General features: G+C 62.5%; 56 protein-coding genes, 1 tRNA gene and 1 pseudogene (2 of these 58 cut by a window edge). 14 read left to right on the forward strand and 44 right to left on the reverse strand.

Annotated features, from left to right (window positions below):
- From V6765_RS20165 to V6765_RS20240, 16 genes are all read right to left on the reverse strand, one after another.
- Positions 1-63: the 5' portion of a 2-oxoglutarate dehydrogenase E1 component gene (locus V6765_RS20165; RefSeq protein WP_448432123.1), read on the reverse strand. The gene continues 2922 nt to the left of window position 1, outside the view; the window shows 63 of its 2985 coding nt (coding positions 1-63); it begins with the start codon at positions 61-63; its stop codon lies beyond the left edge, outside the window.
- 159 nt (positions 64-222) lie between these two features.
- Positions 223-1128 carry a succinate--CoA ligase subunit alpha gene (gene sucD / locus V6765_RS20170; RefSeq protein WP_448432125.1) on the reverse strand — a complete coding sequence of 302 codons (906 nt, stop codon included), beginning with the start codon at positions 1126-1128 and terminating at the stop codon, positions 223-225.
- Positions 1129-1213: 85 nt separating this feature from the next.
- Entirely contained in the window at positions 1214-1531 is a 318-nt protein-coding gene (locus V6765_RS20175; protein ID WP_448432127.1) for a hypothetical protein, read from the reverse strand.
- A gap of 11 nt (positions 1532-1542) precedes the next feature.
- On the reverse strand, positions 1543-2739 hold the full coding sequence (gene sucC, locus V6765_RS20180; RefSeq protein WP_448432129.1) for an ADP-forming succinate--CoA ligase subunit beta: 1197 nt from the start codon (positions 2737-2739) through the stop codon (positions 1543-1545).
- A 29-nt stretch (positions 2740-2768) separates the two neighbouring features.
- Positions 2769-3731 carry a malate dehydrogenase gene (gene mdh / locus V6765_RS20185; protein ID WP_230719507.1) on the reverse strand — a complete coding sequence of 321 codons (963 nt, stop codon included), beginning with the start codon at positions 3729-3731 and terminating at the stop codon, positions 2769-2771.
- A 175-nt stretch (positions 3732-3906) separates the two neighbouring features.
- On the reverse strand, positions 3907-5061 hold the full coding sequence (gene zapE, locus V6765_RS20190; RefSeq protein ID WP_448432132.1) for a cell division protein ZapE: 1155 nt from the start codon (positions 5059-5061) through the stop codon (positions 3907-3909).
- Between the two features lie 91 nt (positions 5062-5152).
- A complete protein-coding gene (locus tag V6765_RS20195) occupies positions 5153-5737 on the reverse strand; it encodes a protease inhibitor Inh/omp19 family protein (protein ID WP_448432134.1) in 585 nt (194 codons plus the stop codon).
- Between the two features lie 245 nt (positions 5738-5982).
- Positions 5983-6762: a succinate dehydrogenase iron-sulfur subunit gene (locus V6765_RS20200; RefSeq protein ID WP_018062706.1), complete on the reverse strand. Its 780-nt coding sequence runs from the start codon at positions 6760-6762 to the stop codon at positions 5983-5985.
- Positions 6763-6799: 37 nt separating this feature from the next.
- Positions 6800-7225, reverse strand: coding sequence for a type II toxin-antitoxin system VapC family toxin (locus V6765_RS20205; protein WP_448432136.1), 426 nt, complete (start codon positions 7223-7225; stop codon positions 6800-6802).
- A complete protein-coding gene (locus tag V6765_RS20210) occupies positions 7222-7458 on the reverse strand; it encodes a hypothetical protein (protein ID WP_448432138.1) in 237 nt (78 codons plus the stop codon). Before V6765_RS20210 ends, V6765_RS20205 begins: the two co-directional genes overlap by 4 nt.
- Before the next feature lie 15 nt (positions 7459-7473).
- A complete protein-coding gene (gene sdhA, locus V6765_RS20215; RefSeq protein WP_448432140.1) occupies positions 7474-9315 on the reverse strand; it encodes a succinate dehydrogenase flavoprotein subunit in 1842 nt (613 codons plus the stop codon).
- A 7-nt stretch (positions 9316-9322) separates the two neighbouring features.
- Entirely contained in the window at positions 9323-9703 is a 381-nt protein-coding gene (gene sdhD / locus V6765_RS20220) for a succinate dehydrogenase, hydrophobic membrane anchor protein (RefSeq protein ID WP_448432142.1), read from the reverse strand.
- A gap of 10 nt (positions 9704-9713) precedes the next feature.
- Complete coding sequence (gene sdhC / locus V6765_RS20225) at positions 9714-10106, reverse strand: succinate dehydrogenase, cytochrome b556 subunit (RefSeq protein ID WP_448432144.1); 393 nt, start codon at positions 10104-10106, stop codon at positions 9714-9716.
- A gap of 280 nt (positions 10107-10386) precedes the next feature.
- Entirely contained in the window at positions 10387-11037 is a 651-nt protein-coding gene (locus V6765_RS20230) for a class I SAM-dependent methyltransferase (protein WP_448432466.1), read from the reverse strand.
- Positions 11038-11085: 48 nt separating this feature from the next.
- Positions 11086-11691 carry a 3-isopropylmalate dehydratase small subunit gene (gene leuD / locus V6765_RS20235; RefSeq protein WP_230719517.1) on the reverse strand — a complete coding sequence of 202 codons (606 nt, stop codon included), beginning with the start codon at positions 11689-11691 and terminating at the stop codon, positions 11086-11088.
- A gap of 157 nt (positions 11692-11848) precedes the next feature.
- Positions 11849-12088, reverse strand: a complete 240-nt coding sequence (locus V6765_RS20240; RefSeq protein WP_448432146.1) for a hypothetical protein — start codon at positions 12086-12088, stop codon at positions 11849-11851.
- 154 nt (positions 12089-12242) lie between these two features.
- Between V6765_RS20240 and V6765_RS20245 the strand changes: the two genes are divergently transcribed.
- On the forward strand, positions 12243-13142 hold the full coding sequence (locus V6765_RS20245; protein ID WP_448432148.1) for an HpcH/HpaI aldolase/citrate lyase family protein: 900 nt from the start codon (positions 12243-12245) through the stop codon (positions 13140-13142).
- The gene (locus V6765_RS20250; protein WP_448432150.1) at positions 13139-13345 is read left to right on the forward strand and encodes a DUF1737 domain-containing protein; all 207 of its coding nucleotides are present in this window, start codon (positions 13139-13141) and stop codon (positions 13343-13345) included. The genes V6765_RS20245 and V6765_RS20250 overlap by 4 nt, the downstream gene beginning before the upstream one ends.
- 21 nt (positions 13346-13366) lie before the next feature.
- On the opposite strand, the gene V6765_RS20255 is transcribed toward V6765_RS20250, so the two are convergent.
- From V6765_RS20255 to V6765_RS20280, 6 genes are all read right to left on the reverse strand, one after another.
- On the reverse strand, positions 13367-13762 hold the full coding sequence (locus V6765_RS20255; RefSeq protein WP_448432152.1) for a bleomycin resistance protein: 396 nt from the start codon (positions 13760-13762) through the stop codon (positions 13367-13369).
- Entirely contained in the window at positions 13759-14766 is a 1008-nt protein-coding gene (locus V6765_RS20260; protein WP_448432154.1) for a class I SAM-dependent methyltransferase, read from the reverse strand. Before V6765_RS20260 ends, V6765_RS20255 begins: the two co-directional genes overlap by 4 nt.
- A gap of 261 nt (positions 14767-15027) precedes the next feature.
- Positions 15028-17166, reverse strand: coding sequence for a polyribonucleotide nucleotidyltransferase (gene pnp, locus V6765_RS20265; RefSeq protein ID WP_448432156.1), 2139 nt, complete (start codon positions 17164-17166; stop codon positions 15028-15030).
- A 273-nt stretch (positions 17167-17439) separates the two neighbouring features.
- Positions 17440-17709: a 30S ribosomal protein S15 gene (gene rpsO / locus V6765_RS20270; protein ID WP_230719524.1), complete on the reverse strand. Its 270-nt coding sequence runs from the start codon at positions 17707-17709 to the stop codon at positions 17440-17442.
- A gap of 173 nt (positions 17710-17882) precedes the next feature.
- Positions 17883-17959, reverse strand: a tRNA-Arg gene (locus V6765_RS20275).
- A 68-nt stretch (positions 17960-18027) separates the two neighbouring features.
- Positions 18028-19191 (reverse strand): M20 aminoacylase family protein, encoded by a 1164-nt coding sequence (locus V6765_RS20280; RefSeq protein WP_448432159.1) that lies wholly within the window; start codon positions 19189-19191, stop codon positions 18028-18030.
- A gap of 191 nt (positions 19192-19382) precedes the next feature.
- Between V6765_RS20280 and V6765_RS20285 the strand changes: the two genes are divergently transcribed.
- Together V6765_RS20285 and V6765_RS20290 are read left to right on the forward strand one after the other, a co-directional pair.
- Positions 19383-20471: a D-alanyl-D-alanine carboxypeptidase family protein gene (locus tag V6765_RS20285; protein WP_448432161.1), complete on the forward strand. Its 1089-nt coding sequence runs from the start codon at positions 19383-19385 to the stop codon at positions 20469-20471.
- An 8-nt stretch (positions 20472-20479) separates the two neighbouring features.
- Positions 20480-21568, forward strand: coding sequence for a CobW family GTP-binding protein (locus V6765_RS20290; protein WP_448432163.1), 1089 nt, complete (start codon positions 20480-20482; stop codon positions 21566-21568).
- A 23-nt stretch (positions 21569-21591) separates the two neighbouring features.
- On the opposite strand, the gene V6765_RS20295 is transcribed toward V6765_RS20290, so the two are convergent.
- The 4 genes from V6765_RS20295 to xerD all read right to left on the reverse strand — a co-directional run bounded on the left by V6765_RS20295 (position 21592) and on the right by xerD (position 25145).
- Complete coding sequence (locus V6765_RS20295; RefSeq protein ID WP_448432165.1) at positions 21592-21834, reverse strand: sulfurtransferase TusA family protein; 243 nt, start codon at positions 21832-21834, stop codon at positions 21592-21594.
- On the reverse strand, positions 21831-23036 hold the full coding sequence (locus V6765_RS20300) for a L,D-transpeptidase family protein (RefSeq protein ID WP_448432167.1): 1206 nt from the start codon (positions 23034-23036) through the stop codon (positions 21831-21833). The genes V6765_RS20295 and V6765_RS20300 overlap by 4 nt, the downstream gene beginning before the upstream one ends.
- A gap of 142 nt (positions 23037-23178) precedes the next feature.
- The gene (locus V6765_RS20305) at positions 23179-24132 is read right to left on the reverse strand and encodes an acetyl-CoA carboxylase carboxyltransferase subunit alpha (RefSeq protein WP_448432169.1); all 954 of its coding nucleotides are present in this window, start codon (positions 24130-24132) and stop codon (positions 23179-23181) included.
- A 74-nt stretch (positions 24133-24206) separates the two neighbouring features.
- On the reverse strand, positions 24207-25145 hold the full coding sequence (gene xerD, locus V6765_RS20310) for a site-specific tyrosine recombinase XerD (RefSeq protein WP_448432171.1): 939 nt from the start codon (positions 25143-25145) through the stop codon (positions 24207-24209).
- Between the two features lie 101 nt (positions 25146-25246).
- Here xerD and V6765_RS20315 point away from each other — a divergent pair, with 101 nt between their 5' ends.
- The 3 genes from V6765_RS20315 to V6765_RS20325 are packed head-to-tail and all read left to right on the forward strand — an operon-like array spanning position 25247 to position 28276.
- A complete protein-coding gene (locus V6765_RS20315) occupies positions 25247-25840 on the forward strand; it encodes a shikimate kinase (protein ID WP_448432173.1) in 594 nt (197 codons plus the stop codon).
- The gene (gene aroB / locus V6765_RS20320; RefSeq protein WP_448432175.1) at positions 25833-26960 is read left to right on the forward strand and encodes a 3-dehydroquinate synthase; all 1128 of its coding nucleotides are present in this window, start codon (positions 25833-25835) and stop codon (positions 26958-26960) included. Before V6765_RS20315 ends, aroB begins: the two co-directional genes overlap by 8 nt.
- Positions 26957-28276: an HlyC/CorC family transporter gene (locus V6765_RS20325; RefSeq protein WP_448432177.1), complete on the forward strand. Its 1320-nt coding sequence runs from the start codon at positions 26957-26959 to the stop codon at positions 28274-28276. The genes aroB and V6765_RS20325 overlap by 4 nt, the downstream gene beginning before the upstream one ends.
- Positions 28277-28652: 376 nt before the next feature.
- Here the strand turns inward: V6765_RS20325 and infB are convergent, their stop codons facing one another.
- The 4 genes from infB to rimP form a co-directional block, all read right to left on the reverse strand.
- Positions 28653-31379: a translation initiation factor IF-2 gene (gene infB, locus V6765_RS20330; protein ID WP_448432179.1), complete on the reverse strand. Its 2727-nt coding sequence runs from the start codon at positions 31377-31379 to the stop codon at positions 28653-28655.
- Between the two features lie 100 nt (positions 31380-31479).
- Positions 31480-32106, reverse strand: coding sequence for an RNA-binding protein (locus V6765_RS20335; RefSeq protein WP_448432182.1), 627 nt, complete (start codon positions 32104-32106; stop codon positions 31480-31482).
- 32 nt (positions 32107-32138) lie between these two features.
- Positions 32139-33785 (reverse strand): transcription termination factor NusA, encoded by a 1647-nt coding sequence (gene nusA, locus V6765_RS20340; RefSeq protein WP_448432184.1) that lies wholly within the window; start codon positions 33783-33785, stop codon positions 32139-32141.
- A gap of 87 nt (positions 33786-33872) precedes the next feature.
- Complete coding sequence (gene rimP, locus V6765_RS20345) at positions 33873-34481, reverse strand: ribosome maturation factor RimP (RefSeq protein WP_448432186.1); 609 nt, start codon at positions 34479-34481, stop codon at positions 33873-33875.
- A 315-nt stretch (positions 34482-34796) separates the two neighbouring features.
- On the opposite strand from rimP, the gene V6765_RS20350 reads away from it, so the two are divergent.
- Both V6765_RS20350 and V6765_RS20355 read left to right on the forward strand, forming a co-directional pair.
- Entirely contained in the window at positions 34797-36437 is a 1641-nt protein-coding gene (locus tag V6765_RS20350; protein ID WP_448432188.1) for an MFS transporter, read from the forward strand.
- Between the two features lie 247 nt (positions 36438-36684).
- Positions 36685-37332, forward strand: coding sequence for a septation protein A (locus V6765_RS20355; RefSeq protein ID WP_448432190.1), 648 nt, complete (start codon positions 36685-36687; stop codon positions 37330-37332).
- Between the two features lie 4 nt (positions 37333-37336).
- On the opposite strand, the gene V6765_RS20360 is transcribed toward V6765_RS20355, so the two are convergent.
- The 5 genes from V6765_RS20360 to ccmA are packed head-to-tail and all read right to left on the reverse strand — an operon-like array spanning position 37337 to position 40212.
- On the reverse strand, positions 37337-37924 hold the full coding sequence (locus V6765_RS20360) for a DsbE family thiol:disulfide interchange protein (RefSeq protein WP_448432192.1): 588 nt from the start codon (positions 37922-37924) through the stop codon (positions 37337-37339).
- Positions 37921-38082: a heme exporter protein CcmD gene (ccmD, locus tag V6765_RS20365; protein ID WP_448432194.1), complete on the reverse strand. Its 162-nt coding sequence runs from the start codon at positions 38080-38082 to the stop codon at positions 37921-37923. The genes V6765_RS20360 and ccmD overlap by 4 nt, the downstream gene beginning before the upstream one ends.
- Positions 38079-38849 (reverse strand): heme ABC transporter permease, encoded by a 771-nt coding sequence (locus V6765_RS20370; protein ID WP_448432196.1) that lies wholly within the window; start codon positions 38847-38849, stop codon positions 38079-38081. The genes ccmD and V6765_RS20370 overlap by 4 nt, the downstream gene beginning before the upstream one ends.
- A gap of 34 nt (positions 38850-38883) precedes the next feature.
- Entirely contained in the window at positions 38884-39543 is a 660-nt protein-coding gene (gene ccmB, locus V6765_RS20375; RefSeq protein WP_448432198.1) for a heme exporter protein CcmB, read from the reverse strand.
- A gap of 3 nt (positions 39544-39546) precedes the next feature.
- Complete coding sequence (ccmA, locus tag V6765_RS20380; protein WP_448432200.1) at positions 39547-40212, reverse strand: heme ABC exporter ATP-binding protein CcmA; 666 nt, start codon at positions 40210-40212, stop codon at positions 39547-39549.
- 275 nt (positions 40213-40487) lie between these two features.
- Between ccmA and acnA the strand changes: the two genes are divergently transcribed.
- A complete protein-coding gene (acnA, locus tag V6765_RS20385) occupies positions 40488-43181 on the forward strand; it encodes an aconitate hydratase AcnA (protein ID WP_448432202.1) in 2694 nt (897 codons plus the stop codon).
- A gap of 64 nt (positions 43182-43245) precedes the next feature.
- Here the strand turns inward: acnA and V6765_RS20390 are convergent, their stop codons facing one another.
- Entirely contained in the window at positions 43246-43953 is a 708-nt protein-coding gene (locus V6765_RS20390) for a DNA helicase (protein WP_448432204.1), read from the reverse strand.
- A 268-nt stretch (positions 43954-44221) separates the two neighbouring features.
- Between V6765_RS20390 and V6765_RS20395 the strand changes: the two genes are divergently transcribed.
- A complete protein-coding gene (locus V6765_RS20395; RefSeq protein WP_448432206.1) occupies positions 44222-44815 on the forward strand; it encodes an exopolysaccharide biosynthesis protein in 594 nt (197 codons plus the stop codon).
- Between the two features lie 181 nt (positions 44816-44996).
- Here V6765_RS20395 and V6765_RS20400 read toward each other — a convergent pair whose 3' ends face one another.
- The 5 genes from V6765_RS20400 to V6765_RS20420 all read right to left on the reverse strand — a co-directional run bounded on the left by V6765_RS20400 (position 44997) and on the right by V6765_RS20420 (position 51332).
- Positions 44997-45941 carry a LysR family transcriptional regulator gene (locus V6765_RS20400; protein ID WP_448432208.1) on the reverse strand — a complete coding sequence of 315 codons (945 nt, stop codon included), beginning with the start codon at positions 45939-45941 and terminating at the stop codon, positions 44997-44999.
- Positions 45942-45971: 30 nt separating this feature from the next.
- Positions 45972-47174, reverse strand: a complete 1203-nt coding sequence (locus V6765_RS20405; protein ID WP_448432210.1) for an acyl-CoA dehydrogenase family protein — start codon at positions 47172-47174, stop codon at positions 45972-45974.
- 335 nt (positions 47175-47509) lie between these two features.
- The gene (locus V6765_RS20410; protein ID WP_448432212.1) at positions 47510-48838 is read right to left on the reverse strand and encodes a c-type cytochrome; all 1329 of its coding nucleotides are present in this window, start codon (positions 48836-48838) and stop codon (positions 47510-47512) included.
- A gap of 10 nt (positions 48839-48848) precedes the next feature.
- Complete coding sequence (locus V6765_RS20415; protein WP_448432214.1) at positions 48849-50621, reverse strand: GMC family oxidoreductase; 1773 nt, start codon at positions 50619-50621, stop codon at positions 48849-48851.
- Positions 50622-50624: 3 nt separating this feature from the next.
- Positions 50625-51332 carry a gluconate 2-dehydrogenase subunit 3 family protein gene (locus tag V6765_RS20420; RefSeq protein WP_448432216.1) on the reverse strand — a complete coding sequence of 236 codons (708 nt, stop codon included), beginning with the start codon at positions 51330-51332 and terminating at the stop codon, positions 50625-50627.
- Between the two features lie 501 nt (positions 51333-51833).
- On the opposite strand from V6765_RS20420, the pseudogene V6765_RS20425 reads away from it, so the two are divergent.
- From V6765_RS20425 to V6765_RS20435, 3 genes and pseudogenes are all read left to right on the forward strand, one after another.
- Positions 51834-53134 (forward strand): annotated as a pseudogene (locus tag V6765_RS20425) (NAD(P)/FAD-dependent oxidoreductase).
- Positions 53135-53146: 12 nt separating this feature from the next.
- On the forward strand, positions 53147-53512 hold the full coding sequence (locus V6765_RS20430) for a DUF5368 domain-containing protein (protein ID WP_448432218.1): 366 nt from the start codon (positions 53147-53149) through the stop codon (positions 53510-53512).
- A gap of 61 nt (positions 53513-53573) precedes the next feature.
- Complete coding sequence (locus V6765_RS20435) at positions 53574-54314, forward strand: Crp/Fnr family transcriptional regulator (protein ID WP_448432220.1); 741 nt, start codon at positions 53574-53576, stop codon at positions 54312-54314.
- Between the two features lie 42 nt (positions 54315-54356).
- On the opposite strand, the gene V6765_RS20440 is transcribed toward V6765_RS20435, so the two are convergent.
- The 3 genes from V6765_RS20440 to V6765_RS20450 form a co-directional block, all read right to left on the reverse strand.
- Entirely contained in the window at positions 54357-54767 is a 411-nt protein-coding gene (locus V6765_RS20440) for a CBS domain-containing protein (RefSeq protein WP_448432222.1), read from the reverse strand.
- 160 nt (positions 54768-54927) lie between these two features.
- Complete coding sequence (locus V6765_RS20445; RefSeq protein ID WP_448432224.1) at positions 54928-55833, reverse strand: F0F1 ATP synthase subunit gamma; 906 nt, start codon at positions 55831-55833, stop codon at positions 54928-54930.
- Positions 55817-56579, reverse strand: partial view of a F0F1 ATP synthase subunit alpha gene (locus tag V6765_RS20450; RefSeq protein WP_448432226.1) — the final stretch only. Its footprint extends 767 nt past the window's final position; the window shows 763 of its 1530 coding nt (coding positions 768-1530); its start codon lies beyond the right edge, outside the window; it ends in the stop codon at positions 55817-55819. The genes V6765_RS20445 and V6765_RS20450 overlap by 17 nt, the downstream gene beginning before the upstream one ends.

The following is a 56579-nucleotide window of genomic DNA, read 5'->3' on the forward strand; positions in this document are numbered from 1 at the left end:
GGCATTCGCCCCATCGAGAAACGAGGTCAGGAGAAATTGTTCGTTGGCTTCTTGCCTGGACATGTGCACGCGCGGACGCATTCGCCCGCCTCCCGCTTGAAACGGTGAAACCGGCCTCACGCCGGTCCACCCTCTGAAATTCCGTTCAGCCGCGTGACATCACGAGGAAAACGGTATTTTCGTGGCGACCCGCCGGTCGCCACGACATCTTTCTCAACTGGATCAGCCCTTCAGGACTTCAACCAGCGTCTTGCCGAGACGCGCCGGAGACGGCGACACGGTGATGCCGGCCGATTCCATCGCCTCGATCTTGTCTTCAGCGCCGCCCTTGCCGCCGGAAATCACGGCGCCGGCATGGCCCATGGTGCGGCCGGGAGGGGCGGTGCGGCCCGCGATGAAGCCGACCATCGGCTTCTTGCGGCCCTTCTTGGCCTCGTCCTTCAGGAACTGGGCTGCTTCTTCCTCGGCCGAACCGCCGATTTCGCCGATCATGATGATCGACTGGGTGGCATCGTCGGCCAGGAACATTTCCAGCATGTCGATGAACTCGGTGCCCTTGACCGGGTCGCCGCCAATGCCGACGGCCGTGGTCTGGCCGAGGCCTTCATTGGTGGTCTGGAACACGGCTTCATAGGTGAGCGTGCCCGAGCGCGAAAGAACGCCGACCGAGCCCTTCTTGAAGATCGAGCCCGGCATGATGCCGATCTTGCATTCTTCCGGCGTCAGGACGCCGGGGCAGTTGGGGCCGATCAGGCGCGACTTCGACTTGTCGAGCTTGGCCTTGACCTTGACCATGTCGGCCACCGGAATGCCTTCCGTGATGCAGACGATCAGCGGAATTTCAGCCTCGATCGCTTCCAGGATCGCAGCGCCCGCGCCCGCCGGCGGGACGTAGATCACGGACGCATCGGCGCCGGTCTTTTCCTTGCCCTCGGCAACCGAGGCGAAGATCGGCAGATGGGTGCCGTCAACGCCGGACGACCACTCGGAACCACCCTTCTTCGGATGGATACCGCCGACCATCTTGGTGCCGTAATAGGCAAGCGCCTGCTCGGTGTGGAAGGTGCCGGTCTTGCCGGTGAGGCCCTGAACCAGAACCTTGGTGTCTTTATTCACCAGAATTGACATACATGTGACTCCTAGGTCTCAGTTCGTCTTCGAATTTCTTACGCGTATCATCAGCATTTTCAGCCGACCGAATTCCGCACCATGATCATTTAAAGCCGCTGACCCGTCCGCCGATAACAAACAAGGCCGCTAGAGCAACCGTCCCCCAATACATCTGCTGGAGGAAATACATCACCATACCTGGCGCTCCTGCATCTACTCCTGCCCACATCAGGTCAAACCAAGCCTGAATCCAGGAATTCGTCAGAAAACTTCCTGCCAGAAGGATCGCGACGGCGATCACTTCACCTTTCCAACCGTAGCACCAGCGACCGAATATCATCAGCACGCCGAACACCGCTGCCAGAATCATGGCCACAAACACAGGAACGAGCAGGACCACAAAGGCGAAGACGATGATCATGGAAGCAGTTTTCAGCCCTCCTTCACTGCTGCAACAATCTTCTGGGCCGCGTCGTCGAGATCGTCGGCGGAGATGACGTTGAGGCCACTCTCGTTGATGATCTTCTTGCCGAGTTCGACATTGGTGCCTTCGAGGCGGACGACCAGCGGCACCTTGAGGCCGACTTCCTTGACGGCCGCGATCACGCCTTCGGCGATGACGTCGCAGCGCATGATGCCGCCGAAGATGTTGACCAGAATGCCCTTCACGGCCGGGTCGGCGGTGATGATCTTGAACGCCGCCGTGACCTTCTCCTTGGAAGCGCCACCGCCGACATCGAGGAAGTTCGCGGGCTCGGCGCCGTAGAGCTTGATGATGTCCATGGTCGCCATGGCAAGGCCCGCGCCGTTGACCATGCAACCGATATTGCCGTCGAGGGCGACATAGGCGAGGTCATACTTGGAGGCCTCGATTTCCTTGGCATCCTCTTCCGTGGTGTCGCGCAGCGCCTTGACGTCGTCGTGGCGGAACAGCGCGTTGCCGTCGAAGGAAACCTTGGCATCGAGCACGCGCAGATGGCCGTTTTCCATGACGATCAGCGGGTTGATCTCGAGCAGGCTCATGTCCTTTTCGACAAAGGCCTTGTAGAGGATCGGGAACAGGCGCTCGGCATCCTTGGCGGCGTCGCCATCGAGCTTCAGCGCTTCGCACAGCGTCTTCACGTTGGAGGCTGTGACGCCAGTTTCCGGGTCGATCGCCACGGTGACGATCCTGTCCGGGGTTTCCTCGGCGACGGCTTCGATATCCATGCCGCCTTCGGTGGAGACCACGAAGGCCACCTGACCCACCGTACGATCGACCAGCAGCGAGCAGTAGAGTTCGCGGTCGATATCGGCGCCGTCCTCGATATAGAGGCGGTTGACCTGCTTGCCGGCAGGGCCGGTCTGCTTGGTCACCAGCGTGTTGCCGAGCATTTCGTCAACGAAAGCCTTCACTTCATCGGCCGATTTCGCCAGACGAACGCCGCCCTTGGCATCGGGGCCGAGTTCCTTGAACTTGCCCTTGCCGCGGCCGCCGGCATGGATCTGGCTCTTGACCACGTAAAGCGGGCCGGGAAGCTTGGCCACGGCGGCGTCGACTTCATCCTTGGTCAGGATGGCGACGCCATCGGCCACCGGCGCGCCGTAGCTCTTGAGCAGAGCCTTGGCCTGATATTCATGAATATTCATTCGATATCCGTCCTTTTAGAGAAAGCGGCTTATTTCAGAGAGGGCGCGATTTCCTTGCAGGCATCGCAAAGGCCCTTCACGGCGTCCACCGACTTGTCGAAACCGGCCTTGTCCTCGCCTTCCAGCGGAATTTCGACGATGCGCTCGACACCGCCCTCGCCGATCACGATCGGAACGCCGACATACATGCCGTCAACGCCGTATTCGCCGGTCAAGTGAGCAGCGGCCGGCATGACGCGCTTCTTGTCCTTGAGGTAGCTTTCGGCCATGGCGATGGCGGAAGCAGCAGGGGCGTAATAGGCCGAGCCGTTCTTCAAGAGCGCCACGATCTCGCCGCCGCCGCCACGGGTGCGGGTGATGATCGCGTCGAGCTTTTCCTGGGTGGTCCAGCCCATCTTGACCAGGTCGGGCAGCGGAATGCCGGCAACGGTCGAATACTGCGCCACCGGCACCATGGTGTCGCCGTGGCCGCCGAGAACGAAGGCGGTGACGTCTTCAACCGAAACGTTGAATTCTTCGGCGAGGAAGTAACGGAAACGGGCCGAGTCGAGCACGCCGGCCATGCCGACGACCTTGTTGGCCGGAAGGCCGGAGAACTTCTGCAGCGCCCAGACCATCGCATCAAGCGGGTTAGTGATGCAGATGACGAAGGCGTTCGGCGCGTGCTGCGCGATGCCCGCGCCGACGGCTTCCATGACCTTCAGGTTTATGCCGAGCAGGTCGTCGCGGCTCATGCCGGGCTTGCGCGGCACGCCGGCGGTGACGATGCAGACGTCGGCGCCGGCGATGGCGGAATAATCGGATGCGCCGGAAAGCTTGGCGTCAAAGCCGTCAACCGGCGAGGATTCGGCGATGTCGAGCGCCTTGCCCTGCGGCAGACCATCGGCGATGTCGAACAGAACAACGTCGCCCAGTTCCTTGAGCCCGGCGAGATGCGCGAGCGTGCCCCCGATCATGCCCGAACCGATCAATGCGATTTTATTGCGCGCCATGAATTATATCCTCTGAAAAATCCATTTCCGAGCACGCCGCAAAGCCTGCCCATGTCGCAAGTTGGGATAGCCCCTCTCAGGACGATTTTCAACCGGTTTTTCCGACCCTAATATTTTCAATCGGTTATATATATTTTAATTGACGTAAAGGTAAGAATTCAAAAAGACGTGATCGTCATTCCGCCGCATTTGCGGCCCATTTTCTCTTGTGCGCTGCAAGGTAATCCGTGCTGCGCATCTCGAAAAGCCGCGACGCGGTGCGGTCGAATTCGAAGCCCTCGCGGCCCTTGCGCTCGGGCAGAAGTTCCTCCGGCATCGCCGCCGCCGAAATCACCGTGCGGATCGTCTGATCGTAAAGCGTATCGATCAGCATGATGAAGCGCTTGATTTCATTGCGGCTATCGCTCCCGAGCACCGGCACCCCGTCGATGAACACCGTGCGGTAGCGCTTCGCAATCGCCATGTAGTCCGTTGCCCCGAGCGGCTTCTTGCAGAGGTCATCAAAGGTGAACCGGGCGACCTCGCCACAGGCCTTTGGCACATGCAGCACGCGGCCGCGCATCTCGATCTCCTCGGGCTCGCCCCCCTTGCCGCCTGTCAAAAGGTCCCAGTTCTCATCCATCCGTGTCGCCGCCTTCTCGTCAAGCGGGGTCAGGTAGACCGGCCGTCCCTCGAACTTCTCCATGCGGTAGTCGGTAGCAGAATCGAGTGTCGTTACCGTGACATTCTCTTTCAGCACGTCGATAAAGGGCAGGAACAGGCCGCGGTTCAGACCGTCCTTGTAGAGATCGTCAGGCGCCACATTGGAGGTCGCCACCAGCACGCAGCCGCGCTCAAACAGCGCGGAAAACAGCCGCGACAGGATCATCGCGTCGGCGATATCAGTGACGGTGAATTCATCGAAGCACAGAAGCCGGTTTTCGGCGATGATCTCATCGGCCACCGGGCCGATCGGGTCGGCCTCCTTCACCTCGCCGGCCTTCAGCTTGCGGCGATAGGCGTTCAACCTGTCCTGCACATCGGCCATGAAGGCGAAGAAATGGGCGCGGCGCTTGTCCGCGATCGGCGCAAGCTCGAAGAACATGTCCATCAGCATGGTCTTGCCGCGCCCGACGCTGCCGTGAATATAGAGCCCGCGCGTAAGCGGCCCGCCGCTCTTGCCGCCGTTGAAGAGCCGCGACAGCAGCTTGCCCTTCCGCCGCGACGGCGCGGCCTGCAGACCTTCCAGCACCGTGTCGAGTTCGGCCGCCACGGCGCGCTGCGCTTCGTCCGGGCTCAGTGTCTTGTCGTCAGTCAGCGCCTGCAGGCGCGCGGTCACGGTCGCAGCCATCAATATTTCCGGTTTTGGGGATTCTCTTGGCGAGCTCAACGATAAGGGCCTGCCGGAAGGCAGAAAAAAGGGCCCGTCCGGGCCCTTTTCGTCAGCGGCTCAGCACGACCTGCTGGCCGGAGCTGCTGGTGCCTTCGATGCGATTGTCGGCGGTCTTGTAGAGCCTGGCGATGGCATAGCCATTGGCATCGTTGAGCACGACCTGATCGCCATTGATGCCCCAGGACTTCATGGTCGAAAGCCCGCCGGTGCAACCGCGCGTGCCGCCGCGCAGGCCTTCGCCGAGATTGGTCAGCGTCAGGAACATGTCGCAGGAAACGCCGCCTTCGCTGACCTTCCAGCTTCCCACAAGCGCGGAATTGGTCACCGGAACCGCGCCTGCGGGGGCGGCAACCGTGCCCATGCCGCCAGCCGTTTCGGTCGGAGCACCCGGTGCTGCCGGATACTGCCCGGTGGTCATATCAGTCGTGCTCGGCTGGGCGGTTCCGTAGGTGCCGGTCGCAGTCGCGCCAGCAGGCGGCGGGAGCGTGCCGCTCTGCACCTGACCGGCGGGCGCCGGGGTCAGAGGCTGCGGCGGCGGAGGCGCCGGCGGAGAATAATCATAGGTCGTCCGCTGACATGCGCTGAGGGCCAGAACCCCGGTCACTGCCGCGACCACCAAAACCTTGTGAACCATCAACCCGAACTCCTGCTCCTCTGGCGCAATGGGGCGCAGCCCCGTTGCACAGCTTCAAAGTGCCTGCCTGCCCGCCACGCGAAGAAAGCGAGGAGACGACCGGACCTGTCGGCAATCATATCGTGCGCAAGTCCAATCCGGCAAGGGCTACACTACATTCACCCGAAAGCGCAACCACGCCAGGGCCTGAACCGGCATCACGATTGCGTAAGCGCCGTAAGAAACCGCAACGCCCGAACGAACGATCAGACAGAACGCTCGACCATCATCTTCTTGATGCCGGCAATCGCCTTGGCGGGGTTGAGCCCCTTCGGACAGGCCTGGGTGCAGTTCATGATCGTGTGGCAGCGATAGAGCCGGAAGGGATCTTCCAGATTGTCGAGCCGCTCGCCGGTTGCCTCGTCTCTGGAGTCGATCAGCCAGCGATAGGCCTGCAGCAGCACGGCCGGGCCGAGATAGCGATCGCCATTCCACCAGTAGGACGGACAGGAGGTCGAGCAGCAGGCGCACAGGATGCACTCGTAAAGCCCGTCGAGTTTCACGCGGTCCTCATGGCTCTGCTTCCACTCCTTCGCCGGCGGCGGCGAGACGGTCTTCAGCCAGGGCTCGATGGAACGGTGCTGGGCGTAGAAATTGTTGAGGTCCGGCACCAGGTCCTTCACCACCGGCATATGCGGCAGCGGGTAGATCTTCACAGCACCCTTGATGTCGTCCATGCCCTTGGTGCAGGCGAGCGTGTTGGTGCCATCGATATTCATCGCGCACGATCCGCAGATGCCCTCGCGACAGGAACGGCGCAGCGTCAACGTCGGGTCGATATTGTTCTTGATGTAAAGCAGCGCATCGAGAACCATCGGCCCGCAATCATCGAGATCGATGAAATAGGTGTCGATCGAGGGGTTCTCGCCGGTATCCGGGTTCCAGCGGTAGATCTTGAACTCGCGCAGATTGGAAGCGCCCTCCGGCTTCGGCCAGGTCTTGCCGGTCTTGATCTTCGAGTTCTTGGGAAGCGTGAATTCAACCATGGCGGTTATCCTGTGTTCCTAAATATACCGTGTTGCTTCAGAGATTCAATCCGGACAGCGGCCGGACCGACGCCGCAAAACCGCTCTCTGAAGTCTTCGTCAGAAATTTCTCGTCAGCCGACACCAGAACGTCGCCCTGTTTTCTCAGTGCGCAAGCGAGAAACATGCAATCGTAAACGCTGTGCTGAAGCGTTCCAGCCAGATCGAAAGCTGCCTCCAGCAGGGCGGATGACGGAACGATCGAATCGAAAAAGCCTGCCATCTGACCCACGGCCTCCCTTGCCTGTCCCGAGCCGATTTCACCAAGGCGCACCTTCCGCCAAAGAACATTGGCAGCCTCGGCCAAGGCAAAGTCTGGACAACTCAGTTGCTCCGTCATCTCCAACAGTTTCAACGCCTCCAGGTGCCCTTCTTCCCGCACGAACCACTTCACGATCACCGAAGAATCGATGACAAGCGTCATCGCGACCGATCCTCGCGCAGCAACTCCGTCGAGTCCGTCTGCAGCCGGTGCGGCGTCAGATCGGCAATACGCTTCGCCGTCGCCAGTCTGCTCTCCCGATCGAGCGGAACGCCGGTGGCGCGGCGGAGAATTGCGGTCGCTTCGGCTTCCGGCGAGATCTGATGGGTGTCGGCCAGTTCGGTCAGCCGCCGTACCAGCGCCTCGTCCGCGACCTTGATCGTTATCTCACCCATCACATCTATCCTCGATCAGTACACCCGCGCCTTCGGCGCGATCTTCTTGATGTCGATGCCATCGGCGATGAGGTCGGTGTGGACCGGGCGGTAGTCGAGCTTGACGTCGCCGGCCTCGTTGACCCAGGCCAGCGTATGCTTGCGCCAGTTCTCGTCGTCGCGGCCGGCAAACGGGCCATCTGCATAGTCCTCGCGGGCATGGGCGCCGCGGCTTTCCTTGCGGGCCTCGGCGCCGTAGACGGTGGTGATCGCGCAGGCCATTAGATTCTGCAGTTCCAGCGTCTCGACAAGGTCGGAGTTCCAGATCATCGAGCGGTCGGTGACCTTGACGTCCGGCAGTTCCTTCCAGATTTCCGAAATCCGGCGGCAGCCTTCCTCCAGCGTTTCCTGGGTGCGGAATACGGCCGCCTCTTCCTGCATGGCGCGCTGCATCTTGTCGCGCAGCACCGCCGTCGGCTGCGAGCCGGACGCATGGCGGGTCTTGTCGAAGCGCGCCATGATCCTGTCGCAGGCTTCGATATTGAGCGCCGGGATCGACGCCTCGCGGTCGATCACCTGGCCGGCGCGGATCGCGGCGGCGCGGCCGAAGACCACGAGGTCGATCAGCGAGTTGGAGCCGAGACGGTTGGCGCCATGCACCGAGGCGCAACCGGCCTCGCCGACGGCCATCAGGCCGGGCGCGAGACGCTCGGGATTGTCGCCGTCGGCGTTCAGCACTTCACCGTAATAATTGGTCGGAATGCCGCCCATATTGTAGTGGACCGTCGGCAGGACCGGGATCGGCTCGCGGGTCACATCAACGCCGGCGAAGATCTTCGCGCTCTCGGAAATCCCCGGCAGGCGCTCGGCGAGAACCGCGGGATCGAGATGGTCGAGATGCAGGAAGATGTGATCCTTGTTCTTGCCGACGCCGCGGCCCTCACGGATTTCCATCGTCATGCAGCGCGAGACCACATCGCGCGAGGCGAGGTCCTTCGCCGACGGCGCATAGCGCTCCATGAAGCGCTCGCCCTCGGAATTGACAAGATAACCGCCCTCGCCGCGCGCGCCCTCGGTGATCAGGCAGCCCGCGCCATAAATGCCGGTCGGGTGGAACTGGACGAACTCCATGTCCTGCAACGGCAGGCCGGCGCGCGCGATCATGCCGGCGCCATCGCCGGTGCAGGTATGCGCGGAGGTCGCCGAGAAATAGGTGCGGCCGTAACCGCCGGTCGCCAGCACCACCATCTTGGCGGCGAAGCGGTGGATCGTGCCGTCATCGAGGTTCCAGGCGACGACGCCGGTGCAGACCCCGTCATCGCTCATGATCAGATCGATCGCGAAATATTCGATGAAGAACTCGGCGTTGTTGCGCAGCGACTGGCCGTAAAGCGTGTGCAGGATGGCGTGGCCCGTGCGGTCGGCGGCGGCGCAGGTGCGCTGCACCGGCGGGCCTTCGCCGTAATTCTGCATGTGGCCGCCAAAGGGGCGCTGATAAATCTTGCCCTCTTCGTTACGCGAGAACGGCACGCCGTAATGCTCAAGCTCATAGACCGCCTGCGGCGCTTCCATGGCGAGATACTGCATGGCGTCGACATCGCCGAGCCAGTCGGAGCCCTTGACGGTGTCGTAGAGGTGCCACTGCCAGCAATCCGGCGTCATGTTCTGCAGCGAGGCGGCGATGCCGCCCTGGGCGGCCACGGTATGCGAGCGCGTCGGGAACACCTTGGTGATGCAGGCGGTTTTGAAGCCCTGCTCGGCCATGCCGAGCGTGGCGCGCAGGCCGGAACCGCCGGCGCCGACCACGATCACGTCATAGGCATGGTCGACATATTCATAGGCCTTGCCATTGGCGGCGGGGGAAGAAGGATTAGCCATGTGAATATTATCCTACAAACGCGATTTTCAGGATGGCGAACAGACAGAGCCCGCCGATCAGCACGGTGAAGAAGGTGTTCGCCATCACCGCCAGGAGCTTCAGCACTTCGCCATGGATGTAGTCATCGATGATTTCCTGCATGCCGATGCGCATGTGGACGAGGCCGGCGACGATCATCAGCCCCATCAACACGGCGATGAAGGGATTGGCGAGGCTCGCCACCACCTCTTCATAGGGCGCGCCGATATGGGCGATGATGAAGATGATGAACAGGACGAACAGCGGCACGAGCGCGACGGCCGTCATCCGCTGCATCCAGAAATGATGGGTCCCTTCCTTGGCGGAGCCGAGACCGCGAACCTTTTTCAGCGGTGTACGCATATCCATGGTGCTCTCCTTACCAGACCAGAAGCCCGACGATCCACAGAAGGACCGTGACCGCGACCGAGACGAAGGGCAGCGAGATCGCCATCTTCGTGGTGAATTCCTTGCCGAGACCATGGCCGAGATCCCAGGCGAAATGGCGAAGGCCCCCGAGCAGATGATGCACCAGCGCCCAGGTGTAGCCGAACAGGATCAAAAGCCCGAGCCAGGAGCCGAAGAACCAGCTCACGCAATCGAAGGCTTCCTTGCCCATGGCCGCTGACACCAGCCAGGCAGCGAGCAGGATCGTGCCGAAATACATCGCGCCGCCGGTAATGCGGTGGATGATCGACATCGCCATGGTCGGTATGAACCGGTAGACTTGAAGATGCGGCGATAGGGGCCGGTTGCTGGTCGGAGTGGCCATCAAAACCTCGCAGGCGTTCATTAGGACGCGGCATTTATGCATTCGGCGTCGCCCGGCAACCAGAGCCGGACGCAACCGACGTTCACCGGTGGTGTAGCCACCGCAAACGGCCGCGACAAGTCCATTCGCTCCGCCCGTCCCGATTTAATCGGTTTGACAGTCGGCGGATTGAAAAAGACCGTTTATCGGGCCCGGAAAATCGCATGCTTTTGTCATCAAGTCCATCCGGGTCGTGGAATTTCAAGCAGTTAACATGAGTGCACAACTCATGTTTGACGACTCAGGTGCATCCGATGAAGCGCCAGACCGTGGTCCGTTTGACCTCGCTATCCTCCAGCACGCGCGTGACCGGCACCTGGTATTCGGCGAGCCGCTCCAGACACTCCTTCGGGCAATAGGCCCGCCCCGGATCGCCGACGAGGATGGTCATGCCGTGTGCCGTCAGCCGATCGAACCAGGGCAGCAGCGCCGCCGCCCATTGGGCATCGTAGAACACATCGCCGGCGAGCAGCACGTCGCAATCCGGTGTGGTCTCCATCAGATTCTGGCTGGTAAAGCCGAGCGCGACATCGTTCAGTTCGGCATTGAGCTTCACGGCAACGCCCGAGAACGGATCGATATCGGATGCGAGAACAGAGGCAGCGCCCGCCTTTGCCGCGGCGATCGCCACCAGTCCGGAGCCGCTGGCGAAGTCGACGACGCGCTTGCCGGCCACGCAGTCAGGACGATCCAGCACATAACGCGCCAGCCCCTGCCCGCCCGCCCAGGCAAAGGCCCAGAACGGCGGCGGCAGGCCGATTGCCTCAAGCTCGCTCTCGGTCTTCTGCCAAAGGTCATGCACCTCGCTCGCCAGCCGCAGTCGGATTTCCGGAACATGCGGCGGGGCCAGGATTTCAGTATTTTCGAGAATGAAGGCTTTTGGGTTGTTCATGCGCATGGAAAAGCTTCTCCCGGCCGTGACCGGGAGAAAGGCGCAAAATCAGGCCCAGGGGCGCTCGGCCGCGAGCTTGTTCTCGTAGCTCGCGATATTGTCGCTCTTTTCGAGCGTCAGCGAAATGTCGTCGAGGCCGTTCAGCAGGCAGTGGCGCTTGAAGGCGTCGAGTTCGAACTTGATCGAACCGCCATCGGGACCGGTGATTTCCTGGTTCTCCAGATCGACCGTCAGAACCGCGTTGGACCCGCGCTCGGCGTCGTCCATCAGCTTCTCCAGCTCCTGCGGCGACACGATGATCGGCAGAATGCCGTTCTTGAAGCAGTTGTTGTAGAAGATGTCGGCGAAGCTGGTGGAAATCACGCAGCGGATGCCGAAATCGGCCAGCGCCCAGGGCGCATGCTCGCGCGAGGAGCCGCAGCCGAAATTGTCGCCGGCCACGAGAATCTTGGCGTCACGATAAGCGGGCTTGTTCAGCACGAAATCCGGATTTTCCGAACCGTCCTGATTGTAGCGCGCCTCGGCGAAAAGCCCGACGCCAAGACCGGTGCGCTTGATCGTCTTCAGATAATCCTTGGGAATGATCATGTCGGTATCGACATTGACCACGGGCAGAGGCGCGGCAACACCCGTCAGCTTGACAAATTTTTCCATGGGACATCCTCGGCAGATTTTATTGAGCTTGCCATCGCTCTATAGCGGTTTTACGCCGCTTTCAACGGAAAACTGTACCTTTTGGTACGCGTGAGCGAAAACAAAAGGCAGCCGCAAGGGCTGCCCGAAAAGCGATCGAACCACGAAAACGCACCTCTTAGAGGTCGATGATCTTGCCCTTGCCATCATCCCACACACGCATGCCATCCTTGCGGCGGCAGTCGCGGGTGCGAACCGGAACCGGTGCCTGATTAAGCTTGCCAGCAACCATACGGGCAACGGTCAGCACGGCAAGAACGCCCATCAGCGCCAGACCAACGGAAAAAGCAAATACGGTCACGAAGGCCACGGCAGCCAGCCCGACGATTGCCATTACTACGGAGCGGATGTTTTCCATCATCAGTTTCCTTTCACACCTGTTAATCTGGCGCGTCGGTGGCCTTTGCGCAAGGGGCAGCGACCATTTTGTCTCATTGAATGCGGACGAAAACTTTGCGAAGCATCATTTTCAGGCACTGCTAAAACTAGTGAGTCCCGAAATTGTCAGGAATATGGCCATGACTTCCATAAAACTGTGGCGTTCTCTGCTGAGCGTACCCGCCATCAACCGGCGCGCGCTGGAAAAGTCGAGGACGCTTGCGGCCGACGCGATCATCTACGATCTGGAAGATGCGGTTGCCCCGGGCAAAAAGGCCGAGGCGCGCGAGAACCTGGAGCGCCTCTATAGCGAGGACCGGCCCGAAGGCGTGACCGCGATCCGGGTGAACCCGCTCGATACCGAAGACGGCAGCGAGGACATGAAAACCGTGCTGGCCTGCCAGCCTGATGCCGTTCTGCTGACCAAGGTCGGCAATGTCGCAAGCATGGCCACGGCGGGCGCGCTCCTGAAACGAAACGGCGCGCCGGAGCGCATGAAAATCTGGGCGATGATCGAAACCCCGGAGGGCGTGGTCAATGCCGCGGCCATCGCCGGCGCGTTTTCCGATGTGCGGGCCGGCGGACGGCTGGAAGCGCTGGTCGTCGGCGTCAATGATCTGCGCGCGGAAACCGGCGTGGCGCCCTCGCCCGGCCGCGCCTATCTGGTGCCGTGGCTGATGCAGACCGTGCTGGCCGCCCGCGCCTACGGCATTCGCGTCATCGACGGCGTCTATAATGATTTCGCCGATCAGGCTGGCTATGAAGCGGAATGCGCCGAAGGCGCGGCCATGGGCTTTGACGGCAAGATGCTGATCCACCCCAACCAGATCGAGGCCGCCAACCGCCATTTCAGCCCGTCGGAAGACGCCGTGGCCGAAGCGCGCGCGATCGTGGAAGCATTTGCAAAGCCGGGCACGGAAGCGCTAAACGTCATCGATCTCGACGGCCGCATGGTCGAGCGCCTGCATCTGGAGCAGGCCCGGTCGCTACTGGCCAAGGTCGACGCCATTCAATCCACAAAGGAAACCCGATGAAACTCTACCGCTTCCTCACAGGTCCCGACGATTCGTCCTTCTGCCACCGCGTCACCGACGCGCTGAATAAGGGCTGGGAACTGCACGGCGCGCCGTCGCTGACCTTCGACCCCAATCTCGGCAAGACCTATTGCGGCCAGGCCGTGGTGAAGGAAGTCGAGGGCAAGGATTACGACCCGTCGATCAAGCTTGGCGAGCAGTAAGCCGCATCCCGGGCGGAAGGATCAGATCGGCTGAAACGGCCTGAGCAGATATCCGTCCGGGTCTCGCACCCAGAGCTGGCGCTGTCCTCTCTCGCCATTCGGCGTGCGATAGCGCCGCTCCTCGGGACCAAGCACGAGAAGCCATTTCGCTGCGGCGAGCCGCGCGACGATACCGTCGAAATCAGCGACCTCGAGCTGGAAGTTGATGCCGCCGCCAAGGTTCTGCGGCGCGTCCCCCACATTCCGCCCCATGCCGATCGTGTCCAGCATGAGCTGCGCCGCCCCAAGCTCAAGAAAAGCAAAGCCCTCCTCCGGGCGGTCATAGGCGACCGAAAAGCCGATAAGACCGACATAGAAATCGAGGCTTTTCGAAAGGTCCCTCACGCCGAGTTCCGGAATGAGAGCGTTGAACCTCATTTGCGGCCCCAGAGGATCTTGAAGCGGGCGTTGCGATAATCCTCGCCGCTTGACTTGCAGTTTTCCGCGAGCACCGGTTCATAGGGCAGGCCGCGATTGGCGACGAGAAGCAGCCGCCCGCCGGGCTTCAGCGCATCGCAGGCGGCCTTGATCAGCGCCTTGCCGAGCGATGGTTCGGTAGCCTTTCCGGCATGGAAGGGCGGGTTCATGATGATCAGATCGTAGCGCGTCCTGACCTTTTCGCCCGCAAGGTCCTGCCAGAAATAGCGGAATGCGCCCTGCTCGCCGGCGAGATTGACCTTGGCGCGTTCCAGCGCGCGATAATCCGCCTCGTAAAGATCGATGGCCTCCGCGCGCGGCGCGCGTTCGGCCAGCATCGCGGCAAGATAGCCCCAGCCGGCGCCGAAATCGGCAGCCAGCCCCGAAAAATCCTCCGGCAGGCGCTCGCCGAGAATACGCGAACCCTCGTCGATCCTGTCATGCGAAAACAGGCCCGGCACGGTGGTGAAACGACCATCGATTTCGACCGTCGGGTGGGTGAGCTTTTCAAGCGCTTCGGACGGATCCTCCGGGCGGGTGAACCACACGGCGACGCCATGATATTTCGGCATCGATTCGAGATCGGCGAACAGATGGCCGAGCCGCTTCCGCAGCGACTGGATGCCCTCTTCCTTGGTGCCCGCGATCACGATGAAGCCGCCGGCCACGGTCTTTGCGAGCGCTTCCGCGATCCGGTTCTCGTTCTCGCCGCGATGCTTGGTGAGCAGGATGAGCATCAGGTCGTATGGCCCCTCGCCCGCCTCCGGCGCGACATCGGCATGCGCGCGCTCCAGCCCGATGAAATGCGGGCGATAGGGCTGCACCGCCTCGATCGCAGCGCCAAAGCCCTCCGGCACGCGGTAGCCGGGTTCGGCGCCGAGGAACAGGCAACGCCCGCCCTCGGGCATGGCGATGGTGCCGCTTTCGAAGGGATGGAAAATGGTTTTCAGCGTCTCGCGGGCCATGATTCTACCTGTGAAAAAGGCGCGAGCCATAACGCTCACGCCCGAAAGTGAATGCCTCGCGGTTCGCCACCCACAATCTCTCCCCTTGAGGGAGAGATGCCCCGACAGGGGCAGAGAGGGGTGAACCCTATCGGCAAATGCGGAGTAACGGGCTTATGCCCATTACCCCTCTCTGTCGCTTTCGCGACATCTCCCCCTCAAGGGGGGAGATTGGAGGGAGCATCACTGCTCCGCAGGTTCATACCTGACAGTTTGCCAGCCTTACTCGGCGGCGTCGGACTTCGGCTTGCGCTCGATTTCCTTGCCGGTTTCCTGGTCGACGACCTTCATCGACAGCTTGACCTTGCCGCGCTCATCGAAGCCGATGAGCTTGACCCAGACCTTGTCGCCTTCCTTGACCACATCGGTGGTCTTGGCGACGCGCTCGGAAGCAAGCTGCGAGATGTGGACGAGACCGTCGCGCGGGCCGAAGAAGTTGACGAAAGCGCCGAAGTCGGCGGTCTTGACGACCGTGCCTTCGTAGATCGCGTTCAGTTCCGGCTCGTCGACGATCGAGTGGATCCACTTCTTGGCAGCCTCGATCTCCTTGCCGGAAGACGATGCGATCTTGATCGTGCCGTCATCCTCGATGTTGATCTTGGCGCCGGTCTTTTCCACGATCTCGCGGATGACCTTGCCGCCCGAACCGATAACGTCGCGGATCTTGTCGACGGCGATCGTCATCATCTCGATGCGCGGTGCGTATTCGCCGAGCTGCTCGCGGCCTTCGGTGATGGCCTTGGACATTTCGCCGAGGATGTGGTTGCGGCCGCCCTGGGCCTGGCCGAGCGCGACCTTCATGATCTCCTCGGTAATGCCGGCGATCTTGATGTCCATCTGCAGCGAGGTGATACCGTCGGCAGTACCCGCAACCTTGAAGTCCATGTCGCCGAGGTGGTCTTCATCGCCGAGAATGTCGGAGAGAACCGCGAAGCGCTCGCCTTCCAGGATCAGGCCCATGGCGATGCCAGCAACCGGCTTTGCCAGCGGAACGCCGGCATCCATGAGCGCAAGCGAGGTGCCGCAGACGGTCGCCATCGAGGACGAGCCGTTGGATTCGGTGATCTCGGAGACGATGCGCAGCGTATAGGGGAACTGCTCGATGGTCGGCAGCATCGGGCGGATCGCGCGCCATGCAAGCTTGCCGTGGCCGATCTCGCGGCGGCCCGGGGAGCCCATGCGGCCGGTTTCACCCACCGAATAGGGCGGGAAGTTGTAGTGCAGCAGGAAGCGTTCCTTGTACATGCCGGTCAGGGCATCGACATACTGCTCGTCTTCGCCGGTGCCAAGCGTGGCAACGACCAGCGCCTGGGTTTCGCCGCGGGTGAACAGCGCCGAACCATGGGTGCGCGGCAGGATGCCGACTTCCGAGACGATCGGACGGACGGTCTCGAGATCGCGGCCGTCGATGCGGCTCTTGGTGTCAAGAATGTTCCAACGGACGATCTTGGCCTGGAGGTGCTTGAAAACGGCGCCGATTTCTTCAGCCGTGTACTTGGCTTCCTCGCCTTCGGCCGGGGCGTAGCGCTCCTTGACCTTCGCCTTGCAGGCGTCGACGGCGGCGTAGCGGGCGGCCTTCTCGGTGATCTTGTAGGCGTCGCGCAGCTCGTTCTCGATGAAGGAGAGCATGTCGCTTTCGAGCGCGGAATGATCTTCCGGCTCGAATTCGCGCGGCTCCTTGGCGGCGACTTCGGCGAGCTTGATGATCGCGTCGATCACCGGCTGGAAGCCCTTGTGGCCGAACATGACGGCGCCGAGCATGATGTCTTCGTTGAGTTCCTTGGCTTCCGATTCCACCATCAGAACCGCATCGCCCGTGCCGGCGACGACGAGGTCAAGCGCGGTTTCGGGCATTTCGTCGATATGCGGGTTCAGCACATATTCGCCGTTGATGTAGCCGACGCGCGCGCCGCCGATCGGGCCCATGAACGGAACACCGGACAGCGTCAGCGCGGCCGAGGTCGCGACCATGGCGAGAATGTCGGGGTTGTTTTCGAGGTCATGCTGGAGAACGGTGACCACCACCTGGGTGTCGTTCTTGTAGCCTTCCGGAAACAGCGGACGGATCGGACGGTCGATCAGGCGGGAAACGAGGGTCTCGTTTTCGCTCGGACGGCCTTCGCGCTTGAAATAGCCGCCCGGGATGCGTCCGGCTGCAAAGGTCTTTTCCTGGTAGTTGACGGTGAGCGGGAAGAAATCCTGGCCCGGCTTCGGCTCCTTGGCGGAGACGACGGTGGCAAGAACGGCGGTCTCGCCATAGGTGGCCAGAACCGCGCCGTCAGCCTGACGGGCAATCTTGCCGGTCTCCAGCGTGAGCGTGCGGCCGGCCCACTCGATTTCCACTTTGTGGGAATTGAACATGTCTTGTCCTTTAACAAATGCTGCGATCCCGCTCTTGCCCGAAGGAAAGGCGACATCGCGGCGTCACGTTTCGTTCGACACGTCACGGGCAAGACAACGTGCTGCTTCCGGTGGCGAAGCAGCCTGCAATCCTGCCCCATGACAGGTCCGTTTCGGCATGCGGCGCCGGACGTTCCGGGGCCGCGTCTTCTGATCCAGCGCCCGCCACGGCGCAAAACCGGCGCTTGTCAGCGCAAATGGAAACGGCGGGCGCAAACGCCCGCCGGATAAAGCTTAGCGGCGAATGCCGAGACGGCCAATAAGGCTCGTATAGCGGCTTTCATCGATGCGCTTCAGATAGTCAAGCAGCGAACGGCGGGTCGAAACCAGCGTCAGCAGACCACGGCGGGAATGGTTATCCTTCTTGTGGTCCTTGAAGTGCTCGGTCAGGTTGGTGATCCGTTCGGTCAGGATGGCAACCTGAACTTCCGGCGAACCGGTGTCGCCTTCCTTGGTTGCGAATTCCTTGATCAGCTCTGCCTTGCGTTCAGCAGTAATCGACATCGGTCATCCTTTCTTTAAGAAATGAGGGTGTTTCAAGTCGCCCGGGCCGGGATGTCGTCCAGCAGGGGCCATTCATGCGCATCTGTTTCAATGCTGGCGCCCATATAGGCCAAACAGAGCGGAATGTCGAGTGTCGCGTTGCGCACGGACGATGAGACGCTAAAACTGAATAATGGTGATCCCGACGCGATTCGAACGCGTGACCCTCAGATTAGGAATCTGATGCTCTATCCTGCTGAGCTACGGGACCACTCGCCTCTCCATACAAAAGCAGGGCTCCGATGAAAAGCCCTGTTTTTGCTTTGCGGCAACCGTGGCTCAGGCGGCGAGGCGGGCTTCCGCCAGACGGACCCAGTAGGAAATGCCGTGGGCGAGGGCCTCGTCGTTGAAATCATAGTCCGGATTGTGCAGGCCGGCGCTGTCGCCATTGCCGAGCATGATGAAGGCGCCGGGCCGGGCCTCCAGCATGTAGGAAAAATCCTCCGCCGCCGTCCAGGGCGCAACCGTGGTATTGACCGCCGCCTCTCCGGCAACCGCGATTGCCGCGTCGGCGGCATGGCGCGTCTCTTCCTCGTGATTGACCGTCGGCGGATAGTTGCGGGTGTATGTCACCACGGCCTCGCCGCCTTGGGCGGCGGCAAGTCCTTCGGCAATGGCCTTGATCTTCTCTTCCGCCATGTCGCGGTTTTCCGGCGTGAAGGAGCGCACAGTGCCGCCGAGTTCGGCCTCGGACGGAATGACGTTGTGGGCAAAGCCCGCATGAAACTCGGTCACCGAGACCACCAGCGCGCCGACCGGATCGGCGCTGCGCGAGACGATGGTCTGCAGCGCGCCGACGATCTGGCTGCCGATCACCACCGGATCGATGGCGGTGTGCGGCTGGGCGGCGTGACCGCCCCTGCCCCGCACCAGGATCCGGAACTCGTCCGTCGCCGCCATGATCGGGCCCGGACGAATGGCGAATTCACCGACGGGAAGGCCGGGGAAATTATGCATGCCGTAGACCTCGGCAATCGAGAACCGCTCCATCAGCCCGTCCTCGATCATCGCCTTGCCGCCGCCGCCGCCCTCTTCCGCCGGCTGGAAGATCACGATGACCCTGCCCCTGAAATTCCGCGTCTCGGCGAGATATTTCGCAGCACCCAGCAGCATCGCCATATGGCCGTCATGGCCGCAGGCATGCATCTTGCCGGGAACCGTCGAGGCCCACGGCTTGCCGGTTTTTTCGTTGATGGGCAGTGCATCCATATCGGCGCGCAGGCCGATCGTGCGCCCCTCGCCCGCCCGGCCATGGATGACGCCGACAAGCCCGGTGCGGCCGATACCTTCAACCACCTCGTCGACACCGAACTGCCGCAATTGTTCTGCTATGAAGCCCGCCGTCGCCTCGACGTCGTAGAGAAGTTCCGGATGCCGATGAAGGTGATGGCGCCATTCGGTCGCTTGACTTTGGAGTTCGGCGGCGTAGTTCAGCACCGGCATTAATGATACCCCTGCATTTTTGCAAAATTCGTTGTAAAACACGCTAATATTAAGTGGGATCAAAGCGTGTCCGCATCAAGAAGACGAGCCCCTCAAGGGGTATATCGATAGCAGCCGACAGGCAAGTAGAGAGAGCTACCGTGTTTCAAATCGCCAGGACGAAATCGACAACCCGGCACATCGGTCGGAGGATGGCCGCCGCTGCGCTGTTCGCCGGAATAATGCTCGCGACGCTGGTCTCCGCTGGCGCGGCGGCGCTCGCTCATCCCTATATCGTGGTCGACGCCAAAACCGGGCGCGTGCTGTTTGCCAATGAGCCGTTCAAGAAATGGTATCCGGCCTCTCTCACCAAGCTGATGACGGCCTATCTCGTGTTCGAGGATATGAAAGCGGGACGGCTCGATCCGCGCGCGGCGATCACCTTTTCCGCCGCCGCGGCCAACGAGCCCGCCTCGAAGATGTACTTCGCCCCCGGCACGCGCGTGACCGTCGACAATGCGCTGAAGATGATGCTGGTCCACTCGGCCAATGATGCCGCCCATGCCGTGGCCGACGCCGCGATCGGCGGCCGCGACGCCTTTATCGCGCGCATGAATGAAAAGGCCAAGCAACTCGGCATGGTCGACACCCATTTCGTCAACGCCAACGGCATGACCTCGATGGCCAACCCGCAGACCGGGCAGTATACCACCGCCCGCGACATGGCGGTGCTGGCGCTCGCGATCGACCGTGATTTTCCGGAATATCACTTCTACTTCACCATCCCCGGCATTGCCGCCGACAGCGGCAAATACCGCAACACCAATCTGCTGGTCGGCAACTTCGACGGCGCCACCGGCATGAAGACCGGCTTCGTCTGCGCCTCGGGATATAATCAGGTCTCCTCGGCCAAGCGCGGCGGCCGCGAGGTGATCGCCGTCGCCTTCGGCGCCAACAGCGTGCCGGCGCGCGCCGACAAGGCCGCGGAACTGCTGCAGGCCGGGCTGACGTCCAATGACCGCTCCGGGCCGGAGCTTTCGACCTATCTGCCGCCGCCCGCCCCGGACCGCCCGGTGGCCGACATCACCAGCGAGGTCTGCAGCGCGCAGGCCGTGCAGGATCGCGGCGATATCCGCGATGAGGATGGCAATTACATCTTCAAATCGCCCTATCTGAAGCCGCTGCCGAAGGAATACGCGACCGTGGACGCCTTCCGCCTGCCCAACGACACCGAAACCGTGGAAAGCGCGCTCGACAATCTCTCCTATGTGCCGCTACCCTATGCCCGGCCCACGCAGTAGAAGCCAGAATGTATCAACCCCAGCATCCCATCCCCGTCTCGATCGTCACCGGCTTTCTCGGCGCGGGCAAATCGACGCTTCTGAACCGCCTGCTCGCTGATCCGGCGCTGGCCGATGCCGCCGTGATCATCAACGAGTTCGGCGAGGTCGGCATCGACCATCTCCTGGTCGAACGCTCCGGCGATTCGGTCATCGAGCTTGCCAATGGATGCCTGTGCTGCACCGTGCGCGGCGAACTGATCGACACGCTCGCCGATCTGCTCGACCGGATGCAGACCGGCAGGATCAAACCGGTCAACCGAGTGATCATCGAGACCACCGGCCTTGCCGATCCGGTTCCCGTGCTGATGGCGATCATGGCCCATCCGGCGATCGCCGCCGCTTTCGCGGTCGACGGCGTTGTGACCCTTGTGGACGCGGTGACCGGGATCGCGACGCTGGAACGCCATGACGAGGCGGCCCGCCAGGTCGCCGTCGCCGATCGCCTCGTCATAACCAAGACCGATCTCGTCTCCGCCGAAATTGCGGCAAGCTTTGCCGAACGGCTCGCCGCCATCAACCCGACCGCCGAAATCGTCGATGGCGCGGCGCCCATGGCCGCCAATCCCGGCCTTCTGGTCGCGGGCCTGTTCGACCTGGCGCGCAAATCGCCGCAAGTCGGCGAATGGTTGCGCGCGGCCGAAACCGGACACGATCACCACCATCACGACGTCAATCGCCATGACGAGCATATCCGCGCCTTCGCGCTTCTCGCAGACGCGCTCCCGTCCCGACAGATCATCGATGCCTTCCAGCATCGCCTTGCCCGCGAACACGGCGATAGCATCCTGCGGATCAAGGGGATTGTGGCGGTTGCCGGCGAGCCCCGTCCGCTCGTGATCCACGGCGTCGGCGCAACGGTCTATCCCTCGCGTTATCTCGCCGGCTGGCCGGAGGACAGCGCGCCGGAAACGCGGATTGTCGTGATTGGCGCGGACCTCAGCGAAAAGGCGGTGCGCGATCTCTTCGCAAGCTTCCTTGACCGGCCGGCTGTCGACCGTCCTGACCGGGCGGCGCTTGAGGAAAACCCGCTTGCGGCCTTCGGCTTCAGGCGCTGATCCTTTCAGCGCATCCGAAGCAATCAGCCCCGCGCGATCACGAAACGATGACCGCTTTCGGTCGCCACACTTTCAATCAGTCGGTGTCCGTCCTGCTGGCAGAGATGCGGGATATCGATCACGGCGAGCGGATCTGTGGTCTCCACCGTCAGCAGGCTTCCGGGCGCAAGCTCGGCCAGACGCTTGCCGGCCTTCAACGCCGGCAGCGGGCATTTCAGCCCCTTCAGATCATAATAGAAGGACTGCGGCACGAAGCCGTCGCTCACCAGAATTTCCAGAAAGGCCTGTCGCCTTTCGTGGGCTGCTCCGGCTCGGCATAGGCCGCCATCGGGCTCGGCTCCGGGATCGGCACCGCAGAGGAAACCGGCACCTCCGGAACATCCGGGATCGCGGCCGTCTGGGTGACGGTATCGATTTCGCCGGGAATATCGGCCGGCGTTTCGAGCGGGCCGTATTTTGAAATCCGGTACTGTTCGACGGTCACGAAGCGGCCGGCTTCCAGCGAGGAACCGGTGGGCTGGTAAAGCGCATCGGTCGGATCCTCGCGCAGATCGGCGACCAGCGCCTTGCGCTCGGCTTCGCTCGGATCGATCCAGACCTTGTCGTCATTCTCGGCAAGCGCCTTGGCGAATTGCTCCTGATAGTCGCTCTGGTTCTTCGCCAGCGCCATCATGTGCTGGGCCGGAATGTTGGACGCCATGACCGGGCAGGCGCGATCGGAGGCAACGTCGCCGCCATTGACCGGGTCCTTGTTGAACACATATTCGCCGCCGCAGACATCGACATCGGGCACCTTGTGGGTCACCTCGAAATAGTCATAGCCTTCCTTCAGCATCTGCCAGAAGGGATAGTTCTCGTTGTAGCGGTGGCGCACCATGTTTTCCGCAGTCATGCGGAACGGGTAGGCCTGCAGCATGATCGCCTGCTGGCCGCCGGAAAAGGCATCACGCGCGAAGGCGAAGATTTCCAGTATCTGCTCGTCGGTCATCGAATAGCAGCCGCGCGAGGAGCAGGCGCCATGGATCATCAGATCGGAGCCGGTGAACTGGTTGGCGCGGTCATAGCGGTTCGGATAGCCGGTATTGATCGCCAGGAAATACTGCGAATAGGGGTTCAGAAGGCCCTTGGAAAGCGGATAGAAGCCCTCGGGCGCCTGCCGGTCGCCTTCCTTCTTCTTCGGGCCGAGCTTGCCGGACCAGGCACAGATCTCGTAGGTCTCGAGTTCGCCATAGGTGCCGTCGCGCTTCTGCTTCCAGATTTCCAGAACGCCCTCTTCCTTGAAAATCCGGATCGTGATCGGCGCGTTCTTGGCCATGTCGCGCTTGCTCATCTTCGCCACCATGGAAGAGGGCAAAGAATAGTTCATCTTCTCCTGCACGGAGGAGAAGTCGGTACTGTCAAAAAAGCTGTTGCAGCCCGTCAGCGCCACAGCGGCGAATATTATCGGGGCCAGTACAGTCAAGCGCATGGATAGAACCTGCCGGATTTTGCCTTCAAACGCAACGGTCGCCCGTCGCGCAACGGCACCATAATGCACAGTCAAACTTCAAGAAAGCGTTAAGTCTTTCTTTCCGCCCCGATAGCGGCAACCCGGCAAGAGCGCGCGGCCCTCAGAGATTGCGGCCGATGGCGAGGAATTTCTGCCGGCGCATATTGCGGATTTCTTCGGCCGACTTGCCTTCGAATTCGTTGAGCCCCTCGGCGATCTGGTCGCCCGAAGCATCGATCACGGTATCGGCGTGGCGATGCGCGCCGCCGACCGGCTCGGGGATAATTTCCTCGACGATGCCGAAACCCTTCAGGTCCTGGGCGGTGATCTTCATGTTGGTGGCCGCTTCCTTGGCGCGGGCGGAATCGCGCCACAGGATCGAGGCAGCACCTTCCGGCGAAATTACCGAATAGATCGCGTGTTCGAGCATATAGACCCGGTTGGCTGCCGCAATCGCGATCGCGCCGCCCGACATGCCCTCGCCGATCACCAGCGTGATCATCGGCACGCCAAGCCTCAGACACATCTGGGTCGAGCGCGCGATCGCCTCGGCCTGTCCGCGCTCTTCCGCGCCGACGCCGGGGTAAGCGCCCTGGGTATCCACGATCGATATCACCGGCAGGTTGAAGCGGTCGGCAAGCTCCATCAGGCGGATCGCCTTGCGATAGCCTTCCGGCCGCGGCATGCCGAAATTGTGCTTCAGACGGCTCTTGGTGTCATGGCCCTTCTCCTCGCCGATCACGGCGACGGGGCGTCCGCGGAACCGGGCAAGGCCAGCCTGGATCGCCGCGTCCTCGCCAAAATTGCGGTCGCCCGCGATCGTGGTGAACTCGGTGAACAGCCGCTTGGCGTAATCAAGAAAGTGCGGGCGCTGGGGGTGGCGGGCAACTTGCGCCTTCTGCCATGGCGAAAGCTTGCCATAGATATCGCTCATCGCCTCGCTGACGCGGGTTTCCAGGCGCGCGATCTCTTCCGACGTGTCGATGCTCTCGCCGTCGTCGGCCAGTTTCTTCAGCTCGATAATCTTGGCCTCCAGGTCGGAGATCGGCCTTTCGAAATCGAGATAGCTGTACATTGTCGCAATTTCCCTGGGTTTTCCGCCGCGCCCGGAACCGCGTTCTCGGACTTCCATTTACAATATTGTGCCGCTTAATCCCGTTTTTTGGCTTCTTTTGCAAGGGGGTGATGCATTTCCACCAGTTCCCGGAGCCTTTCTTCCAGAACATGTGTGTAAATCTGGGTGGTCGAGATATCGGCATGGCCGAGCATTTCCTGCACCGCGCGCAGGTCCGCGCCGTTCTGCAGCAGGTGGCTGGCGAAGGCATGGCGCAGCACATGGGGCGAGATCGCGGTCGCCCTCAGCCCCGCCCGCGCGGCAAGGCCTTTCAGATCGCGCGCGAAGACCTGGCGCGACAGATGCCCGGCAGCCCCCCTTGAGGCGAACAGATAGGGGTTCTCGTCGTCTTCCGCTGCCTTCCGCCGCTCGGCATCGTAGGCGACAAGCGCCTCGAGAGCGCGGCGCGACAGCGGCACGGCGCGCTCCTTGTTGCCCTTGCCGCGCACCGTCAAAAACCGCTCCCTCTTCTTCATCACGTTCGCCGGCAGCGTCACCAGTTCGGAAACCCGCATGCCGCTGGCATAGAGCGTTTCCAGAAGCGCGCTCATGCGCAGCTTCTCAAAATGCTGTGGACCGGGCGCGCTGGCCTCCGCCGCCGCCTGATCCAGCAGCCGATCGACATCGGCGACCGAAAGCGTCTTCGGCAGCGGCCGCGCCTTTTTCGGCGCATCGATGACGCCGGTCGGATCGTCGCCCCTGAGACCTTCGGCATAGAGGAACTGATAGAACTGCTTCAGCGCCGAAAGCCGCCTTGCCTGGGAACTTGCCGCAAAGCCGCGTTTTGCGAGATCCGAGAGATAGGCGGACACATCGCCGGACGCCGCGTCATCGACAGCGACCCCGCGGTCGATCATGAAATCGCGATAGTCGTCGAGATCGCGCTGATAGGCGGCAAGCGTATTGACGGCTGCCCCCCGCTCCGCGCTCAGCATTTCGATGAACGCCTCGATATGGGCGCCGGAAAGATCCACTGCGGTTAACTCCCTGTTGTCCGAAACCGGAATTCGACGCCCCTCGCCTTGACGCCATCACGGCATTTGCCGATACGTGGCAGGACAAGAATGGGCACGCTATGAACGTAAAACAAGATACCGGCGGCGCGGGGCTGCGGCAAAAGGCGATTGCCGGCCTTGCCGGGCGCAATCTGATCCTGGTCGGGCTGATGGGCGCCGGCAAGAGCGCGATCGGCAAGCTCGTCGCCGCGCAGCTCGGCCTGCCCTATATCGATACCGACCACGAAATAGAAGCCGCCGCCCAGATGTCGATCGCCGATATCTTTGCCGCATACGGCGAGCCGGAATTCCGGGCGCTCGAAACGCGGGTGATCGAGCGCGTGCTGGCGGAAGGGCCCGCGATTGTGTCCACCGGCGGCGGCGCATTCATCAATCCGGTGAACCGAGAGCTTATCGCCCGTTCCGGTCTGTCGCTGTGGCTGAAGGCCGACCTCGAGACATTGTGGGACCGGGTCAAGCGCCGCCAGACCCGTCCGCTGCTGAAGACCGAGAACCCGAAGCAGACGCTGAAGGAGCTGATGGACAAGCGCTATCCGGTCTATGGAGAAGCCGATGTCACCATCCACTCCCGCAATGTCCGCAAGGAAGCCGTTATGCGCGATGTGCTGAAGGCGCTCGCCGCCGTTGATGAAGGAAAATATTCCCATGACTGAAAGCGTATCCGACAAGCGGATCGTCCGCGTCGACCTCGCCGACCGCAGCTATGACATCCTCATCGGCCCGGACCTTCTGACAAGCGCCGGCGGCGAGATGCTCGCCCGGCTCGATTGCCGCAAGGTCGCGATCGTCTCCGACGTCAATGTCGCACCGCTCTACCTCGATGCGCTCGTCGAAAGCCTGCAGACCGACGGCATCGAGACCTTCGCGCTGACGCTGGCGGCCGGCGAGAAGACCAAGAGCTTCGACAATCTCACCGCCGTGGTCGATTTCATTCTCGATGCCCGGATCGAACGCGCCGACGCGGTGATCGCGCTCGGCGGCGGGGTGATCGGCGACCTCACAGGCTTTGCGGCAGCGATCGCCCGGCGCGGCGTGCGCTTCATCCAGGTCCCGACCTCGCTGCTCGCCCAGGTCGACAGTTCCGTCGGCGGCAAGACCGGCATCAATTCGCGCCACGGCAAGAACCTGATCGGCGCCTTCCATCAGCCCGATCTGGTGCTCGCCGACACTGCCACGCTCGATACGCTGAGCCCGCGTGAATTTGCCGCAGGCTATGCCGAAGTCGTCAAATACGGGCTGATCGACCAGCCCGATTTCTTCCACTGGCTGGAGAAGCACCGCGAGGCGGTGTTTACCGGCGGCGATGCCCGGATCGAGGCGATCGCGCAAAGCTGCGCGGCCAAGGCCGCCGTCGTTGCCGCCGACGAGCGCGAGAACGGCCGTCGCGCGCTCCTGAACCTCGGCCATACCTTCGGCCATGCGCTGGAAAAGGCGACCGGCTATGACAGCGCCCGGCTGGTGCATGGCGAAGGAGTCGCGATCGGCATGGTGCTGGCGCACGAGTTTTCCGCGCGCATGAACCTCGCAAGCCCCGACGATGCCAAACGCGTGGCCGCCCATCTGAAGGAAGCTGGCCTGCCGACATCGCTCGGCGATATTGACGGAGACCTGCCGCCGCCTGATATAATGCTGGATGCCATCGGCCAGGACAAAAAAGTGAAGGGCGGCAAGCTGACCTTCATTCTCACCCGCGGCATCGGAGAGGCCTTCATCGCAGATGATGTGCCGCCCTCCGAGGTTCTGGCGTTTCTGACGGAAAAACATCCGCAATGACCACAGGCGATATTTCGCAATTCTTCTCCGATTACGGGCTGACCATGGCGGTCATTCTGGCCCTGATCGTCGTTTCGGCCTTCTTCTCGGGCTCGGAAACGGCGCTGACCGCCGTCTCGCGTGCGCGCATGCACACGCTCGAGCAGCAGGGCGACCGCCGCGCCGGCTTCGTCAACGCCATGATCGCGCGGCGCGACCGACTGATCGGCGCGCTTCTGATCGGCAACAACCTCGTCAATATCCTGGCCTCGTCGCTGACGACCACGCTGTTTTTGAGCATTTTCGGCGACAGCGGCGTTGCCTATGCGACGCTGATCATGACGACGCTTCTGGTGATCTTCGCCGAAGTGCTGCCGAAAAGCTGGGCGATCTCGGCCACCGACCGGTTCGCGCTTGTGGTGTCGCCCTTCGTGCGGCTGTTCGTTCTCGTGGTCGGTCCGCTTTCCAGCCTCGTCAACATCGTAGTGCGCGGTATCCTGCGCGTCTTCGGCGTGACGCTGACCAAGGGCACGGAAATGCTGACCGCGCATGAGGAGCTGCGCGGCGCTGTCGACCTGCTCCACCGCGAGGGTTCGGTGATCAAGGCCGACCGCGACCGCCTCGGCGGCGTGCTCGATCTCGGCGAACTCGAAGTCTCCGACGTGATGATCCACCGCACCGCCATGCGCGCGGTCAATGCCGATGACGCGCCTGAACAGGCCGTCCGGACCGTGCTCGAAAGCCCCTATACAAGGCTTCCGGTATGGCGCGGCTCGATCGACAACATCATCGGCGTCATCCATTCGAAGGATCTTTCGCGCGCGCTCGCAGAGCCGCATGCCGCGCCCTCCACGATCGACATCGTCAAGGTCTCGCAAAAGCCGTGGTTCGTGCCGGACAGCACCAATCTGAAGGATCAGCTCAACGCCTTTCTGCGCCGCAAGGTGCATATCGCGGTGGTGGTCGACGAATATGGCGAGGTGCAGGGCATCGTCACGCTGGAGGATATTCTGGAGGAAATCGTGGGCGATATCGCCGACGAGCACGATCTGGAAATCTCCGGCGTCCAGCAGGAGGCCGACGGTTCGATCGTGGTCGACGGCACGGTCCCGATCCGCGACCTCAACCGCGCGCTCGACTGGAACCTGCCCGATGAGGAGGCGACCACGATTGCCGGCCTCGTCATCCACGAAAGCCAGACCATCCCCGAGGAGCGCCAGTCCTTCACCTTCTACGGCAAGCGCTTCATCGTGATGAAACGCGAGAAGAACCGCATCACCAAACTCCGCATCCGCCCCCTCGGCGCCGCAGCCACGGCAACGCCGCCGGCGGAATGACGGGGCCTGCGGAGTGGCTATTCTGCCTGACTGGCTGTGTGGTTGAACCGCATTATCTTTGACCGGTGAACGCCGAATCATGAGGCGTGGCACCCCTGAAGGCCTCCCCGTTCTCAATCTCCCCCCTTGAGGGGGAGATGTCGCGAAAGCGACAGAGAGGGGTATAGAGCACTCGCCACATACTCAGAATTCACGGATAGGGTTCACCCCTCTCTGCCCCTGTCGGGGCATCTCTCCCTCAAGGGGAGAGATTGTGGGCTGCCCTGCTCTTCGCACGACAAACTCCCTCAAAGCGGCAACCGCAAAACGACCATCCTCAACACAAAAAGGCCGGCATCGCTGCCGGCCCTTTCAATTTTCAGTCTGCCCCGAAAAATCAGAGCGTGCGCGTGACGTGCTCGACGCGGAAGGCTTCGATGACGTCGCCGGCGCGGATGTCTTCGTAGTTCTCGAAGGCCATGCCGCATTCCTGGCCGACCGGCACTTCGGAGACTTCGTCCTTGAACCGCTTCAGCGTCTTCAGCTTGCCCTCGTGGATAACCACATTGTCGCGGACGAGGCGTACGCCGGCGCCGCGTTCCATGCGGCCTTCGGTGACGCGGCAACCCGCGACCTTGCCGACCTTCGAAATGTTGAACACTTCGAGGATCTCCGCATTGCCGAGGAAGGTCTCGCGCCGTTCCGGCGACAGAAGACCCGACATCGCCGACTTCACGTCATCCACCAGATCGTAGATGATGTTGTAGTAGCGGATCTCGATGCCTTCCTGCTCGGACACCTTGCGGGCCTGGGCATTGGCGCGGACATTGAAGCCGATGATCGCCGCATTGGAGGCTTCCGCAAGCGAGATATCCGATTCGGTGATGCCGCCGACCGCCGCGTGGACGATCCGGGCGCGCACTTCGTCGGTCCCGAGCTTTTCGAGTGCTGCCGAAATCGCCTCGACCGAGCCCTGCACGTCGCCCTTGATCAGGAGCGGGAACTCCTTGAGGCCGGTATCCTGCAACTGGCTCATCATCTGCTCAAGCGAGCCGCGCGAACCAGACTGGCGGGCCGCCGCCTTGTCGCGGGCGAGCCGCTGGCGGTATTCGGAGACTTCGCGGGCCTTGCCCTCGTTCTCGACAACCGCGAAGCGATCGCCGGCGGCGGGCGTGCCGCTGAGGCCGAGGATCTCGACCGGCATCGACGGTCCGGCTTCCTTGACGTGTTCGCCGCGATCGTTGACGAGCGCGCGCACGCGGCCCCACTGATCGCCGGCAACCACGATCTGGCCGGGCTTCAGCGTGCCCTTCTGCACCAGCACGGTCGCGACCGAACCACGGCCACGGTCGAGCTGGGCCTCGATCACGACGCCCTCGGCGGTGCGATCGGCATTGGCCTTGAGGTCGAGAAGTTCGGCCTGCAGCAGGATGGCTTCCAGCAGCTTGTCGAGGTTCTTGCCGGTCTTGGCGGAGACTTCGACTTCCAGCGTTTCACCGCCCATGGTTTCGACGAACACTTCGTGCTGAAGCAGTTCAGTGCGCACCTTCTGGGCGTCGGCGGCGGGCTTGTCGATCTTGTTGATGGCAACAATGATCGGCACGCCGGCGGCCTTGGCATGATTGATCGATTCGATCGTCTGCGGCATGACGCTGTCGTCCGCCGCCACCACCAGAATGGCAATGTCGGTCACCTCGGCGCCGCGGGCGCGCATCGCCGTAAAGGCGGCGTGGCCGGGCGTGTCGATGAAGGTGATCTTCTGACCGTCCTGCTCGACCTGATAGGCGCCGATATGCTGGGTGATGCCGCCGGCCTCGCCGGAGACCACATTGGCGTGGCGAATGGCATCAAGCAGCGAGGTCTTGCCGTGGTCGACATGGCCCATGATGGTGACGACCGGCGCGCGCGGCTCCAGATCGCCCTCGTCATCCTTGACGTCGAAAATGCCCTCTTCCACGTCCGATTCGGCAACGCGCTTGACGGTGTGGCCGAATTCGGTGGCGATCAGCTCGGCGAGATCGGCATCGATCACGTCGCCGGGCTTCATCATCTGCCCTTCCTTCATCAGGTACTTGATCACATCGACCGAGCGTTCGGACATGCGCTGCGACAGTTCCTGAATGGTGATGGTTTCCGGCAGCACGACCTCGCGCAGAACCTTTTCACGCGGCTCCTGCGAATGGGCGCGACGCATCTTTTCCTGGCGGCGGCGCATAGCCGAAAGCGAACGGCCGCGCTGGCTACCGCCCTCGTCGTCGCCGGTCACCGCAGTCACGGTCAGCTTGCCGCGACGGCGCTCGCCGGTGCCCTTCGGGCGCGATGCGGGCTTCGGCGCGGTATCGGGGCGCAGCGCCTTGCCGCGCGCCGGTCCGCCTTCGCTCTCGCCTTCACGACGGGGCTTGCGGCCGCGGGCGGCGTCATCATCATCTTCGGTCGTGCGCGCGGCAGGGCGCGGACGCTGCGCGGTCCGGCTCGGCTTGGCGTCTTCGCCCGGCGGCAGATCGGGGACAACCGGCGCTTCGGCCTCGGCCGGCGTCTCTTCGACGGCGGGCGCGGGCTCCGCAGCGCGGGCCTTGGCCTCTTCCGCCTCGCGTTTTGCCTTTTCCTCGGCTTCGCGCTTCGCCTTTTCCTCGGCAATGCGAGCCTCTTCGGCTTCGCGCTTGCGGCGTTCGGCGTCCTCGGCCTCGCGCTGCTGCGCCATTACCAGCGCGCGACGGCGGGCATCCATCTCGCCCTGGGAGAGATCGTGCAGCACATTGCCGCGCTGGCGGTTCTGGCCGCCGCGGTCGGCATTACCGCGATCCGGCTGGCCGCCGCGCTGGCGGTTCTGCGCGCCCGGCCGCGAGGGCTGGCCCTTGGGCTGGTGCGTCGGCCGGTCATCATTGCGGCGGGTCTCGCCCTGGCGCGGCTGGGCGCTCTGAGAAGCCGGCGCGCGCGAGGCTGATGCTGAAGTGTCTTCGCCGGGCTTGTGGATCCGGCGTTTGCGTGTTTCCACCACGACCGCCTTGCTGCGACCGCGGCCCATATCCTGGCGCACGGTGCCCTGGCTCACACCCGACGGCTTCAGCTTAAGCGTCTTCTTGCCTTCATTGTCGAGTGTCTTGTCGTCTTTACTGTCCGTCATTCGGTTCCCGTTCCTTGGCGCGGGAACCGCCTCCGATCGGAGACAGTATGCCCGCCCTAAAAATTCATATTCTGGCGTCCGGCCAACTTCCGTGACGTCGTCATGTGTTCGTCATCGCGGCTTTTCCTTCGGTTCCGGCATCTGCGCGGTACCTTTGAAGTATCATTGCGCGCTTCACTACACCCTCACCGGCCTTTCCCGCAAGCACTGCGGCGTGTTTAAACGCATTCTCATGCAAAAGAGGGCCGATTTCCGCCGCATTTAAGGGTCTGAGCGCCGGTACCGGCGCATCCGACTCGCTTAGATGCATGAAGGCCGTGCGGGCCTGATCGAGCTTGCGGACGCCATCGGGGGCGGCATCGGCGGAATGAAACACGGCAATCGCCGCACCGCTTCTGATCGCAAGATCGACCTTGGCGGAGCCCGTCACGAATTCCCCCGCCTTGATCGCCATGTTGATCATACCCGCCAACTGGCGCGCCATCAACATGTCAACCATCGCGCCGAGATCGTCGGCGGCCTGAACCTTCTGTTTCAGCGCCCGGGAAAACAGGCCCTTGGCAACAGCCTTGTCAACGGCCCAGCGTTCCGCGACTACCCAGCAGCCGCGGCCGGGAAGCTCGCGCTTCAGGTCCGGCACGACCTGACCGTCGGGACCGGCGACAAACCGGATGAGCTCATCCGGATCGCCGGCCTTGCGGGTCACGATGCAGGTGCGCTCGCTCATCGCCTCAGCCTCGACCGCTTTGCGGGGCGAGGTCACGACTTCGAGAATACGCCGCTCAGATCGTCATCCGCCGGCTCATCGGCGCCCTCGCCCTCGACTTCCTCTTCTTCCGGAAGGTCGGCGGCAAGGTCTTCCTCGGTGATCCAGCCTGCGGCGAGACGCGCCTGCATGATCATGTTTTCCGCCTCGACGCGCGACAGCGCAAAGGACGACAGCGTGCCGTCGAAACGCTTGGTCTGGCCGTTCTGACGCTCGGTCCAGCCAATCAGGTCGTCGGCGGCGCAGCCTGCGAAGTCTTCCATCGTCTTGATGTCGTCCTCGCCAAGGGCCACCATCATCGCCAGCGTCATACCGTCGATCTGGCGCAGGTCGTCGGAAACGCCGAGTTCGCGGCGCTTCTCGTCGAGTTCTGCCTCGAGCCGTTCAAGATGCTCACGGGCGCGCATCTGGATTTCCTGCGCGGTTTCCTCGTCGAAGCCCTCGATCGAGGAGATTTCGTCGAGATCGACATAGGCGAGCTCCTCGATGGCCGCGAAGCCTTCCGAGGCCAGCACCTGGCCGACCATCTCGTCGACATCGAGCGCATCCATGAACAGCTGCGAACGCTCGTTGAATTCCTTCTGGCGGCGCTCCGATTCCTCGTTCTCCGTCATGATGTCGATGTCCCAGCCGGTAAGCTGCGAGGCGAGACGGACATTCTGGCCGCGACGGCCGATCGCCAGCGAAAGCTGGTCGTCCGGCACCACGACGTCGATGCGCTCGGCATCCTCGTCCAGCACCACCTTGGCGACTTCGGCCGGCTGCAGCGCGTTGACGATGAAGGAGGCCGGGTCTTCCGACCACGGGATGATGTCGATCTTCTCGCCCTGAAGCTCGCCGACAACGGCCTGAACGCGGCTACCGCGCATGCCGACGCAGGCGCCGACCGGATCGATCGACGAATCGGACGAAATCACCGCGATCTTGGCGCGCGAGCCCGGATCGCGGGCGACCGACTTGATGGTGATGATGCCGTCGTAGATTTCCGGCACTTCCATGGCGAACAGCTTGACCATAAACTGCGGATGGGTGCGCGACAGGAAAATCTGCGGACCGCGCTGTTCGCGGCGGACATCGTAGACATAGGCGCGGATGCGGTCGCCATAGCGCGGAACCTCGCGCGGGATCATCTCGTCGCGACGGATAATCGCTTCGCCGCGGCCGAGATCGACAATGACGTTGCCGTATTCGACGCGCTTGACCGTGCCGTTGACGATCTCGCCGATGCGATCCTTGTATTCGTCATACTGGCGGTCGCGCTCGGCCTCGCGCACCTTCTGGACGATGACCTGCTTGGCCGACTGGGCGGCAATGCGGCCGAAATCCATCGGCGGCAGCGGATCGGCGATGAAATCGCCAAGCTTGGCTTCCGGGTTGCGGTCCAGCGCCAGCGCCAGCGGGATCTGGGTGCTGTAATCCTCGGCTTCCTCAACCACTTCGAGCAGGCGCTGCAGGTGAATTTCGCCGGTCTTGGGGTTGATGTCGGCGCGGATATTGGTTTCCGATCCGTAACGCGACTTGGCCGCCTTCTGAATGGCGTCGGCCATGGCGGTCAGAACGATCTCGCGATCGATCGATTTTTCCCGCGCCACCGCGTCGGCGATCTGCAACAGTTCCAGCCGATTCGCACTTACTGCCATGTTCCTGTCTCCATTCTTGTCTGCGAGCCTCAAGGCTTCGCGAAATTGTCGTCACGCCCCGCGCTCAAGGCGACGGTCGGGCGGTGTTCAATTCTCTTCGGTGTCTTGAGCACCATCGTCTTCGTCGTTTTCGTTGGCGGCCTTTTCCTTGGCCAGCTTGTCGGCCCTCAGCGCCTCGCGGATCAACTCGTCCGTCAGGATCAGCTTGGCATCTGAAAGCGCCGAAAACGGGATCGTCACCTCACTCGGCTCGCCATAGGCCACGCCATCGCGCAGCAGGGTGAAGCCTTCATTGTCGGCCTCGACGATGCGGCCGCGAAACCGCTTGCGCTCGCCGATGAGAACCGAGGTCTCGCATTTCAGCAGGTGGCCCTTCCAGCGGTAGAAGTCGGATTTGCGCACCATCGGCCTGTCGATGCCGGGTGAGGAGATCTCGAGATGATAGGCGCGGTCGATCGGATCCTCGACATCGAGCACCGGCGACACAGCCTTGGACACTTCCTCGCAGTCCTCCACCGTCATCGTGCCGTCGAACCGCTCGGCCATGATCTGCAGCGTCAGTCCGTTCTGGCCGGAGAGATTGACCCGCACCAGCTTGAAACCGATATCCTCCAGAACGGGTTCCAGCATGTCGGCGATCCGCTTCTCGACGCCGGTTTCAACGATCAGCCGTTCTTCTCTCGCTTTGTCAGCCATGCTTGTCAGCCATGCTCCTCAAATCTGTCCCATCAGGCTCCCGGCGCCTGGCGGCCGCGCCAAACAAAAAAGAGCGGGTCCGTGCGGCCCCACTCTTCATCTGACGATCAAGAATTTGAGCCCTAGATAATCCCTTGAAGGAAAAATTGCAAGTTTAATAGCGTTGCGGCCATGGAACCGAGCGCGGGGGATATAGGCAACCGCCTGAATTCGGTCCTATACTTGTGGTTCGGGAGAAGCCGGATCGATCCCCGTATCGCATCCGCCCCGCCCTGCCCTTGCGCAAACAACAAAATGCCGGAGGAACGATACCAAATGAACAAGGCGACACCCTCGCTTTTCGCCCCGTTTGCGCATACCACCTTCCGCAATATCTGGTTTGCCTCGATCGCCTCCAATCTCGGCACCAATATCCAGAGCGTCGGCGCCGCCTGGATGATGACCTCGATTTCGAATTCCGAAAGCATGGTGGCGCTGGTTCAGGCCTCCACCACGCTGCCGGTGATGCTGTTCGCGCTCGTCGCCGGCGCGGTTGCCGACAGTTACAATCGCCGGCGGGTTATACTCGCCGCACAGGGCTTCATGTTCGTCGTCTCCCTGGCGCTGGCGCTTGCGGCGATTGCCGGCGTGATTACGCCGTGGATGCTGCTCGCCTTCACCTTTCTCATCGGCAGCGGCAATGCGCTCAACAATCCGTCCTGGCAGGCCGCCGTCGGCGATATGGTGCCGCGTGCCGACGTCCCCGGGGCGGTCACGCTCAATTCCGTGGGTTTCAACATCACCCGCAGCGTTGGTCCGGCCGTCGGCGGCACCATCGTCGCCATCGGCGGGGCAGCAGCGGCATTCATCGTCAACGCGCTGAGCTATCTCGGCCTGCTGACGGTGATCTTCCGCTGGAAGTTCACACCGCCGGAAACCGCGCTGCCGCGCGAGAAAATGACCACCGCCATCGGCGCCGGACTACGCTATGTCCTGATGTCGCCCAACATCCTCAAGGTGTTGCTGCGCGCCTTCCTGTTCGGCCTGGCCACGGTTGCCGCCCTGGCACTGCTGCCGCTGGTGGCGCGCGACGTGATCGACGGCGGGCCGCAAACCTTCGGCATCATGCTCGGCGCCTTCGGCATCGGCGCGATCGGCGGCGCTTTCGCCAATGCAAGGCTGAGAGCCGCATTGTCCAACGAGGCGATCATCCGCGCCGCCTTCCTGCTGTTTGGCGCAAGCGCGGTGGTCATGGCGCTTTCAACCTCGCTGATCATCGACTGTCTGGCGCTTTTCGTAGCCGGCGCTTGCTGGGTCATGGCGCTTTCGCTGTTCAACACAGTGGTGCAGTTGACGACGCCGCGCTGGGTGGTCGGCCGGGCCCTGTCGCTTTACCAGACGGCTGCCTTCGGGGGCATGGCGAGCGGAAGCTGGCTGTGGGGCTTTGTCGCCGAGAACCTCACCATCACCCACGCCTTCCTGGCCGCGGCGGGCGTTGCGGCCTTCGGCGCGGCAGTCGGCTTCGTGTTCAAGATGCCGGCCTTCGAAAGCCTGAACCTCGATCCGCTCAACCGGTTCCGCACGCCGGAGCCCGCGCTTGGCCTCGTCGCCCGCTCCGGCCCGATCGTGGTCGAGACCCGCTTCGTGATCGCGGCCGAGGATACCCAGGAATTCCTGCGACTTATGGTCGAGCGCCGCCGCATCCGGCTGCGCGACGGCGCGCGAAAATGGGCGCTGATGCGCGACATCGAGGAGCCCGATGTCTGGTTCGAGACCTATCACGCGCCCACCTGGGTCGATTACGTGCGCCACAACCAGCGCCGCACCCAGGCCGATGCCGACAATTACGACCGGCTGCGCGAACTGCATCAGGAAGACGGCATGCCGCGCGTGAGGCGGATGATCGAACGCCAGGCGATCCCACCGCGCGACACGATCTTCAACCGCCCCCACGACGTGCACCACCACCATCATTGATGGGGACGAACGACCGTTTCCCATCATATCCACTGGGCTTTGATTTGATCCGAAGACCTGGCCGCCTACAATCTCTTCTCTGAGGGGGCGTTTGTTTGTCGCGATACGGCGAGGCCCGCAGCATCCAGAGAGGCCCGCCCAAAATACCATTTTTGCGCCTCACATACCCAAATTCGCCGCTTTTGGGGTTGATGAGGCGCGGCCGACAGGCCAATTAGCAGATCACACCCTAAAAACCGGCGGGAACATGAGCGAGACAACCAAGAAACTGACCACGGAGCAGAAGGAAGAACCATTCCTGAAGCTTGCCTTCGAGCTCGGCCCGCTGATGGTGTTCTTCTTCGCCAATTTCCGCGGCGAATGGCTGATGAACACCTTTCCGGCGCTTTCCGTGTTCGGCACGCCGCTTCTGGTGGCGACGGCGCTGTTCATGATCGCGACCCTGATATCGCTGATCGGATCGCGCATCGTGCTCGGCAATATTCCGCTGATGCCGCTGGTTTCCGGCGCGGTGGTGATGGTGTTCGGCGCGCTGTCGATCTGGCTGCAGGACGAAACCTTCATCAAGATGAAGCCGACCATCGTCAACGGGTTGTTCGCCGCCGTGCTGCTGGGCGGGCTGGTCTTCGGCCGCTCGCTGCTCGGCTACGTGTTCCACTCCGCCTTCCGGCTCGACGACGAGGGCTGGCGCAAGCTGACCTTCCGCTGGGGCCTGTTCTTCGTGTTTCTGGCGGTGCTCAACGAGGTGGTCTGGCGCAATTTCTCCGCTGATTTCTGGGTCAACTTCAAGGTCTGGGGCACGATGCCGATCACCATCGCCTTCACGCTTTCCCAGATGCCGCTGATCAACCGGCATACGGTGAACCCGGCGGAAGAGGAAGCGGAGGAGAGCTGAAGCCTCAGTTCATCAGCCGCGATGCCGGCCCGATGCTGCGATTGATGACGGGCAGGATTTCCTTATCAAAGGACGCCTGGTCGATGGGACCGATCTTCTTGAAAATGATGGTGCCGTCGGCGCCGACCACGAAGGTCTCGGGAATGCCGTAGACGCCCCAGTCGATCGCCTCCGCGCCGTTCTCGTCGACGCCGATCGCGGCATAGGGATTGCCGAGCTCGTTCAGAAACTTCAGCGCGTTTGCCGGCTTGTCCTTGTAATTGATGCCGACGAGGTTGATCGTCGGGTCCTTCGACAATTCCATGAGATAGGGGTGCTCGGCGCGACACGGGATGCACCATGAGGCGAAGACGTTCACCAGCGTGAACCGGCCTGCGATCTCGGCATCGGTGAGCGCCGGGCGATCGCTGCCCTCAAGCGGCGGGAGATTGATCGCAGGCGCCGGCTTGCCGATCAGCACGGAGGGAATTTCGGACGGATCGTGGCCCGAGACGAACTGCCAGCCGAACACGCCGAAGAGCCCGGCAACCACGATCAGCGGTATCGCCGCAACCAGATAGCGGCGCGCACTTCCCTTCCCGCTTTCGCTCATGACCGGCCCCGGACGCTGCGGCGGGCGGCGCCCGCCTTTTCCAGCGCTTCAAGCTCGCGCCGTCTTGCGCGGCCGTCGATGAGCAGCCACGCTACCAGCGCGGCGAATACCAGCGCGGTCGCGCCATAGGCGGCGTAGATGAAGAAGGCGTGGCTCAATGGGTCATCCTCGGCGCTTCCGCCCGGCTGGCCGCGACCCGGCGCATGGCGGAAACGCGGCGGCGCAGGATCTCGTTGCGCATGGCGGCAAGATGCATGGTGAAAAAGGCGAAAGTGTAGGCGAGCGCCATCACGGCAAGCGGCCAGAGAAACACCGGATCAATCGTCGGCCCGTCCAGCCGGATCACGCTCGCCGGCTGATGCAGCGTGTTCCACCAGTCGACCGAGAACTTGATGATCGGGATATTGACGACGCCGATGAGGATCAGGATCGCGGCAAGGCGGGCGGCGCGCTGGGGCTCGTCCACCGCGCGATGCAGCGCGATGATGCCGAGATACATCAGAAACAGGATGAACACGGAGGTGAGCCGCGCATCCCAAACCCACCACGCGCCCCACATCGGCTTGCCCCAGAGCGAACCGGTCAAGAGCGCCAGAAAGGTGAAGGCGGCGCCGATCGGGGCGGCCGCCTTGTGGGCGACATCGGCCAGAGGATGACGCCAGACCAGCGTGCCGAGCGCGGCAATCGCCATCACCATATAGCACATCATCGAAAGCCAGGCGGCGGGCACGTGGATATACATGATCCGCACCGTATCGCCCTGCTGGTAGTCGGCCTCGGAGGTGAAGGAGAGATAAAGCCCGACGGCGAAAAGCGCGACCGTGATGGCGATCATGACCGGCAGCAGGCGCCGGACAAGACCCAGAAACCGTGTCGGGTTCGCAAGCCCCGAAAACATTCCGCCCTTTGCCGTTGCCTGGTTCATCGCCGTCACCGCTTCCTCTTGGTCATGGTTTCGCTCAATCATCCGCCTGACGCAAGGCCACAGCCGCGGCAACCGGGCCGACCACCGCAAAAAACAATGTGATCGCGACAAGCAGCAGGAAAGGCGGCAGGAAGGGGTCGATATCGGAGGTCACCGCATAACTCGCGCCGACGCCGAAGATCAGCACCGGGATTGCAAGCGGCAGGATCAGGATTGGCACCAGCAGCCCACCGCGCGGCAGCGAGACCGCGATCGCCGCCCCCGCAGCGCCGATGAAGGTGATCGCCGGCGACCCGACGAGAAGCGTGACGAAGGCCGCTCCAAGCCCGGCCGGGCCGATATTCATCAACAGCCCCATGGCCGGGGACAGGATCACCAGCGGCAGCACATAGCCCGTCCAGTGCGCCAGACATTTGACCAGCACGATCAGCACCAGCGGCTCGTCGCGCATCTTCAGAATGTCGAGCGAGCCGTCGTCGCGCTCGGCGCGGAACATCCGGTCAAGCCCGATCAGCGTCGACAACAGGACCGCGATCCACACCATGGCCGGGCCGATTCGCGCAAGCAGCGCCAGATCGGGACCAACGCCGAAGGGCACGACCGCGATCACCGAAAGGAAGAACAACAGCCCCACCAGCGCGCCGCCGCCGGCGCGGACAGACAGAAGCACATCGCGGCGGTACAGCGCCCACATCGCTTAAGCCTCCGCTTCCATGAACGGGTCGGCGGCAAGACGCACCGGGCCGGCAAAGCGCATTTCCTTCGCATTTACGAGATCGAGCGGCTCATGGGTCGCCGCGATCACGATCCCGCCTGCGGCAAGATGCGCGTTCATGAGGCCGGAAAACAGCGTCTTCGCCGCGCTGTCGAGGGCTGCGGTCGGCTCGTCGAGCAGCCATACCGGGCGATGGCTGCATAACAGCCGCGAAAACGCGATCCGCCGCTTCTGGCCCGCCGAGAGAAAACCGAAAGGCAGGTCGAGCACATCGGCGAGACCGACCGCATCGGCGGCATCATCGACCGTCATGCCCGCACCGTCGCCGAAATCGCCCGTCAGCGCCTTCCAGAAGACGAGGTTCTCGCGCGCGGTCATTTCCGGCTTCATCGCGTTCAGGTGGGCGAGATAATGGGCGGCGAAGGCCAGCGGCAGGGGTTCCGCGCCGTCGCCTGCAAAAAACGACGCCTTACCCTCGGCCCCGCCGACCAGCCCCAGCATTGCCCTCAACGCGGTGGATTTTCCCGCCCCGTTCGGGCCCGTAAACACAAGGCTCTCGCCGGCGACAAGCGACAGCGAAAGCCCGCTGAAGATCAGCATGTCGCCCCGGCTCACGGTCAGATCATCGGCCCTGACGGCAATTGTCATGATGTCTCTATCCCTGGAGCCGTCTCTGCCGCCCGAACGGCAAATTTAAAAAAATTTCAAATTTCAACACAGTTGATCTGGCACCTTTCTTAGAAATTATCTATAAGATGCGCAACCACGCCAGCGGCCGGCGTGAATCACATCCTTGCGCCGAACCTGGGGCATTTGTCCCACGTGCGGACAGCGGAAATGGTCGTACCCGCATCCTGATGTCGTAAGTACATGGGCGTTCGCACGGCTGGTCTAGGCCAATCAGAATGAGCGGGGTTTTATCCGTGGCTAAATCACTGGACAGTTTTGAATGTCGTTCCACACTCGATGTGGACGGAAAAGAGTATGTCTATTACAGCCTGCCGAAGGCTGAAGCGAACGGGCTTGCAGGCGTCTCGAAGCTGCCTTTCTCCATGAAGGTGCTTCTTGAAAACCTTCTGCGTAACGAAGACGGCCGCTCGGTCACCAAGGACGACATCCTCGCTGTCGCCAAGTGGCTTAACGACAAGGGCACGGCCGGCGCCGAGATCGCCTATCGCCCGGCCCGCGTGCTGATGCAGGACTTCACCGGCGTTCCCGCCGTCGTCGACCTCGCCGCCATGCGTGACGGCATCGTCAATCTCGGCGGTGATCCCGAAAAGATCAACCCGCTGGTGCCCGTCGACCTCGTGATCGACCACTCGGTCATCGTCGACGAATTCGGCACGCCGCAGGCCTTCGCCCACAATGTCGAATATGAATACAAGCGCAACGGCGAACGCTACCGCTTCCTGAAATGGGGCCAGCAGGCGTTCAAGAACTTCCGCGTCGTGCCCCCCGGCACCGGCATCTGTCACCAGGTGAACCTCGAATATCTCGGCCAGACCGTCTGGACCAAGGAAGAGGACGGCTCCGAAGTCGCCTATCCCGACACCTGCGTCGGCACCGACAGCCACACCACCATGATCAACGGTCTCGGCGTTCTCGGCTGGGGCGTCGGCGGCATCGAGGCGGAAGCCGCCATGCTCGGCCAGCCGGTCTCCATGCTCCTGCCGGAAGTCATCGGCTTCAAGCTCACCGGCCAGCTCAAGGAAGGCGTCACCGCCACCGACCTCGTGCTCACCGTCGTGCAGATGCTGCGCAAGAAGGGCGTTGTCTCGAAATTTGTTGAGTTCTTCGGCGCCGGCCTTGATTCGATGACGCTCGCCGACCGCGCCACCATCGGCAATATGGGTCCGGAATACGGCGCGACCTGCGGCTTCTTCCCGGTCGACTTCGAAACCCTGCGTTACCTCGACATGTCGGGCCGCACCAAGGAGCGCATCGCGCTGGTCGACGCCTATACCAAGGCGCAGGGCATGTACCGCGAATCGGGCGGCGAGGATCCGGTCTTCACCGACACGCTGGAGCTCGACCTCGGCGACGTCGTGCCGTCGATGGCCGGCCCGAAGCGTCCGGAAGGCCGCATCGCTCTGGAAAACATCGCCTCCGGCTTTTCCGAAGCCATGGTCGACATGTACAAGAAGGACAAGGGCGAGATCGACAAGCGCTATGCCGTCGAAGGCGCCGATTACGATCTCGGCCACGGCGATGTCGCCATTGCCGCGATCACGTCCTGCACCAACACCTCCAACCCCACGGTGCTGATCGCTGCCGGGCTTCTCGCCCGCAACGCCGTCGCCAAGGGGCTGAAGACCAAGCCGTGGGTGAAGACCTCGCTCGCGCCCGGATCGCAGGTTGTCGCCGAATATCTGGAAAAGGCCGGCCTGCAGAAGGATCTCGACGCGCTCGGCTTCAACCTTGTTGGTTTCGGCTGCACCACCTGCATCGGCAATTCCGGTCCGCTGCCGGGCCCGGTCTCCAAGACCATCAACGACAAGGGCCTGATTGCTGCCGGCGTTCTCTCCGGCAACCGCAACTTCGAAGGCCGCATCTCGCCGGACGTTCAGGCCAACTACCTGGCCTCCCCGCCGCTGGTCGTCGCCCATGCGCTGGCCGGCACGGTCAGGAAGGATCTGACCACCGAGCCGCTCGGCGAGGACAAGGACGGCAACCCGGTCTACCTCAAAGACATCTGGCCGTCCTCGAAGGAAGTTCAGGAGACGATCGAGAAATACGTCACCCGCGAACTCTACGAGACCAAATATGCCGACGTCTTCAAGGGCGACGAGAACTGGCAGGCGGTCAAGATTCCCGACGGCCAGACCTATGCCTGGGACGACAACTCGACCTATGTCCAGAACCCGCCCTACTTCGTCGGCATGGGCAAGACGCCGACGGCCGTTTCCGATATCGAGAATGCCCGCATTCTCGGCCTCTTCGGCGACAAGATCACCACCGACCACATCTCGCCGGCCGGTTCGATCAAGGCGCAGTCGCCCGCCGGTGAATATCTCATCGGTCACGGCGTCGGCGTTGCAGACTTCAACCAGTACGGCACGCGTCGCGGCAATCATGAAGTGATGATGCGCGGCACCTTCGCCAATATCCGCATCCGCAATCATATGCTCGGCCCGAACGGCAAGGAAGGTGGTTACACCATCCACTATCCGTCGAAGGAAGAGATGTCGATCTTCGACGCGGCGATGGAATACAAGAAGGAAGGCGTTCCGCTCGTCATCTTCGCCGGCGGCGAATATGGCAACGGCTCCTCGCGCGACTGGGCGGCCAAGGGCACCAACCTGCTCGGCGTGCGCGCCGTGATTGCCGAAAGCTACGAGCGTATCCACCGCTCCAACCTCGTCGGCATGGGCGTCATCCCGTTCACCTTCGAGGACGGCGCGACCTGGGAAAACCTCGGCCTGAAGGGCGACGAGACCGTCTCGATCGAAGGCCTCGCCGACATCAAACCGCGCGAGAAGAAGATCGCCAAGGTCACCTTCGCCGACGGCACGGTCAAGGACGTCCCGATCCTCTGCCGCATCGACACGCTCGACGAACTCACTTACGTCAACAATGGCGGCATTCTGCAGACGGTGCTGCGCGACCTGGCGGCGTAAGGCTGCTGGTTTAACGGTTGAGAATCATGAGCCGGGCGGGGCGATCCGCCCGGCTTTTTTGTGGTCAGGCACTCTCGGCGTAGCTGACTGCTCCGGCATTGATAAAACAGGCCTTGTCGAACAGGCCGAGATCGAGCGCATTCGGCAAGCGCAGGTCGGAAAGGGTCGGAAAGGCCCGGTTCGTCGCCTCGAACCGGCGATCGACCTGGGCTACGAACACGAAAATATGGTCGTGGCGACGGGCATGGGCACGCAATAGCCGGACCTGCTCGTCAAGCGGCTGGTTTTCGCGGCGCTGGTCCAGCAATTGCAGGTAATCGATGACTGCAAGCGTGCCGGCAGGCGCTCCGGCAAGCCTCTCCATCACGTAATCCGCCGAAATCCTGTCGCTATCGTCGAAGACGAAGCGATCATCGTCCGGCGCTCGGTTCAGGGCGCGGAAGTGGCGCTGCATGCCGGCTGCCGTCTCCTCCAGCGAGAAGAAAAAGGCGCGATGGCCGGCGCGCGCTGCGTTCAGCGCGAGTTCGAGCGCAAGCAGCGTCTTGCCCTGGCCGGGACGCGCCGCCGACAGCAGCAGGTCGCCCGGCGCGAGCTTCTCATAGATACCGCCGGCGGACCGGGCCGAGGGAACCGCGGCGGCAAGCGCGCTCCAGCTTTCAAAGCCTTCCTGGACCGCGAGACGATCCAAAGCGCGATTGAGCGGAATATCTTCCGCGCGGGCCAGTTTCCTGGCGCTGTGTTTCAGACGATAAACGGGTCGGGAGAGTTTCATGGTGCAAACCTTCCATCCCGGACGACGGTGCAATCCCTCCTTATGCGATGGTCCGGACAGACGGTTTCATCGTGAAGCTCGGCACGTCAGGTGCTTTCCCGAATGGAGGGGGGCGGCGCGAGCAGCGCACGATACGCATGATAACGGCAAATCCGATTCGGCAAAAGCTTGGAGCAAGCGAACCGCGTCCCGCGAAGGGCGGAACGTTGTCCGGCCACCGGCGTTCACCCGATAGGAATTGAAAAGAGCCAGACCGGCGGAGCAACACGTGAGCGACAGCACCGAGCAAGACCCCAAATCGCTGAGCGGCATCACTAAGGAAGCGCTGGACCACGCCGAGGGCGAGCAGGTTTCGGTGGACGACATGCTTTCGACCTTCGGGTCGGCATCCTTCGTACCGCTGCTGATCCTGCCGTCCTTGCTGGTAATGTCGCCGCTCGGCGGCGTGCCGGGGCTTTCCTCGTTGTTCGGCATCATGATCGTCCTGATCGCAGTTCAAGGGCTGATCGGGCGGAACAGCATCTGGTTGCCCGGTTTCATCCGTCATCGCTCGATCGCACGCGACAAGGCAACCAAGGCGATGAAGAAAATCTTGCCCGTCACGCGCTTCATCGACCGCCATTCGCACAGGCGGCTCGCCTTCCTGTTCCGCAGCCCGCTCGATCGCATTCTGCCGCTTGCCTGCGTACTCGCCGGCGCGCTGATGCCGGTTCTGGAACTGGTGCCCTTCGCTTCCGCCTTTCTGGGCCTCGCGGTCACGCTGATCGCCTATTCGATGCTCAGCCGCGACGGGCTGTTCGCGGTGCTGGCCATCATACCGATTGCGGGGGCGCTATGGGTCGGCAAGACCGTGATCCTGTAGCCTCACACGCGTTGTCATCGTGACTTTCCCTGGCGGTCATGGCCGACTTGTTCCGGGTTCTGGGTGAAGGGGCAAACAACCTCGACTTCGACGCTGACCGTCCGTAACCAAGCAGACCGCCCTCGCCTGTCGTTAGGACCGTCACAGCGCCTGGAAACATCGCATGGCCTGACGAAAATTCTCAGGGCTGGTTTGCATCAGAACCTTCCTTTCGCGGTTCGAACACGTGCTGAAGCACCCTCTTCAACCACTGCAGGCCTGGGTCTGCGCTGAACATCTCGTGGGTCCAGAACTTGATTTCATAGTCCGGCATGTCGAACGGCAATTCGCGCAGCTTCAAATCATCGTGGTGGTGCATCAGGGAGAAAACCGATCGTGGAAAGATCGCGGCATAATCGGTGCGTCGGACGATCTCCGGCAGAATGGTGAAATGCTCAAGACGCGCCGCAATGTGATACTGGATGCCCAAATCCTCGATCCTCGTCCGCGCCATGCGATACCCCGTCGCCTCCCGGCTGACATCGATGAACGAGAGCTCGGAAAAACTGTCCCTGGTCCAGTTCTCTTCCAGCACCGGATGGCCGTTTCGCACAAGACAGATCAACTGATCTTTCAAAAGAAACGTTCCGCGGCAGGCCGTGTCTTCCAAAAGCGGACAATAACCGATCGCCGCATCCACCTTGCCGACGCGCAACGCCGTTTCCAGCGCATCGGTCGGCACCCGGGCCGTCTGAATATTGACCCCCGGCGCCACGGCCTGCAATGCGTTCAGAAGACGCGGTAAGGTAACGAATTCGCCGGTATCCGTCATGGCGAGCCGGAACTGCCGTGTTGAGGTCGCCGGATCGAATGTCAGCGTTGAATCCAGAGAGTCCCGCAGGATGCGCATTGCTTGCTGAAACGGCGCATAAAGCGCCGTCGCTGCCGGCGTCGGGTGCATTTCATGGCCCGCGCGCAGGAACAGCCTGTCATCGAATGTATCACGCAACCGCCGCAAGGCATGACTGACCGCCGGCTGCGTGAGCCCGAGACGCTGCGCGGCGGCTGTCAGATTCTCCGCCTCATAGACGGCGATGAAGACCTTGATCAGATTGAGATCGAACAGCAATAGGCGCCGGTCGTCCATATGCAATGCATCCTTCACACTGGCAAAGCCTCAAGGATAGCCGCGCGGCGCCTCAAGGCCGACGAGAACGCGACCGGCGCTTTCAAACGTCAGATCGGCCACGGCGGCATGCTGCGTGACCACCATGGCATCCCGCAGATAGCGCTGCATCGGGTTATCCTTGCTGATGACGCCCATGCCCGCGATCCGGTAGCAATGCTGCACGATTTCGGCGCCGGTGCGGGCGGCATTGCTGGCGCTCAGCCGGAGCATCGTATTCTCCTCGACCGAGACGGGGTTGCCTTTCAGCAGGCTATCCCAGGCAGCCTCGGCGGCTTCATAGAAAAATGCCCTTGCGCTGCGCAGTTGCGCTTCGCATTCGCCGATCCCGGTCAGAAAATATCCGCGGTCACACAGCCTCGAATGGCCGACCATGATCTTGGCGGCCCCGGCGACCGAGATGGCCTGATTGATCGCAGCGCGGGCCAGGCCGAGATTGCAGGCGGCATGAACCTCGGCCTGATAGGCCATGGCCGGATAGCGATAAAGAAGGTCGTCAAAAATGCCCGGCGCGCCGCGTTCACAAATCCAGGCGTCGGAATAGAACTTGTCCTTCACGCGGGTATCATGACTGCCAGTGCCCTGCATGCCCGAGACATCCCAGGTCTCGATAATCTCGACCTCCTCCGCCGGCGCCACCGCCATCATCACCACCGGCGGCGCATCGGCGCTTTCGCCCTCGCGGCGGCCGGCAATGCCAACGCCGATCCAGTCGGCCGCCATGCAGCCCGAGGCGAACTTCCACTGGCCTGAAACGCGCCAGCCGCCTTCAACCCGCACCGCCTCCTGAACCGGGTGCAATCCGCCGGCGAAAACCTGATCGGGACCATCCCTGTACATGACTTCCTGTGCTTCGACGGAAAGAGCGGCCGTGTAGGTGTTGGCGGAGCCGAAGGCCGCAACCCATGCGGCTGAACCATCGAAGGTGGCGATGGCATCGATCATCTTCAGAAAATGATGCGGTGCGAGTGCATCGCCGCCGAACCGGGTCGGCGTCGCAGAGCGAAATATCCTTGCCTTTTTCATGAGCGCGATGACATCGCGGGGAATGTGGCGCAGTTCCTCGAACTCACGCTGACGTTCGGCAAGGACGCCCAGAAGCGCTTTGAATTCGGGGGTTTGCGTCAGTGTAGCGCCGTCAATACTGGTCGTCGCTATATCGCTAGCGCGCAAGGCATGGCTTTCGGCAGTCATGATTGGCTCCTGTCTATTGCTGCTGACAGGAAGCCTCAGATTACTTTATAAAGCAAATTAATATTCCTAAGAAAATCTATGCAGAAGATTCATTATTTGGATATTGACGCCCTGTTGAAACGGGCTCTCGATTGCTCAAATTTAATCAAGTCTTTGATATTAAATTTATTATTTTCGCAGGCGAAATATTCAGAACCAACCCTGCGCTGCCGGCCGGCTCGATGCGAATCAAGTCAAACGCAACCAAACTCGCTTTAGGTTTCAATTTTTTTGGGAGGTTCCCAAACGAAATACGGTGGCGCCCGCCGCCTCATCAAAGCGGCGGGCACTTGGTCTTACTGGCGCACGGCCTTGACGTCGTCCTCGGTCACGGCCGGGGCGGAGTTGCCCCAGGCGCTGCGCAGGAAGGTCGCCAGCGTCGCGATATCGGCATCCGACAGCCGGTCGCCGAAGGCCGGCATTTCCAGCCGTTCCGGCCGCTCGGCCGTTGAGGGCAGCGTCGCGCCGTGGAGGATGACCTCGGTCAGCCCCTTGGTCGTCGGCGCAGTCACCAGCGAATTGCCCTTCAGCGCCGGGAACACGCCGGGCGCGCCGCGGCCGTCCGGCATGTGGCAGGCATTACAGTTGTTGAGATAGAGCAGCTCTCCGTCTGAAAGGTTTTCAGCCGATTTCAGCTTCGCCGTCGTCGGATCGTCGGCGGCATCGAGTCGGTCCGTCGTCCGCTCGTCCGGGACGGGCTGCGGGTCGGGCGTGACGTCCGAGATCGCCCGGAGATAGCCGACCATGGCATCGGCATCCTCATCCTTCATGTATTGAAGAGATTCGCCGACCACGAGCTGCATCTCGCCAACCACTGCCGAATGGGCGTTGCGGCCGGTGGTGAGATAATCCTTCAGGTCCGCGTCAGTCCAGGTCTGCAGCGCGGATTCCGCCGTGCGCAGGTCGGGCGCGGTCCAGCCGCCGATTTCGCCGCCCGTCAGGAAGGCCGGATTGTCGGCGTTGGTGCCATCCTGCGCCATGATCACGTTGCGCGGGCTGTGGCAGGCTGCGCAATGGCCGAGCGCCTGCACCAGATAGGCCCCGCGCTCAAGCTGGTCGCTTTCGCTCGCCGCGTCATCCGGCCGGAAGCCGGGCTTGCCGAGCGCCGCCCAGTTCCACAGCCGAATGCCCCAGCGCTGGTTGAACGGGAAGTCGAGCTCGGTCTTTTTCACCGGGTTGTCGACCGCCGCGACATCGTTGTGGATGTAGCTCCAGATCGCCCGGATATCCTCCTCCTTCATATGCCGATAGTTCTCGTAGGGCATGGCCGGATAGAGGTGCACGCCGCCGGGGGCGATGCCATCGACGAGCGCGGCATGGAACTGATCATAGGTCCAGCCGCCGATGCCGGTTTCCTCATCGGGGGTGATGTTGCTCGACCAGATCGTGCCCATCGGGCTTTCGATCGGTCGCCCGCCGGCAAAGGGTTCACCGCCCTCTGCCGTGTGACAGGCCTGACAGTCGGCCATCTGGGTGACGTACTGGCCCTCGCCGGGCGCCGGCTCCCAGTCGGCCGCCAGATTGTCATCCGGCTTGGTGAGAGACGGCGGCACGAAGATGATCGCTGCGAGCGCCACGACGCCGATGACGATGAGCGCGAGAATGATGCGAAGAAAGGTTTTCATGATCCGCTCCTCACATCAATGGCCGGGGGTTGGGCAGGTAGTCCTTGCGCAACGCCTCCAGCGCCCAGTAGGCAAGACCGCCGACGGCGCCCGTGGGATTATACTGGATGTTCTGCGGGAAGGCGGAAGCGCCCATGACCCAGACGTTGTGACAGTCCCAGCTCTGGAGGTAGCGGTTGATCGCCGAGGTTTTCGGGTCGGTGCCCATGATCGCGCCGCCGACATTGTGGGTCGACTGATAGGGACGCACGTCATACTCCGCGCCATCGCCCTTGTAGCCCGAGGCCATGGCATCCGGGTTCAAAGTCTCGGCGATCTCCTCGATCCTCGCCTTCATGAACTGGGTCATCCTGATGTCGTTCTCCTTCCAGTCGAAGGTCATGCGCATCAGAGGACGGCCGTGGCGGTCCTTGTAGGTCGGATCGAGATCGAGACAGGTGTCGCGATAGGCCATGTTCGAGCCATGCGACCCGATCGAGAGACTATGGCCGTACCATTCGCCGACGGCCTCCTTCCAGCCCGCGCCCCAGGCCGGCGTGCCCGGCGGCAGCGCCATCTGCTGGATCGGACGACCGCCGGTGTGGCCGGCGGTGATGTAGCTGCCGCCGATGAAGCCTTCCTTGCCAAAATCGATCTGCGACATCGAGAAATCGTCGATCGACATGCCGCCGGCGCCGGTGCCCACAAACGGATTGAAAACCTTGTCCCTGAACCAGAGGCTGGTGCCGCCGGTCATCTGATAGGAGTAGTTGCGTCCGACGACGCCCTCGCCGGTATCGGGATTGTAGGGTTCGCCGATCTCGGAAAGCAGCAGAAGGTGGACATTGTGCAGCGAATAGGCGCAGACCAGCACGAGATCGGCCGGCTGGAACACCTCCTCGCCGGTCTTCTCGTCGAAATAGGTAACGCCCGTGGCGGTCTTGCCGTCGGCGGCCTTTTCGATCTTCAGCACCTCCGAGCGGGTCCTGTAGCTGAAATTCGGCTTCCGTTTCAGCGCATCGAGAATGCAGACCTGCGGCGATGACTTGGAATAATTGTTGCAGCCGAAACGCTCGCAGTAGCCGCAGTAATTGCACGGCCCAAGCTGCATGCCGTAATCATTGGTATACTGGATCGAGGCATTGGCCGCGGGACGCGGGAACGGATGGTAGCCCATATTGCGGGCGGCCTCGGCGAACAGCTCCGAATCCCAGGTGTTCTTCAAGGGCGGCATCGGATACTCGGCCGAGCGCGGCGCTTCAAACGGGTTGCCGCCCTCCTGGATCTCGCCATTGATATTGCCCGCCTTGCCGGCAATGCCGGCGACGCTTTCAAACTTGGTCATGTGCGGCTCCAGTTCCTCCGCCGTCACGCCCCAGTCCTGAAGCTGCATCCCTTCCGGAATAATATCGGCGCCGAAGGTCTCCTCGACATAGGAGCGCAGACGATATTCGACCGCCTGCGGGCGCCAGTTCTGGCCGTTCCAGTGAACGCCCGCGCCACCGACGCCATCGCCCGGCAGGAACGAGCCGAGGTGGCGATAGGGAAGCGCAGTCTCTTGCGTATTGTGACGCACGGTCAGCGTGGAGTTGACCGGCTTTTGCATCAGGTCGTAGCGCACGGCGTATTTCAGTTCGTCGAAAATGTTGGGATACTGGAAGTCCGGCACCGTGCTGCGGTCGTCGCCGCGTTCGAGCGCGAGGATTTCGAGCCCCTCATTGGCAAGCTCCATGCCCATGATCGCCCCGGTCCAGCCGAGGCCGATAATGACGACGTCTTTTTTGGGATCTGTTCTCGTTGCCATGATCTACGCCCTGTCTCCGTTGATTGCCACGGGGCCGAGCGGATATTGCGCGTTCTCGCGGCCCGGCCAGGAGGTGAAGGCGCCGCGCGCGCCGGGAAAGCCGATATAGACCCAGGCCTGCATGTCGTGATTGCCGCCATAGCCGGGATCGGCGAAATAGCCCTCCTTGGTGTTGGCGAGCAGAAACTGGAAGAAATCGCGCAGCTCAGGCGAAAGCCCCACCTCGCCCTTCTGCAGCGATGTCAGCGCGGCATCCTGCTTTGCCGCCTCGAGATTTTCGAAACGGTCGCCATGCGTCTGGCTGCACCAGTCCTGAAAGACGGGAATCGCCTGGCGATAGATTTCCGCCGGCGTCAGCGGGCTCTGGAAACCGAGCGTGGGATTGGCGGCGGGATCGAAGGGCCCCTGCATGTACCAGTCCGCGGCCTTGCCGAAATTGCCTGCGAGCTGCCGGTCGATGAAGACCGGCACCCGACAGTCGATCGCCCCCGGGCCGTTGCCGCCGGCTGGAATGAGGCGGTCGCAGGCGGCCATAACGAACGCCCATTCGGCTTCGTTGAAATAGACCCGCTCATACTGGTCGAGCGGCGGCGGGGGTTCCTTTTGGGGCGCTTGCGCATTGGCCGAGCCGGCAAGCGAAGCAATCGCCACCCCGGCAGCCGTTCCCTTGAGGAACCCGCGCCGGGATGGACGTCCTGGCATATCACGCATGATTATTTCCTTTCGCCGGCCGGGGGCCGGTCATCTCTCCCCGCCTGCGAATAGTCCGGATTTGGCTCCGGATACGGAGGCGGCTCCATTGCTTCCGGATGTCTCCGAAAACAGGACAGGTCCTGTCGAGGATGACAGGCCGATGTCCTTTACATGTGGCATCTTGCCTCATGTGCCCCGGATAGAGAAGACGAAACTTTTCGTGACGCTTCTGAAAGCCGGCTGGTTAAAACGCCCGGACTTTGCCTGCGGTTCCAACAAATTAAGTCCCGCGCTGACTTGATCACGGTCAATTTGAGCCGCTGTTTTCAACCTATAATCACTGCAACCGATGATCTGCTCCGGGCACGCATCCGAACAGCCGCAGGCCCGGCGAGCCATCTTCACTTCCGAAGAGGCCATGCGACCACCATGGCCGGGCTGTCAGAAGCAGATTATCACGCAAAGGTCCGGGATCGCTTTCCCGGCCGCGATTTGTTTCTCGTGAGGAGGAGATATCCGATGAAACGCAGAGAATTCCTCGGTCTGGCGGCCCTCGGCGGCGCTGCGGCCGCGCTGCCCATGACCAACGCAAAGCCAGTCCGGGCGCAAGTAGCAACCTCGGCCAGCATCGTTATCGTCGGGGCCGGAGCCGCCGGGACGGCGCTCGCCAACCGGCTGAGCGAACGGCTCGATGGCGCGCGGATCACGATCATCGATCCCCGCACCACCCATCTCTACCAGCCCGGTCTCTCGCTTGTGGCCACCGGGCTGAAGCCGGCCTCCTACGTCACATCGGACGAAAGCCGCTGGCTGCCCGATGGAATAGACTGGATCACGGAAAAGGTCGCTGCCGTGGACGCCGAAACCAGGACGGTCTCGACGGAAAGCGGACGGACCATCGACTATGACTGGCTGGTGCTCGCCCCGGGTCTGGTTCTGGATTACGGCGCGATCGAAGGCTTTTCCGTGGATATGATCGGCCAGAACGGCATCGGCGGGCTTTATGGCGGACCGGAGCAGGCCGCACGCACCTGGCAGGCGGCGCAGAAGTTCACCGAGGACGGCGGCATCGGAATATTCACCCGTCCCGCGACCGAGATGAAATGCGCCGGCGCGCCGCTCAAGCACACCTTTCTGATCGACGATATCGCCCGCCGGGCGGGCAATACCGGCAAGATGAACATGATCTACACCGCTCCGCAATCCTCCCTCTTCGGCGTGCCGATCGTGGCCGAGAAGGTGCGGATGCTGTTCGAGGACCGCGGCATCAACTCGGTCTTGCAGCGCACGCTGACGGCGTTGGATGCCGGCGCGAAGCGCGCCACCTTCGCCACCGGCGACGGCAAGGAGGAGATCGATTACGACTATATCCACGTCATCCCGCCGCAGCGCGCGCCGGATTTCATTCGCCAGTCGGGTCTGTCCTGGTCCGACAAATGGACCGATCAGGGCTGGGTCGAGGTCGACATGCACACCCTGCGCCATTTGCGCTACCCGGAAATCTTCGCGCTCGGCGACGTGGCCGGCGTGCCCAAGGGCAAGACCGCGGCGAGCGTGAAGTGGCAGGTCCCGGTGGTCGAGGATCACCTCGTCGCCGCCATCGATGGCCGCGAGGGCACCGCGAGCTATAACGGCTACACCTCGTGCCCGCGATTACCCGGATCGGCCGGGCCATGCTGGTCGAGTTCGACTATCGCAACAATCTGACGCCCTCCTTTCCGGGCATCATCGCCCCGCTGGAGGAACTCTGGATAAGCTGGCTGATGAAAGAGGTTGCGCTGAAGGCGACTTACAATGCAATGTTGCGCGGCCAGGCCTGAGGAGGACCGGACATGAAAGACATGACACTTTCGACCCTGATCGCCGTTCTCGAGGAAATTTTCGGCCGGGGCGTGTTCTGGGCCATGGTTGCCGCTGCGGCGATCGTGACGCTGGCCTATTTCTACGTTCTCGTTCGCGATCGTTCGGTCAGCTGGAAAAAATTCCTGCTGGCGCAGCTTTCCATGCCGGTTGGCGCCGTCGCCGCGGTCTGGTTTCTCATGGCCATGACCCATTCGCGCCTGTCCGACATGGGCGGACCGATAGACGTCATCGTCCTCTTGGGCGTGGCCGCGGCCGGCGCCATCGGCATGGCGATCCTCGTCTACACCGTCGAGGCACTTATCGGCTCCGACCGGACCACGGACGAGGGTAAGTAAGACAGTCAGGATCACGCAGGAAAAAGCCGCAAGCAGGCATCCGCCATGGAGGGAATTCGCCATGCAGATCAGCGTAACCTTGCAGACGTCGCATGCCACCCCCTGCTCGGCGGTCGATGCCTATGCCGCGCTGCGCCCGAAACAGGCCGTAAGGCGGGCGGTCAAGGGGCGCACCGTCGTGCAGGAATCCGACTACGCCGCCCATTCGATGTTGCTGCTGACCGGCTGGGCGGCCCTTTCCAAGACATTGCCCGAAGGCGGCGTGCAGATCATCGACGTGATGCTGCCCGGCGATTTTTCGTTGATCGGCGCTGCGGTCGCCCCCGTCGCCGCCTTCACCGTTGAGGCGCTGACCGATATCACCTACGTCACGATACCGCTGGAACACGTCAACGGCCCGGCGCCGGAACACGCCGAACTGCGCGAGCTCCTCACGGCGATGCTGGTGACGGCGCAAGCGCGCATGTCCGAACTGTTGTTGCGCATGGGCCGCAGCAGTGCTGCGTGCCGCCTCGCCTATACGCTGCTGGAGCTTTATGTCCGGCTGGAGCATATTGGCCTGACCCGGAACGGGCGCTTCGACCTGCCAATGAACCAGCACAAGCTTGGAGAGTTAGCCGGCCTCAGCAACGTGCATGTGTGCCGCACCATGCGGCGGTTTGCACGCAGCGGGCTGATCACCCATCTGGATGATCATGAGATTGTCCTCAACGATCTGGAAACGCTGAGCGAACTTGCGGGGATCGACCTCGCGCGGTTCCGCGAGGAAATCCTGCTGCGCCGCCCGCAACAGGGAACCTGAGCAAAGGCGCATGCCGGTCTTCCGGACACGACAAAACGGGGTTCAACGCGTCTCGACCACCTCGCCGAGCGTTTGCCCCGCAAGCTCTTCATCGGCGTCATTGGCGATATCGCCAAGCGACATGATGCCGGTGACGGCGCCCGCCTCGTCAACGACGACCAACCGGCGAATTTGAAGATCGCCCATGCGGTGCGCCGCTTCGCGGACCGTCTGTTCGGGGCGACAGGTGGCAACGTCGCGTGTCATGATCGCGGCGATCGGCCCATCGGACACGGCGTTGGGAAGATAGCGCGTCACGATATCCCGGTCGGTGACGATGCCGACGACCTGCTCCGCCTCGCAGACCACGACGGCGCCGATATCGCACTCCTTCATCAACGCCGCCACGGCGTGGACAGATGCCGCGGGTCCGACGGTGGTCACGGGGCAACGCATGATGGATTTGACAAACATCTCCAATCTCCACATCGGACACTCGACCAAGAGGCTCCGAAAGCGCCTCCGCCACTGATTGCCGGCCTTGCATTGCGGGCCTTGCCTACTGTTAACGCAACCACGGCCGAAACGGATCTTTTGGCCGGGATTTTAGCCTGGAGGGCCCTGCCCTTGCCGATCAATTATCCTTATCGTCATGCCGTTTCTTTCGATGCGTCTTCAACGCCTCGAAACCGATGATGACATCGAGCAGTTCGGTGGTGATCTCACTCTGCCGCAACTGTCGCATCTCGCCGGCCAGTTCCTCGCGGCGGTCATCAATCGCGCGTTCGGCCTGCTGCATGCGCGCCAGCCGCGCGGCGTTCTCGGTCACCAGCGCCTCGGCTGCGGCGAGAAAGAGCTCGGTGAAAAGGAAGCTGCGGACAAGGGCTGCAAGAAGACGTCCGGGCGGTAGAGAAAAGGTCGGCAGGCTGCGCGATGCCCAGGGGCGTGCCGCCAGCTCCGCCGTCATGGCCGGGTCGAGCGGCAGGAGCCTGCGCGTCACCGGCGCCTGCCGGCCATGTTCGGCCCGCTGCATGAACACCAGCGACACGGTCATGCCAGCACCGCCCCTGGCGCCCTGAATATCGTCGATGAGGGTGATCAGTCTTCCGGCAAGCCGGCCCAGCCCGTCGACATTGGCCGGCGGCAGAAGCGCGGTGTCGGCGGCGATGCCTTGGCCCGCCAGCGCGTCCTCCAACTGCGCGCCGATACAGATCACCCGCGTCGGGGCCTCATCGCCCGGCCCGCGCTGAACCTCTTCGGCCAGTAATTCATTGTAATTGCCGCAAAGCCCGTGGTCGGAGCCGAAGGCGATCGTGACCCGCTCCGCGGCGTTGCCGGAAACCTCGGGCAAGGGTCCCTCGACGGTGATGAACGCGTGCAGGCCGTCCAGAACCGTGGCGCGATAGGCCTCGATGGCATGCGCGGCCTGCTCGTAAGGCGCGGCGTTGATCGCCGACATCGTCTTCATCGTGCGCACGATGCCGCGAATGCTGTCCATGGTTTCGGCGCGGCGGGTGAGTAGCTCAAGCGTCTGCGTCATCGCCTTTTCCCATCGCTTCGACGGCTTGGCGCGCCCTGGCCGTGACGCCCGCGCGAATCTCGTCCGTCAGGGCTTCGTCGGCTGTGAGGCTTGCCGCAAGTCCGGCGTCGTCCTCGCGCACGGCGCGGCGGATTGCGGCCATCGCCTGCATGGCCCGCACCTCATCCATTCCGTCGAGAAGGCCCTCCATCGCGGCGATGAGGATGGCAAGCTGCTCAGCCGCCGGCATCGGATCGCGCTCGGGCTGGCGCAGCGCCGCGCGCACCGCCGCCCCGCGCGCCAGCCGCGCGCGCGTATCCTCGTCCAGCCGCGTGCCGAAGCGGGCGAACTCCTCAAGCTCCTCGAATTGGGACAGCGTGACGCGCAGGTTGCCCGCGACCGCGCGAAACGCCCGGGCCTGCGCCTTGCCGCCGACGCGACTGACCGACACGCCGAGATCGACCGCCGGGAACTGGTTACGCCGGACAAGGTGCGGCGAAAGATAAATCTGCCCATCAGTGATCGAGATCAGGTTGGTCGGAATATAAGCGGAGAGGTTTTCGGCCTGCGTCTCGACCACTGGTAGGGCAGTGATCGACCCGCGACCCTCGCCGAACTGGCCGGCGCGCTCCAGAAGCCGGGCGTGAATGAAGAAGATATCGCCCGGAAAGGCCTCGCGTCCCGGCGGGCGGCGCAGAAGAAGCGACAGCTCGCGATAAGCCCGGGCGTGATGCGTCAGGTCGTCCAGCACCAGAAGCACGTCCTGC

The sequence above is a fragment of the Martelella sp. FOR1707 genome, assembly GCF_053484265.1.

Bases quoted from the DNA above. Each gene is read 5' to 3' on its own strand.
- V6765_RS20445 (WP_448432224.1), bottom strand. From the start codon at position 55,833: ATGACGCAGACGCTTGAGCTACTCACCCGCCGCGCCGAAACCATGGAC.
- V6765_RS20280 (WP_448432159.1), bottom strand. From the start codon at position 19,191: ATGCCGGTGCTGAACTACGCCGCCGAACTCCAAAGTCAAGCGACCGAA.
- zapE (WP_448432132.1), bottom strand. From the start codon at position 5,061: ATGGCTGCGACCGTGACCGCGCGCCTGCAGGCGCTGACTGACGACAAG.
- mdh (WP_230719507.1), bottom strand. From the start codon at position 3,731: ATGGCGCGCAATAAAATCGCATTGATCGGTTCGGGCATGATCGGGGGC.
- aroB (WP_448432175.1), top strand. From the start codon at position 25,833: ATGACTGAAAGCGTATCCGACAAGCGGATCGTCCGCGTCGACCTCGCC.
- V6765_RS20305 (WP_448432169.1), bottom strand. From the start codon at position 24,132: ATGTACAGCTATCTCGATTTCGAAAGGCCGATCTCCGACCTGGAGGCC.
- V6765_RS20315 (WP_448432173.1), top strand. From the start codon at position 25,247: ATGAACGTAAAACAAGATACCGGCGGCGCGGGGCTGCGGCAAAAGGCG.
- ccmA (WP_448432200.1), bottom strand. From the start codon at position 40,212: ATGACAATTGCCGTCAGGGCCGATGATCTGACCGTGAGCCGGGGCGAC.
- V6765_RS20430 (WP_448432218.1), top strand. From the start codon at position 53,147: ATGAAAGACATGACACTTTCGACCCTGATCGCCGTTCTCGAGGAAATT.
- sucC (WP_448432129.1), bottom strand. From the start codon at position 2,739: ATGAATATTCATGAATATCAGGCCAAGGCTCTGCTCAAGAGCTACGGC.
- V6765_RS20230 (WP_448432466.1), bottom strand. From the start codon at position 11,037: ATGAACAACCCAAAAGCCTTCATTCTCGAAAATACTGAAATCCTGGCC.
- sdhA (WP_448432140.1), bottom strand. From the start codon at position 9,315: ATGGCTAATCCTTCTTCCCCCGCCGCCAATGGCAAGGCCTATGAATAT.
- V6765_RS20370 (WP_448432196.1), bottom strand. From the start codon at position 38,849: ATGAACCAGGCAACGGCAAAGGGCGGAATGTTTTCGGGGCTTGCGAAC.
- V6765_RS20290 (WP_448432163.1), top strand. From the start codon at position 20,480: ATGTATCAACCCCAGCATCCCATCCCCGTCTCGATCGTCACCGGCTTT.
- sdhC (WP_448432144.1), bottom strand. From the start codon at position 10,106: ATGGCCACTCCGACCAGCAACCGGCCCCTATCGCCGCATCTTCAAGTC.
- V6765_RS20210 (WP_448432138.1), bottom strand. From the start codon at position 7,458: ATGGGTGAGATAACGATCAAGGTCGCGGACGAGGCGCTGGTACGGCGG.
- V6765_RS20350 (WP_448432188.1), top strand. From the start codon at position 34,797: ATGAACAAGGCGACACCCTCGCTTTTCGCCCCGTTTGCGCATACCACC.
- V6765_RS20410 (WP_448432212.1), bottom strand. From the start codon at position 48,838: ATGAAAACCTTTCTTCGCATCATTCTCGCGCTCATCGTCATCGGCGTC.
- V6765_RS20355 (WP_448432190.1), top strand. From the start codon at position 36,685: ATGAGCGAGACAACCAAGAAACTGACCACGGAGCAGAAGGAAGAACCA.
- V6765_RS20200 (WP_018062706.1), bottom strand. From the start codon at position 6,762: ATGGTTGAATTCACGCTTCCCAAGAACTCGAAGATCAAGACCGGCAAG.
- infB (WP_448432179.1), bottom strand. From the start codon at position 31,379: ATGACGGACAGTAAAGACGACAAGACACTCGACAATGAAGGCAAGAAG.
- V6765_RS20420 (WP_448432216.1), bottom strand. From the start codon at position 51,332: ATGCGTGATATGCCAGGACGTCCATCCCGGCGCGGGTTCCTCAAGGGA.
- V6765_RS20390 (WP_448432204.1), bottom strand. From the start codon at position 43,953: ATGAAACTCTCCCGACCCGTTTATCGTCTGAAACACAGCGCCAGGAAA.
- V6765_RS20195 (WP_448432134.1), bottom strand. From the start codon at position 5,737: ATGGTTCACAAGGTTTTGGTGGTCGCGGCAGTGACCGGGGTTCTGGCC.
- nusA (WP_448432184.1), bottom strand. From the start codon at position 33,785: ATGGCAGTAAGTGCGAATCGGCTGGAACTGTTGCAGATCGCCGACGCG.
- V6765_RS20205 (WP_448432136.1), bottom strand. From the start codon at position 7,225: ATGACGCTTGTCATCGATTCTTCGGTGATCGTGAAGTGGTTCGTGCGG.
- V6765_RS20335 (WP_448432182.1), bottom strand. From the start codon at position 32,106: ATGAGCGAGCGCACCTGCATCGTGACCCGCAAGGCCGGCGATCCGGAT.
- rpsO (WP_230719524.1), bottom strand. From the start codon at position 17,709: ATGTCGATTACTGCTGAACGCAAGGCAGAGCTGATCAAGGAATTCGCA.
- sdhD (WP_448432142.1), bottom strand. From the start codon at position 9,703: ATGGATATGCGTACACCGCTGAAAAAGGTTCGCGGTCTCGGCTCCGCC.
- V6765_RS20285 (WP_448432161.1), top strand. From the start codon at position 19,383: ATGGCCGCCGCTGCGCTGTTCGCCGGAATAATGCTCGCGACGCTGGTC.
- pnp (WP_448432156.1), bottom strand. From the start codon at position 17,166: ATGTTCAATTCCCACAAAGTGGAAATCGAGTGGGCCGGCCGCACGCTC.
- V6765_RS20325 (WP_448432177.1), top strand. From the start codon at position 26,957: ATGACCACAGGCGATATTTCGCAATTCTTCTCCGATTACGGGCTGACC.
- V6765_RS20435 (WP_448432220.1), top strand. From the start codon at position 53,574: ATGCAGATCAGCGTAACCTTGCAGACGTCGCATGCCACCCCCTGCTCG.
- V6765_RS20255 (WP_448432152.1), bottom strand. From the start codon at position 13,762: ATGAGGTTCAACGCTCTCATTCCGGAACTCGGCGTGAGGGACCTTTCG.
- V6765_RS20240 (WP_448432146.1), bottom strand. From the start codon at position 12,088: ATGGAAAACATCCGCTCCGTAGTAATGGCAATCGTCGGGCTGGCTGCC.
- sucD (WP_448432125.1), bottom strand. From the start codon at position 1,128: ATGTCAATTCTGGTGAATAAAGACACCAAGGTTCTGGTTCAGGGCCTC.
- V6765_RS20175 (WP_448432127.1), bottom strand. From the start codon at position 1,531: ATGATCATCGTCTTCGCCTTTGTGGTCCTGCTCGTTCCTGTGTTTGTG.
- V6765_RS20245 (WP_448432148.1), top strand. From the start codon at position 12,243: ATGGCCATGACTTCCATAAAACTGTGGCGTTCTCTGCTGAGCGTACCC.
- V6765_RS20250 (WP_448432150.1), top strand. From the start codon at position 13,139: ATGAAACTCTACCGCTTCCTCACAGGTCCCGACGATTCGTCCTTCTGC.
- V6765_RS20400 (WP_448432208.1), bottom strand. From the start codon at position 45,941: ATGGACGACCGGCGCCTATTGCTGTTCGATCTCAATCTGATCAAGGTC.
- V6765_RS20405 (WP_448432210.1), bottom strand. From the start codon at position 47,174: ATGACTGCCGAAAGCCATGCCTTGCGCGCTAGCGATATAGCGACGACC.
- leuD (WP_230719517.1), bottom strand. From the start codon at position 11,691: ATGGAAAAATTTGTCAAGCTGACGGGTGTTGCCGCGCCTCTGCCCGTG.
- V6765_RS20360 (WP_448432192.1), bottom strand. From the start codon at position 37,924: ATGAGCGAAAGCGGGAAGGGAAGTGCGCGCCGCTATCTGGTTGCGGCG.
- V6765_RS20260 (WP_448432154.1), bottom strand. From the start codon at position 14,766: ATGGCCCGCGAGACGCTGAAAACCATTTTCCATCCCTTCGAAAGCGGC.
- V6765_RS20300 (WP_448432167.1), bottom strand. From the start codon at position 23,036: ATGCGCTTGACTGTACTGGCCCCGATAATATTCGCCGCTGTGGCGCTG.
- V6765_RS20415 (WP_448432214.1), bottom strand. From the start codon at position 50,621: ATGGCAACGAGAACAGATCCCAAAAAAGACGTCGTCATTATCGGCCTC.
- rimP (WP_448432186.1), bottom strand. From the start codon at position 34,481: ATGGCTGACAAAGCGAGAGAAGAACGGCTGATCGTTGAAACCGGCGTC.
- ccmB (WP_448432198.1), bottom strand. From the start codon at position 39,543: ATGTGGGCGCTGTACCGCCGCGATGTGCTTCTGTCTGTCCGCGCCGGC.
- V6765_RS20440 (WP_448432222.1), bottom strand. From the start codon at position 54,767: ATGTTTGTCAAATCCATCATGCGTTGCCCCGTGACCACCGTCGGACCC.